The organism is Cellulomonas humilata (assembly GCF_013359775.1).
Taxonomy (GTDB): domain Bacteria; phylum Actinomycetota; class Actinomycetes; order Actinomycetales; family Cellulomonadaceae; genus Cellulomonas; species Cellulomonas humilata.
The window spans coordinates 1-57,671 of record NZ_JABMCI010000054.1 but is presented as its reverse complement, the minus strand read 5'-3'; the positions used below and the strand labels follow the sequence as shown (position 1 = coordinate 57,671).

At 73.2% G+C, this 57,671-nt stretch carries 48 protein-coding genes; 33 read left to right on the top strand and 15 right to left on the bottom strand.

The features are described from left to right. Window positions 1-173: 173 nt before the first annotated feature. Together HP550_RS05615 and HP550_RS05610 are read left to right on the top strand one after the other, a co-directional pair. The gene (locus tag HP550_RS05615) at window positions 174-320 is read left to right on the top strand and encodes a hypothetical protein (RefSeq protein WP_175346607.1); all 147 of its coding nucleotides are present in this window, start codon (window positions 174-176) and stop codon (window positions 318-320) included. Window positions 321-411: 91 nt separating this feature from the next. Continuing rightward, entirely contained in the window at window positions 412-1,734 is a 1,323-nt protein-coding gene (locus tag HP550_RS05610; protein WP_175346606.1) for a helix-turn-helix domain-containing protein, read from the top strand. Window positions 1,735-1,884: 150 nt separating this feature from the next. Here the strand turns inward: HP550_RS05610 and rpsT are convergent, their stop codons facing one another. Further along, entirely contained in the window at window positions 1,885-2,145 is a 261-nt protein-coding gene (gene rpsT, locus HP550_RS21920) for a 30S ribosomal protein S20 (RefSeq protein WP_175346605.1), read from the bottom strand. A gap of 241 nt (window positions 2,146-2,386) precedes the next feature. After that, entirely contained in the window at window positions 2,387-2,890 is a 504-nt protein-coding gene (locus HP550_RS05600) for a type II toxin-antitoxin system PemK/MazF family toxin (RefSeq protein WP_175346604.1), read from the bottom strand. A gap of 110 nt (window positions 2,891-3,000) precedes the next feature. Between HP550_RS05600 and HP550_RS05595 the strand changes: the two genes are divergently transcribed. Genes HP550_RS05595 through HP550_RS05585 form a run of 3 tightly spaced genes read left to right on the top strand, consistent with a single transcriptional unit; the run spans window position 3,001 to window position 6,349 of the window. Next, a complete protein-coding gene (locus tag HP550_RS05595) occupies window positions 3,001-4,590 on the top strand; it encodes a circularly permuted type 2 ATP-grasp protein (protein WP_175346603.1) in 1,590 nt (529 codons plus the stop codon). Then, complete coding sequence (locus HP550_RS05590) at window positions 4,584-5,513, top strand: alpha-E domain-containing protein (RefSeq protein WP_175346602.1); 930 nt, start codon at window positions 4,584-4,586, stop codon at window positions 5,511-5,513. The genes HP550_RS05595 and HP550_RS05590 overlap by 7 nt, the downstream gene beginning before the upstream one ends. Next, entirely contained in the window at window positions 5,510-6,349 is an 840-nt protein-coding gene (locus HP550_RS05585; protein WP_175346601.1) for a transglutaminase domain-containing protein, read from the top strand. The genes HP550_RS05590 and HP550_RS05585 overlap by 4 nt, the downstream gene beginning before the upstream one ends. Before the next feature lie 3 nt (window positions 6,350-6,352). Here HP550_RS05585 and HP550_RS05580 read toward each other — a convergent pair whose 3' ends face one another. Further along, window positions 6,353-7,054, bottom strand: a complete 702-nt coding sequence (locus HP550_RS05580; RefSeq protein WP_175346600.1) for a maleylpyruvate isomerase family mycothiol-dependent enzyme — start codon at window positions 7,052-7,054, stop codon at window positions 6,353-6,355. Between the two features lie 112 nt (window positions 7,055-7,166). On the opposite strand from HP550_RS05580, the gene lepA reads away from it, so the two are divergent. The 3 genes from lepA (at window position 7,167) to HP550_RS05565 (ending at window position 11,346) form a co-directional block, all read left to right on the top strand. Next, window positions 7,167-9,047 carry a translation elongation factor 4 gene (lepA, locus tag HP550_RS05575; protein WP_281362136.1) on the top strand — a complete coding sequence of 627 codons (1,881 nt, stop codon included), beginning with the start codon at window positions 7,167-7,169 and terminating at the stop codon, window positions 9,045-9,047. Further along, window positions 9,044-10,258, top strand: a complete 1,215-nt coding sequence (gene hemW, locus HP550_RS05570; protein ID WP_175346599.1) for a radical SAM family heme chaperone HemW — start codon at window positions 9,044-9,046, stop codon at window positions 10,256-10,258. Before lepA ends, hemW begins: the two co-directional genes overlap by 4 nt. Before the next feature lie 77 nt (window positions 10,259-10,335). Beyond that, the gene (locus HP550_RS05565) at window positions 10,336-11,346 is read left to right on the top strand and encodes a hypothetical protein (RefSeq protein WP_175346598.1); all 1,011 of its coding nucleotides are present in this window, start codon (window positions 10,336-10,338) and stop codon (window positions 11,344-11,346) included. On the opposite strand, the gene HP550_RS05560 is transcribed toward HP550_RS05565, so the two are convergent. After that, window positions 11,324-11,704, bottom strand: a complete 381-nt coding sequence (locus HP550_RS05560) for a DUF4870 domain-containing protein (RefSeq protein WP_175346597.1) — start codon at window positions 11,702-11,704, stop codon at window positions 11,324-11,326. The genes HP550_RS05565 and HP550_RS05560 overlap by 23 nt on opposite strands. A gap of 190 nt (window positions 11,705-11,894) precedes the next feature. Between HP550_RS05560 and HP550_RS05555 the strand changes: the two genes are divergently transcribed. After that, a complete protein-coding gene (locus HP550_RS05555) occupies window positions 11,895-12,941 on the top strand; it encodes a hypothetical protein (RefSeq protein ID WP_175346596.1) in 1,047 nt (348 codons plus the stop codon). Between the two features lie 48 nt (window positions 12,942-12,989). Here the strand turns inward: HP550_RS05555 and HP550_RS05550 are convergent, their stop codons facing one another. Further along, the gene (locus HP550_RS05550; protein ID WP_175346595.1) at window positions 12,990-13,847 is read right to left on the bottom strand and encodes a DUF3097 family protein; all 858 of its coding nucleotides are present in this window, start codon (window positions 13,845-13,847) and stop codon (window positions 12,990-12,992) included. Between the two features lie 136 nt (window positions 13,848-13,983). Between HP550_RS05550 and hrcA the strand changes: the two genes are divergently transcribed. The 19 genes from hrcA (at window position 13,984) to leuA (ending at window position 42,847) form a co-directional block, all read left to right on the top strand. After that, the gene (hrcA, locus tag HP550_RS05545) at window positions 13,984-15,006 is read left to right on the top strand and encodes a heat-inducible transcriptional repressor HrcA (RefSeq protein WP_175346594.1); all 1,023 of its coding nucleotides are present in this window, start codon (window positions 13,984-13,986) and stop codon (window positions 15,004-15,006) included. Between the two features lie 61 nt (window positions 15,007-15,067). Further along, the gene (gene dnaJ / locus HP550_RS05540) at window positions 15,068-16,195 is read left to right on the top strand and encodes a molecular chaperone DnaJ (protein WP_175346593.1); all 1,128 of its coding nucleotides are present in this window, start codon (window positions 15,068-15,070) and stop codon (window positions 16,193-16,195) included. A gap of 22 nt (window positions 16,196-16,217) precedes the next feature. Continuing rightward, window positions 16,218-16,976, top strand: coding sequence for a 16S rRNA (uracil(1498)-N(3))-methyltransferase (locus HP550_RS05535; RefSeq protein WP_175346592.1), 759 nt, complete (start codon window positions 16,218-16,220; stop codon window positions 16,974-16,976). A 105-nt stretch (window positions 16,977-17,081) separates the two neighbouring features. After that, window positions 17,082-18,080 (top strand): PhoH family protein, encoded by a 999-nt coding sequence (locus HP550_RS05530; RefSeq protein WP_175346591.1) that lies wholly within the window; start codon window positions 17,082-17,084, stop codon window positions 18,078-18,080. A gap of 7 nt (window positions 18,081-18,087) precedes the next feature. Then, window positions 18,088-18,540, top strand: coding sequence for an rRNA maturation RNase YbeY (gene ybeY, locus HP550_RS05525; RefSeq protein WP_175346590.1), 453 nt, complete (start codon window positions 18,088-18,090; stop codon window positions 18,538-18,540). After that, window positions 18,537-19,847, top strand: a complete 1,311-nt coding sequence (locus HP550_RS05520) for a hemolysin family protein (protein WP_175346589.1) — start codon at window positions 18,537-18,539, stop codon at window positions 19,845-19,847. The genes ybeY and HP550_RS05520 overlap by 4 nt, the downstream gene beginning before the upstream one ends. Further along, window positions 19,844-20,773 carry a GTPase Era gene (gene era, locus HP550_RS05515; protein WP_175346588.1) on the top strand — a complete coding sequence of 310 codons (930 nt, stop codon included), beginning with the start codon at window positions 19,844-19,846 and terminating at the stop codon, window positions 20,771-20,773. The genes HP550_RS05520 and era overlap by 4 nt, the downstream gene beginning before the upstream one ends. Before the next feature lie 2 nt (window positions 20,774-20,775). Continuing rightward, window positions 20,776-22,365 carry an alpha/beta hydrolase family protein gene (locus HP550_RS05510; RefSeq protein ID WP_175346587.1) on the top strand — a complete coding sequence of 530 codons (1,590 nt, stop codon included), beginning with the start codon at window positions 20,776-20,778 and terminating at the stop codon, window positions 22,363-22,365. Window positions 22,366-22,471: 106 nt separating this feature from the next. Beyond that, a complete protein-coding gene (locus HP550_RS05505; protein WP_175346586.1) occupies window positions 22,472-23,392 on the top strand; it encodes a protein phosphatase 2C domain-containing protein in 921 nt (306 codons plus the stop codon). Beyond that, window positions 23,389-24,726 carry an FHA domain-containing protein gene (locus HP550_RS05500; protein WP_175346585.1) on the top strand — a complete coding sequence of 446 codons (1,338 nt, stop codon included), beginning with the start codon at window positions 23,389-23,391 and terminating at the stop codon, window positions 24,724-24,726. Before HP550_RS05505 ends, HP550_RS05500 begins: the two co-directional genes overlap by 4 nt. Next, the gene (locus tag HP550_RS05495) at window positions 24,723-26,288 is read left to right on the top strand and encodes a protein kinase domain-containing protein (protein ID WP_175346584.1); all 1,566 of its coding nucleotides are present in this window, start codon (window positions 24,723-24,725) and stop codon (window positions 26,286-26,288) included. Before HP550_RS05500 ends, HP550_RS05495 begins: the two co-directional genes overlap by 4 nt. Continuing rightward, window positions 26,285-32,419 carry a fibronectin type III domain-containing protein gene (locus tag HP550_RS05490; protein ID WP_175346583.1) on the top strand — a complete coding sequence of 2,045 codons (6,135 nt, stop codon included), beginning with the start codon at window positions 26,285-26,287 and terminating at the stop codon, window positions 32,417-32,419. The genes HP550_RS05495 and HP550_RS05490 overlap by 4 nt, the downstream gene beginning before the upstream one ends. Before the next feature lie 43 nt (window positions 32,420-32,462). Next, window positions 32,463-33,419 (top strand): AAA family ATPase, encoded by a 957-nt coding sequence (locus HP550_RS05485; RefSeq protein ID WP_175346582.1) that lies wholly within the window; start codon window positions 32,463-32,465, stop codon window positions 33,417-33,419. Window positions 33,420-33,421: 2 nt separating this feature from the next. After that, window positions 33,422-34,570: a DUF58 domain-containing protein gene (locus HP550_RS05480; protein WP_343047997.1), complete on the top strand. Its 1,149-nt coding sequence runs from the start codon at window positions 33,422-33,424 to the stop codon at window positions 34,568-34,570. After that, window positions 34,567-36,831, top strand: coding sequence for a transglutaminaseTgpA domain-containing protein (locus HP550_RS05475; protein WP_175346581.1), 2,265 nt, complete (start codon window positions 34,567-34,569; stop codon window positions 36,829-36,831). The genes HP550_RS05480 and HP550_RS05475 overlap by 4 nt, the downstream gene beginning before the upstream one ends. Further along, a complete protein-coding gene (locus tag HP550_RS05470; RefSeq protein ID WP_175346580.1) occupies window positions 36,828-37,988 on the top strand; it encodes an RDD family protein in 1,161 nt (386 codons plus the stop codon). Before HP550_RS05475 ends, HP550_RS05470 begins: the two co-directional genes overlap by 4 nt. A 9-nt stretch (window positions 37,989-37,997) precedes the next feature. Further along, window positions 37,998-39,446, top strand: a complete 1,449-nt coding sequence (locus tag HP550_RS05465; protein ID WP_175346579.1) for an outer membrane protein assembly factor BamB family protein — start codon at window positions 37,998-38,000, stop codon at window positions 39,444-39,446. Between the two features lie 41 nt (window positions 39,447-39,487). After that, complete coding sequence (locus tag HP550_RS05460; RefSeq protein ID WP_175346578.1) at window positions 39,488-40,915, top strand: outer membrane protein assembly factor BamB family protein; 1,428 nt, start codon at window positions 39,488-39,490, stop codon at window positions 40,913-40,915. Window positions 40,916-41,101: 186 nt separating this feature from the next. Continuing rightward, window positions 41,102-42,847, top strand: coding sequence for a 2-isopropylmalate synthase (leuA, locus tag HP550_RS05455; RefSeq protein ID WP_175346577.1), 1,746 nt, complete (start codon window positions 41,102-41,104; stop codon window positions 42,845-42,847). Window positions 42,848-42,946: 99 nt separating this feature from the next. On the opposite strand, the gene HP550_RS05450 is transcribed toward leuA, so the two are convergent. Beyond that, window positions 42,947-43,684, bottom strand: a complete 738-nt coding sequence (locus HP550_RS05450) for an endo alpha-1,4 polygalactosaminidase (RefSeq protein ID WP_343047996.1) — start codon at window positions 43,682-43,684, stop codon at window positions 42,947-42,949. A 68-nt stretch (window positions 43,685-43,752) separates the two neighbouring features. Here HP550_RS05450 and recO point away from each other — a divergent pair, with 68 nt between their 5' ends. Both recO and HP550_RS05440 read left to right on the top strand, forming a co-directional pair. Further along, window positions 43,753-44,484: a DNA repair protein RecO gene (recO, locus tag HP550_RS05445; RefSeq protein WP_175346576.1), complete on the top strand. Its 732-nt coding sequence runs from the start codon at window positions 43,753-43,755 to the stop codon at window positions 44,482-44,484. Further along, a complete protein-coding gene (locus HP550_RS05440) occupies window positions 44,485-45,267 on the top strand; it encodes an isoprenyl transferase (protein ID WP_175346575.1) in 783 nt (260 codons plus the stop codon). Here HP550_RS05440 and HP550_RS05435 read toward each other — a convergent pair. From HP550_RS05435 to HP550_RS05420, 4 genes are read right to left on the bottom strand one after another with little or no spacing between them, the layout of a single operon-like run. Beyond that, window positions 45,252-45,788, bottom strand: a complete 537-nt coding sequence (locus tag HP550_RS05435) for a DedA family protein (protein ID WP_343047995.1) — start codon at window positions 45,786-45,788, stop codon at window positions 45,252-45,254. The two genes, HP550_RS05440 and HP550_RS05435, sit on opposite strands and share 16 nt — an antisense overlap. A 9-nt stretch (window positions 45,789-45,797) precedes the next feature. Beyond that, window positions 45,798-46,751, bottom strand: a complete 954-nt coding sequence (locus HP550_RS05430) for a metal ABC transporter permease (protein ID WP_343047994.1) — start codon at window positions 46,749-46,751, stop codon at window positions 45,798-45,800. Further along, on the bottom strand, window positions 46,748-47,524 hold the full coding sequence (locus HP550_RS05425) for a metal ABC transporter ATP-binding protein (RefSeq protein WP_343047993.1): 777 nt from the start codon (window positions 47,522-47,524) through the stop codon (window positions 46,748-46,750). Before HP550_RS05425 ends, HP550_RS05430 begins: the two co-directional genes overlap by 4 nt. Next, window positions 47,521-48,438 carry a metal ABC transporter substrate-binding protein gene (locus tag HP550_RS05420; RefSeq protein ID WP_175346574.1) on the bottom strand — a complete coding sequence of 306 codons (918 nt, stop codon included), beginning with the start codon at window positions 48,436-48,438 and terminating at the stop codon, window positions 47,521-47,523. Before HP550_RS05420 ends, HP550_RS05425 begins: the two co-directional genes overlap by 4 nt. 157 nt (window positions 48,439-48,595) lie before the next feature. Here HP550_RS05420 and HP550_RS05415 point away from each other — a divergent pair, with 157 nt between their 5' ends. Next, window positions 48,596-49,981: a glycine--tRNA ligase gene (locus tag HP550_RS05415; RefSeq protein ID WP_175346573.1), complete on the top strand. Its 1,386-nt coding sequence runs from the start codon at window positions 48,596-48,598 to the stop codon at window positions 49,979-49,981. Between the two features lie 51 nt (window positions 49,982-50,032). On the opposite strand, the gene HP550_RS05410 is transcribed toward HP550_RS05415, so the two are convergent. Both HP550_RS05410 and HP550_RS05405 read right to left on the bottom strand, forming a co-directional pair. Further along, window positions 50,033-50,989: a hypothetical protein gene (locus HP550_RS05410; RefSeq protein ID WP_175346572.1), complete on the bottom strand. Its 957-nt coding sequence runs from the start codon at window positions 50,987-50,989 to the stop codon at window positions 50,033-50,035. Further along, window positions 50,986-51,570, bottom strand: a complete 585-nt coding sequence (locus HP550_RS05405; RefSeq protein WP_175346571.1) for a SigE family RNA polymerase sigma factor — start codon at window positions 51,568-51,570, stop codon at window positions 50,986-50,988. Before HP550_RS05405 ends, HP550_RS05410 begins: the two co-directional genes overlap by 4 nt. A gap of 70 nt (window positions 51,571-51,640) precedes the next feature. On the opposite strand from HP550_RS05405, the gene dusB reads away from it, so the two are divergent. Then, on the top strand, window positions 51,641-52,825 hold the full coding sequence (gene dusB / locus HP550_RS05400; RefSeq protein ID WP_175346570.1) for a tRNA dihydrouridine synthase DusB: 1,185 nt from the start codon (window positions 51,641-51,643) through the stop codon (window positions 52,823-52,825). Between the two features lie 6 nt (window positions 52,826-52,831). Here the strand turns inward: dusB and HP550_RS05395 are convergent, their stop codons facing one another. After that, window positions 52,832-53,710, bottom strand: a complete 879-nt coding sequence (locus HP550_RS05395) for a PfkB family carbohydrate kinase (RefSeq protein WP_175346569.1) — start codon at window positions 53,708-53,710, stop codon at window positions 52,832-52,834. 79 nt (window positions 53,711-53,789) lie between these two features. Between HP550_RS05395 and HP550_RS05390 the strand changes: the two genes are divergently transcribed. Then, window positions 53,790-55,220, top strand: a complete 1,431-nt coding sequence (locus HP550_RS05390) for an alpha-amylase (RefSeq protein ID WP_175346568.1) — start codon at window positions 53,790-53,792, stop codon at window positions 55,218-55,220. 44 nt (window positions 55,221-55,264) lie between these two features. Here the strand turns inward: HP550_RS05390 and HP550_RS05385 are convergent, their stop codons facing one another. Together HP550_RS05385 and HP550_RS05380 are read right to left on the bottom strand one after the other, a co-directional pair. After that, window positions 55,265-56,992, bottom strand: a complete 1,728-nt coding sequence (locus HP550_RS05385) for a glycoside hydrolase family 13 protein (RefSeq protein WP_175346567.1) — start codon at window positions 56,990-56,992, stop codon at window positions 55,265-55,267. Between the two features lie 63 nt (window positions 56,993-57,055). After that, window positions 57,056-57,671, bottom strand: a 616-nt coding sequence (locus HP550_RS05380) for a substrate-binding domain-containing protein (protein ID WP_175346566.1), incomplete at its 5' end; no start/stop codon positions are given.

Genomic DNA, 57,671 nt, shown 5'->3' with positions numbered 1-57,671 from the left:
GACGATGTGCGGGTGGAATTCTCGGGGTGTCGTCCCCTCGCTGTTCGGAGGGTCGTTCGAGGCCTGAACATTCACCCGATCAGGGAGCGACCGGTGGGTAGTGGGAGACACCGGCCATCCCACACGTCATCATGGGCACCACCCAACCGTCGTCCAGACAAGGAGCACCCCTCATGCCCAGACCGTTCAAGACCGCCCTCGTGGTCCTCGCGGTGATCGGGTCCCTCGCACTCGCACCGAGCCCGGCGATCGCCGATGGCCTCGGCGACGCCACCAACTCCGGAGGCGCCAGCGGCTGCTGCCGGACCGCGCCCAACTGACCCTCGCCCCGGTGCACAGCGGAGACACAGACTCGCCGTCTTCGCTGGGGGGTGGTGCAACCGGGGGACGTCACACATACAATGACTTTCCATGACCACGATTGCTGACCGGGTACGCGAGGCCCGGATCGCTGCTGGGTTGTCCCAGACCTCGCTCGCGGGGTCCGCGTTCTCCCCCAGCTACATCTCCCTGATCGAGGCGGGTCATCGTGAACCGACCGACTCCGCGCTCGCCGTGCTGGCTACACGCCTCGGCACGACCCTCGAATATCTGAAGCACGGCGAGGACGGCCCCAACGAGGCGCGCACGCGGCTCGAGATCGACTACGCCAAGCTGGACATGACCCAGGGCGACGCCGCCGGGGCCAGACGCCGGCTCGAGTCGCTCGACCTCGAGATCGTCTCGCCGGCCGTCCGGGTCGAGGCGCTGACCACCTTGGCGCACGCCTTCGAGGTGCTCGGCGACCTCGAGTCGTCGGTGGCGATCCTCGAGCCGCTCCTGGCGGACTCCCGGGCGCGCACGCATCACGTGGAGTCGGCGAAGCTGGCCAACGCGCTCGTGGCGTCGTACCTCGAGGCCGGTGACCTGCACCGCAGCGTCGAGGTCGGCGAGCGGACGCTCGACGAGCTGGAGGCGGCCGACCTCAGCGGGACCGACGAGCACCTGCGGCTGGCGTCGACGGTCCTGTGGGCGTACGTGGAGCGCGGTGATCTCCTCTACGCCACCCACCGCGCCGCCGAGCTGGTACGGCTCGCCGAGTCGCTGGGCACCCCCCGCGGCCGCGGCAGCGTCTACTGGAACGCGGCGCTCGTCGCCGAGCAGCGCCGCGACTACGAGCTCGCCCAGCGCTACACGGAGCGTGCCCTCGCCCTGCTGTCCGAGGGCGAGGCCGACCGCGACCTGCCTCGGCTCCGGCTCAACTACGCGTGGCTCCTGCTGCGCTCCGACCCGGTGGACCCGCGCGGTGCGCTGGACCAGATCGAGCGCGCGGCACCTGGGCTCGCAGTCCTGGGTTCCGAGCTCGACCTGTCCCGGACGGACGTCGAGCGGTCCCGTGCGCACCTGCTGCTGGGCGACATCGACTCGGCCGAGCGGTTCGCGGTCGCCGCTCTGGAGCGGCTGGGAGACCCGCCCCGCCTCGAGACGGCGTTCGCGCAGCTCTCGCGCGGCGACGCCCTGCACGCTCGGGGTGACGTCGTGGGTGCGGCGCGCGCGTACGAGTCGGCGGCGGACCTGCTCGGGATGATGTCCGCGTCCCGCCAGTCCGCGTCGGCGTGGCGCGACCTGGGCGACCGGTACGCGATGCACGGCGACAGCGCGGCAGCGGCGCAGGCGTACGACCGTGCGCTGCGCGAGGCAGGCTTCCGTCCCACGATCCCGCTCAGCACCTGGGAGACCTGGTCGCTGACCTGATCGAGGGTCGGAGAACAGCGAAGGCGTCACCCCGCAGGGGGGGTGACGCCTTCACTGTTGCTCGCGTTCACTGCTGCTCTGGGGCGCTGTCGCGACCCGGCCGGCGGTCAGGACAGGTCGACGACCAGTCCTGACCAGCTCAGCGGACGGTCAGAGCGAGCCGACCGACTTCGCCAGGGCCGACTTCTTGTTGGCGGCCTGGTTCTCGTGGATGACGCCCTTGGAGACGGCCTTGTCGAGCTTGCGCGACGCCTCGACGAGAGCCGTCGACGCTGCCTCCTTGTTGCCACCGGCGACGGCCTCGCGGACGCGACGGATGTGCGTCTTGAGCTCGGACTTCACCGCCTTGTTGCGCAGGCGCGCCTTCTCGTTGGTGGTGATGCGCTTGATCTGGGACTTGATGTTGGCCACGTGTGGACTCTCTTGTGTGCGTTCGCCGAAGCGATCTGACAGGTCTAGAGGGCGGCGCACAGCTCCGGGACTTGGGCGTGGGGATACCCGCGGAAAGGAACTGGGCTTGTGCCCGCCGACCCGGGCGGACACGCGAATCCCCATGTTAGCAGGCGGGAGGCCTGACGCCGAACTCGTGATCGGCCTCACCCGGCTGTCCCGCGGACACGCGCGGCTGCAACGAGGGCCGCTACGAGGACTGCTACGTGGACTGCGTCCGGCGCAGCTCCGCGGCCACCCGGTCGAACAGCGACCGCTCCACGATCGCGCCCTCGCGGCGAACCGCCGACGCGTCCAGCGTGAGCACGCGGTCGAGGCGGACCTCGCTCGGGCGTCGTCGCGAGTCCCACGCACCGGTGCCGATGTCCATCCAGACCCGTCCGTACCGCGCCTCCTGCGCCGCGTCGCGCGAGTGGTCCTTGCTCGTGAGCATCAGGCCCCGCAGCGTCGCCCCGTCGCGCCCGATGACCAGGACCGGGCGGTCCTTGCCCTTGCTCGGGTCCTCCTCGTACGGCACCCACGCCCAGACGATCTCGCCCGGGTCGGCGTCCCCGTCCAGGTGGGGTGCGTACTCGGGGCGGACGGAGCCGCGGGGGTCGGAGCGGGTGGCCGGCGCCGGGGACCGTGTGCGCGACGTCCCGGTGAGACCGGCGACGGCGTCCCGCAGCGCCCGGCGTACACGGGTCCAGCCGGAGGTGGTGGTCACGTCGACGACGCTACCCGTGCGGCCCGCAGGTGCGCGGGGCGAGCCTCGGCGGCGCGCCGCTGGTGCGTCACGAAACGCGGCGTTATCACCGGGCGGTTACTGTCCGGATCATGGCCGACCTGTTCGACGACTACCCGACCGGCACGGCGTGGGACGAGATGATCGACCCCGACGACGGCGGCTCCCGCGCGGCCTACAAGGGCCTGCATCGTGCGTTGGCGCAGCTGAGCGCCGGAGAGCTGCGCGCGCGCGCGGAGACGCTGGCGCGGTCGTACCTCGCGCAGGGCGTCACCTTCGACTTCGCGGGCGAGGAGCGGCCCTTCCCGCTGGACGTCGTGCCACGGGTGCTCGCGGGCGACGAGTGGGAGCACGTGGCGCCGGGCGTCGCACAGCGCGTGCGCGCCCTCGAGGCGTTCCTCGCGGACATCTACGGACCGCAGCGCGCCATCGCCGACGGGGTGATCCCGCGCAGCGTCGTCGTGTCGTCGACGAACTTCCTGCGAGCCGCGCGCGGCATCAACCCGCCGAACGGGGTCCGCGTGCACGTGTCCGGCATCGACCTGGTCCGGGACAGCCTCGGTGGCTGGCGCGTGCTGGAGGACAACGTGCGTGTGCCCAGCGGGGTCAGCTACGTGCTGTCGAACCGGCGGGCGATGGCCCAGACGTTCCCCGAGCTGTTCGCGGCGCTGCGGATCCGCCCGGTCGCCGACTACCCGCGCCGGCTGCTGGCCGCCCTGACGGCCGCCGCGCCGTCCGGGGTGGACGAGCCCACCGTCGTCGTGCTGACGCCCGGCGTCTTCAACAGCGCCTACTACGAGCACTCGCTGCTGGCCCGGATGATGGGGGTCGAGCTGGTGGAGGGCCGCGACCTGTTCTGCTCCGGGGGGCGCGTGTGGATGCGCACCACCCAGGGCAGGCGGCGCGTCGACGTCATCTACCGACGCGTCGACGACGACTACCTCGACCCGGTCGTCTTCCGGAACGACTCCTACCTCGGCAGCCCGGGGTTGATGACGTGCGCGCGCAACGGGACCGTGACGATCGCGAACGCCGTGGGCAACGGGGTGGCCGACGACAAGCTCGTCTACACCTACGTCCCGGACCTCATCCGGTACTACCTCAGCGAGCAGCCGATCCTGCGCAACGTCGACACCTGGCGGCTCGAGGAGCCGAACGCGCTCGAGGAGGTGCTGGACCGGCTCGACGAGCTCGTGGTCAAGCCGGTCGACGGTTCGGGCGGCAAGGGGCTGGTGGTGGGTCCGCGTGCCTCGGCAGCCGAGCTGGCCGCGCTCAGGGTCCGGCTCCGCGACGACCCGCGGGGGTGGATCGCGCAGCCCGTGGTGCAGCTCTCGACCCTGCCGACCCTGGTCGAGGACGGGCTCAAACCCCGGCACACCGACCTGCGGCCGTTCGCCGTGAACGACGGCGAGTCGGTGTTCGTGCTCCCGGGCGGCCTCACCCGGGTCGCGCTCCCCGAGGGCGAGCTCGTCGTCAACTCGTCGCAGGGCGGCGGCTCCAAGGACACGTGGGTGCTCGGTGGCGCGGTCCCGCGCCGGGCGGTGCGCCGCGAGTCCGACCTCCCGCAGTCCGTCGCGCAGGACTCGGCGGTCCCCATCGACTCCAACCCCAACGACGTGCGCGCCCAGGTGATGCAGCAGCAGCAGGGCCGGACGTCCACCGCAGGAGGTGTGCCGTGCTGAGCCGGATCGCGGAGTCGCTGTTCTGGATCGGACGGTACGTCGAGCGCGCGGACGACACCGCCCGCCTGCTCGACGTGCACGTGCAGATCCTGCTCGAGGACCCCTGGGCGGAGGAGGACCTGGCCTGCCGGTCGCTGCTGTCCGTGATGGACCGGGAACCGCCGCCGGCGCACGTGGAGGTCGGCCGGGAGTACGTGCTCGACATGCTGGCGTACGACCGGTTCGCGCCGTCGTCGATCGCGGGATCGCTGGTGTCGGCGCGCGAGAACGCCCGCCGTGCCCGGGAGATCATCTCGACCGAGCTCTGGGAGTGCCTCAACGCCACCTGGAACCAGCTGCCGTCCCACATGCGGCCGGCACGCCCGCACGACTACTTCACCTGGGTGCGTGAACGCGCGGCCATCGTCGCCGGGATCATGGACTCGGCCACGTCGCGCGACGACACGTGGAACTTCATGGTGCTGGGCCGGTCGATCGAGCGGGCGGACATGACCGCGCGCCTGCTGACCACGCGCGCGCTCGCCGGCTCCGCGGGGCCCAGCTGGACCACGCTGCTGCGCTCCTGCGGCGCCCACGAGGCGTTCCTGCGGATGTACCGCGGTGCCGCGTCCGACGAGCGCGCCGCCGGGTTCCTGCTGACCGACCGGCTGTTCCCCCGCTCGATCGTGTTCGCGCTCAACCAGGCGGAGGCGTGCCTGGCCAACCTGGAGGGGACGTCGGACCGGGCGGCGGTCGACGACGCACGGCGGCACATCGGCCACGTCCGCACCAACCTCGAGTACCGCCCGCTGATCGAGGTGCTGGACGCGCTGCCCAAGGAGATGGAACGCGTGCAGCGGGCCTGCTCGGCGGCCTCGGACGCGATCCGCGGCCGATACTTCCCGAGCGCGTCCTCGACCAACTGGGTGGGAGAAGCACTGTGAGCCGGCTGCGGGTGGTGCACACGTCGACGTTCCGGTACGGCAGCGCGGTGCTGGCGTCGTACAACGAGGCGCGGATGACGCCGCTGTCGCAGCAGGGGCAGACGGTGCTGGAGACCAAGATCGACGTGCAGCCGCACACGGGCTGGTTCGAGTACCGCGACTACTGGGGGAGCGCCGTCACGGCGTTCGAGGTGCTGACGCCGCACGAGTCGATGGTCGTCACCGCGGAGCACCTGGTCGAGGTGGCCGAGCGGGGTCCGCTGCGCAGCCCGGTCGGCTGGGACACGCTGCGGAGCGCCGAGCTGCGCGACCGGCTGGCCGAGTTCCTCTCGGACACGCGGACGACGGCGCCCCCCGAGGACGTGATCGAGATCGCGCGACGGGTGGCGGGGGACCTGGAGCCCGCCGAGGCGGCCTTGGCGGTGTCCGCTGCGCTGCGCGACCAGATGGAGTACATCCCGGGGGTCACCACGGTGCACACCCCCGCGACGGAGGCGTGGACCGCGCGGGCGGGGGTGTGCCAGGACATCGCGCACCTGGTCGCCGGCGCCCTGCGGTCCATCGGCATCCCGGCCCGGTACGTGTCGGGGTACCTGCACCCGGATTCGGCAGCCCCGGTGGGGTCGACCGTGCTCGGCGACTCGCACGCCTGGGTCGAGTGGTGGGTGGGCGAGTGGTTCGCCTTCGACGTGACCAACCGCGTGATCGCCGGGGACCATCACGTGGTCCTCGCGCGCGGCCGGTCGTACGACGACGTGCCGCCCCTGCGGGGGATCTACGCCGGTGCAGGCACGCAGGACGCCGAGGTCCAGGTGCAGATCACGCGCGAGGCCTGACGGTCAGGGCGTCAGCCGGCGGCTGAGCGCGTCGTCCAGCGCGGCGGCGACGCCGTCGAGCGTCAGGCGCGGGTCGTCGGGTGTGGCACGTCCCCACAGCAGCAGCGCGAGAGCGTCGGCCGGTCCGGTCACGGTGGCGGCCGGGTGCGTGGTCCCCCCGAGCAGCCACGTGCGCCCGGGGTCCTGCGCGACGAGCTCGATCGGTGCGGCGAGCGGCTCCATCCGGCCCATGCGCTCCTGACGCGGCTGCATCACGGTCACGACCTCGTCCACGGTGTCCGCCCAGAGCCACGGCGGCACCGTCAGGTCCAGACCGCCCGCGGTGCGCAGGTCCCACAGGTGGACCAGGGTCTCGTGCGTCTGGCGGCGGTGCCAGAACGACGCTGGCCCGTTGCCGACCAGCGTCCACGCCTCGGCGTCCGGGCCGAGCTCCGCCAGGGTGTCCCGCAGCTCGGCGGCACAGGTGGCGTAGAGGTCCTCGAGCACGAACGGGCCGCGCCCCAGGGGCGCCTCCTGCCTCCGACGCGCCTGCCCCGCCGCCCAGTGGTGGATCCTGGACAGGTGGACGACGAGGTCCTTGACCCGCCAGCGGCCGCACCACGGCACGCGGGTGGCGGGGTCGACCTGGGGGATCGTCGCCAGGAAGTCGTCCTGCAACCCGCCGAGCACCTCGAGCAGGTCGGGAGAGCTGCGGGTCGTCGTCATGGGACCATGGTGGGACCGACCACCGACAGCCGACAGGCTGGCACCGGTCACCGTCCGTCGGGAAGGCGCCACACGCGCGCGCCGCCCGACTCCAGCGCCAGGAGCAGTCCGCTTGTCCCCGATCCCGAGTGCAGTCCCCGCGTCGCGCATCCAGCCCGCCGCGACGGCGCCCGAGCTGCTGCGCAACTTCTGCATCATCGCGCACATCGACCACGGCAAGTCCACGCTGGCCGACCGCATGCTCCAGCTGACCGGCGTCGTCGACTCCCGGGCCATGCGCGCGCAGTACCTGGACCGGATGGACATCGAGCGCGAGCGCGGCATCACCATCAAGTCGCAGGCCGTGCGGATGCCCTGGGGCGTCGGCGAGGACGCGTTCGCGCTCAACATGATCGACACCCCCGGCCACGTCGACTTCACCTACGAGGTGTCCCGGTCGCTGGCCGCGTGCGAGGGCGCCGTGCTGCTGGTCGACGCCGCGCAGGGGATCGAGGCCCAGACGCTGGCCAACCTGTACCTGGCGCTCGAGAACGACCTGACGATCATCCCGGTGCTGAACAAGATCGACCTGCCGGCCGCGCAGCCCGAGCGGTACGCCGAGGAGCTGGCCCGCCTCATCGGCGGCGAGCCCGAGGACTGCCTGCGGGTGTCCGGCAAGACCGGCGCGGGCGTCGTCGAGCTGCTGGACCGCATCGTCGAGCTGGTCCCGCCGCCCACCGGGGACGCGAACGCCCCGGCCCGCGCGATGATCTTCGACTCGGTGTACGACACCTACCGCGGGGTCGTCACGTACGTCCGGGTGATCGACGGCAACCTGAACCCGCGCGAGAAGATCGTCATGATGTCGACGCGCGCCACGCACGAGCTGCTCGAGATCGGCGTCATCTCGCCGGAGCCGGTGCCCACCAAGGGCCTGGGCGTCGGCGAGGTGGGCTACCTGATCACCGGCGTGAAGGACGTCCGCCAGTCGAAGGTCGGCGACACGGTGACCAACGCGAGCAAGCCCGCCGCGACGGCGCTCGGTGGCTACTCCGACCCCAAGCCGATGGTGTTCTCCGGGCTCTACCCGATCGACGGGACGGACTACCCGATCCTGCGCGACGCGCTGGACAAGCTGAAGCTCAACGACGCCGCGCTCAACTACGAGCCCGAGACGTCCGTCGCGCTCGGGTTCGGCTTCCGCGTCGGCTTCCTCGGCCTCCTGCACCTGGAGATCGTGCGCGAGCGCCTGGAGCGCGAGTTCGACCTGGACCTCATCTCGACCGCGCCGAACGTCGTCTACGAGGTCACGCTCGAGGACAAGAGCGTGGTCGTCGTCACGAACCCCAGCGAGTTCCCCGCCGGCAAGATCGGCGACGTGAACGAGCCGATGGTCAAGGCGACGATCCTGTCCCCGGCCGAGTTCATCGGCGCGATCATGGAGCTCTGCCAGACCAAGCGCGGCGAGCTCCAGGGGATGGACTACCTCTCCGAGGACCGGGTCGAGCTGCGGTACGTCCTGCCCATGGCGGAGATCGTGTTCGACTTCTTCGACCAGCTGAAGTCCAAGACGCGCGGGTACGCCAGCCTCGACTACGAGCGCATCGGCGACCAGGTGGCGGACCTGGTGAAGGTCGACATCCTGCTCCAGGGCGAGACGGTCGACGCGTTCAGCGCGATCGTGCACAAGGACAAGGCCTACGCGTACGGCGTGATGATGACGGCCAAGCTCAAGGACCTCATCCCGCGCCAGCAGTTCGAGGTGCCCATCCAGGCCGCCATCGGCGCCCGGATCATCGCGCGCGAGACCATCCGGGCCATCCGCAAGGACGTCCTGGCCAAGTGCTACGGCGGCGACATCACGCGCAAGCGCAAGCTCCTGGAGAAGCAGAAGGAGGGCAAGAAGCGCATGAAGACGATCGGCCGGGTCGACGTGCCGCAGGAAGCCTTCATCGCCGCGCTGTCCAGCGAGCCCGCGGGGTCTGCCGGCGGCAAGGACGCGAAGAAGAAGTGAGCCCGGCGCTCCCCGAGGGAGACGTCGCGCCCGACGACGGGGCACTGCCGGCGTCGGCGTTCGAGGGTTCCGACGAGCGGGCGTTCGCCGTCTACCTGCACGTGCCCTTCTGCACCGTGCGCTGCGGGTACTGCGACTTCAACACCTATACCGCGACCGAGCTGGGCGGCGGTGCGAGCCAGCATGCGTACGCGGACACGGCCCTGAAGGAGATCGCGCTCGCGTCGGCGATCCTGCCGCCCCGGCCGGTGAGCACCGTGTTCGTCGGCGGCGGCACGCCCACCGTCCTGTCGGTCCCGGACCTCGCGCGCATGCTCGGCGGCGTCCGGGACGCGTGGGGGTTCGCCGACGACGTCGAGGTCACCACCGAGGCCAACCCGGACTCGGTCACGCCGGAGTCGCTCGCCGCCCTGGCCGGCGCCGGGTTCACGCGCGTGTCCTTCGGGATGCAGTCCGCCGTGCCGCACGTGCTGGCCACGCTCGACCGCACCCACGATCCTCGTCGGATCCCCGACGTCGTGCGCTGGGCGAAGGACGCCGGCCTGGCGGTCTCGCTCGACCTGATCTACGGCACGCCGGGGGAGTCCCTCGACGACTGGCGCACCAGCGTCGAGGCAGCGCTCGCGACCGGCGTCGACCACGTGTCCGCGTACGCGCTCGTGGTCGAGGCGGGCACGCGCATGGCCGTGCAGGTGCGCCGCGGCGAGCTCGAGCTGCCCGACGGCGACGACCAGGCCGCCAAGTACGAGCTGGCCGACGACCTGCTCGAGGCCGCCGGCCTGCGCTGGTACGAGGTGAGCAACTGGGCGCGGACACCCGCCGACGCCTGCCGGCACAACCTGTCCTACTGGCGCGGCGACGACTGGTGGGGCGTCGGCCCCGGCGCGCACAGCCACGTCGGAGGTGTGCGCTGGTGGAACGTCAAGCACCCGCGCGCGTACGCCGACCGGCTGGACCGCGGCCTGAGCCCCGCCGCCGGTCGGGAGACCGTCACGGGCGACGGCGCGGTGCTGGAGCGCCTGATGCTCGGCGTCCGGCTCGCCGCCGGGCTGCCGCTGGATGCCCTGCCGACGGACGCACGCCCGTCCGTGGCGGGGCTCGTCGCCGACGGGCTGGTCGACGGGCACGAGGCGGTCGGGGGGCGACGGCTGGTCCTCACGCGGCGCGGCCGGCTGCTCGCGGACGCGGTGGTCCGCACGCTCGCGGGCTGACCTGCTCCGACTTTCGGCGGACGAGGGTCCCACCCTCGACGGTGCCGGGCCGCGACGGTGCGCACGACGATGCACGCATGACGTTGCCTCCACCGGCGCGTGCGCGGGGCCGGCTCCTGGCGCTGCTGCTGCTCGTCGTGTCCCCGGTGTGCGCCGAGTACCTGCAGGCCTACGACCCGGCGAGCACGGGTGATGCGGCCGCCCTGCTCGGTGGGCTGCTGGTGCTCGCGCCGCTGTACGGCGCCCCGGCGCTGCTGATCCGCGAGACCGCGGTCCGTGCGCGGCTGCACTGGACCGGCATCCTCGCGCTCGCCGGGGCGTTCGGGGTGCTGCAGGCCGGGGTGATCGACCAGTCGCTGTTCGCCACCAGCTACCTCGGCTACGACGACTGGGACGAGCAGCTGCGACCCACGCTCGTCGCACCGCTCGGGTTCGGCGCCGCGTCGGCGCTGAACTTCCTGGTCGGTCACGTGGTCTGGAGCTTCGCGGCGCCCATCGCGCTCGTCGAGGGCCTCGACGTGCTCGGACCGCGGCGACCGTGGCTGCGCGCACCGGGGCTCGTCGCGGCGGCCGTGCTCTACGCCGCCGCTGCGCTGCTGATCTGGTCCGACGTCCGCGGTTCGGGCAGCGACCAGGCCTCGGTGCCGCAGCTGGTCGGCGCGCTCGCGGTCGCTGCCGCTCTCGTCGTCGTCGCGGTGACGTTCGGTCGTCGGACGCTGCCCGCCCCGACGGGATCGCGCGTGCCCCGCCCGGCCGCGGTGCTCGGCATGGCGTTCGTGGCGGCCGCCGGCTACTCCCTGGTGCCGCCGACCTGGCTCGGTGTCGCGGTGGGTGTGGCGATCCTGACGCTGACCGCCGTCGTCGTCACCCGCTGGTCCCGGTCGCAGGACTGGGACCGGCGGCGGGTGGCCGCGGTCGCGGGCGGGGCCGTGGTCGTGCGCGCCCTGGTGGGCTTCGCGTCGGTGAGCGAGATGACGCCCAGGCCGCCGGGCGGGTTCGCGCAGAACGCCGTGCTGCTCGCGCTGGCCGTCGCCCTCGTGCTGGCCGCGCTCCGCGGTGGACGGGTTAGCGGACCAGCTCGAGGCTGAACGGGTACCGGTAGGAGCCGCCGCGCTGGACAGCGAGTGCCGCCAGGATGCTCAGGACCAGGCTGATGATGCTCAGAGCGATGATGCCCAGCCAGCCGACCACGCCGATCACGGGGATCGACTGCACGACCCGGCAGATGACCAGACCGATCAGGACGGTGAGCTGGAAGTTGAGCGCCACCCGGGCCTCCGTCGCCGCGGGGCCGCCCTTGTCGCGGTGGACCAGCCAGATGACCAGGGCGGGGATCCAGCCGGCCCACACGTAGGCGAGGATGCCGCCGAGGTGCGCCAGCATCGCCCACGTGCGGTCCTGGTCGGCTCCGCTCGGGGGCGGGCTCTGGTGGGGCTCGTACGACATCGTGGCGCACTCCTCGTCGGTGGTCGTCGGCGTGACGGCACGCGCAGCCTACCGACGCGCGCACCCCTGCGCCGGGCCGTCTCCCGACTCGCCGACGTGCCCGGAAGGCCGGGTTCCTTGACATGCGCCCTCCGGCCCCGGTTCGCTGACGGCCTGGGCGACGATCGCCCTGTGACCAGGGAGGCCACGCATGAGCGAGAACCCCGGCGGTACCCCGCCGCGCGACGACGAGCCCGCGAAGGCGGCTGAGCCTGTCGAGCCGCCGACCGCGCCGGACCCCGTCGCGCCGGCCGTGCCCGACCCGGCTCCCGCGGCTCCGCCCGTGCCGCCGGCCCCGCCTGTCCCGCCGGCTCCGCCCGCGCCGGCCTACGGTCAGCCCCCCGCAGCGCCCCCGGCACCGGCCTACGGCCAGCCGCCCGCCGGCTACCCGCCGCAGTCGTCGCCGTACGGCCAGCCCGCGCCGGGCAGCTACCCGCCTCCGCCGCCTCCCGGCGGCTACGGCCCGCCGGCTCCCGGCGCCTACCCGGCACCCGCCGGCGGCTACGGGGCACCGGTCCAGGCGTCGCCCATCGGCGAGGCCTACTCCTACGGCTGGAAGAAGTTCACGCAGTCGGGTGGCCTGTTCATCCTGGCCGCGCTGGTGTGGTTCGTCGCGTTCATCATCGTGCTGTCCATCGTCGGCGCCATCTTCGGCGGCTTCGGTGCGCTGTTCTACCCGGACGGCGACATGTCCGCGGGACTTCAGCTCGGGTTCTCGCTGGGGACCTTCGTGTTCTCCGCCGTGGCCGCGATCGCCGGCTACCTCATCCAGGCGGCCTTCATCCGGGCGGCGCTGGACGTCACCGAGGGGCGGCAGCTCAGCTTCGGCGACTTCTTCAAGATCGTCGAGCCGGGACCGGTGATCCTCACCGCGCTGATCCTCGCGCTGGTGAACGCGGTGCTCAACGTCGTCCCGTTCTTCGGCGGGCTGATCGCGCTGGCGGTGAACTTCCTGCTGCTGTTCACCTTCTGGTTCGTCATCGACAAGCACCTGGCGCCGATCGACGCCATGAAGGCCAGCTACCAGCTGGTCACGGCCAACCTGTCGACGACCATCCTGTTCTACCTGCTCAGCATCGCGATCTTCATCGGCGGCGCGATCCTGTGCGGCATCGGCCTGCTGGTCGCGGTGCCGGTGGTGCTGCTCGCGACGGCGTTCCTGTTCAAGCGGCTGCTCGGGGACCCCATCGCGGCCTGAGCACTCGTGAGCACGGTGCCCGGTCGGCCTCTGGTCGGCCGGGCACCGTCATGCCGTGACGAAGTCGATGAGCTCCTCGACGCGGCCCAGCAGGCTCGGCTCCAGGTCGGCGTAGCTGCGCACCGAGCGCAGGATGCGCTGCCAGGCACGGGCCACGTCCGCCTGCTCGTCGGCGGGCCAGCCGAGCTCGCGCAGGATGCCGTGCTTCCACTCTGTGCCGCGCTCGATGACGGGCCACGCGGACAGCCCGATGCGCTCGGGGCGCACCGCCTGCCACACGTCGACGTACGGGTGCCCGAGCACCAGGACCGATCCGGCGGGTACGCCCCGGACCGCCGCGGCGGCGATGCGGCTCTCCTTCGACCCGGTCACCAGGTGGTCGACCAGCACGCCGACGCGCCGCCCCGGGCCGGGCGCGAAGTCCCGCAGCGCGTCCTCGAGGTTGTCGACGCCGTCCAGCAGCTCGACGACGACTCCTTCGAGCCGCAGGTCGTCGCCCCACACCTTCTCCACCAGCTCGGCGTCGTGCTTGCCCTCGACCCAGATCCGGCTGCCGCGGGCCACGCGGGCGCGCGCGTCGTGCACGGCGACCGAGCCGGAGGCCGTGCGCGTGGGCCTGGCCGGCGCGGGGGCGCGGACCGGGGCGGTCAGCGCCACGGGCTCGCCGTCGAGCCAGAAGCCGCGGCCCAGCGGGAACGTCCGGGTGCGGCCACGCCGGTCCTCGAGGACGACGACGTGCTGGCCGCCCGACTTCTCGACCCGCACGACGGCACCGACCCACCCCGTGGTGACCTCCTCGACGACGAGGCCGGTCTCTGCGGGCTGCGGGCGGCTGGTGCGGGCGGGCCGGTGGTGCGTCGAGCCGGAGCCCCCGAGCACGTCCGAGCCGTATCGGTCCTCGTTCACCCGGGCAGCCTAGGGGGCGCGGTCGCGCCGTCACCGGACGCCGCCCCGTGAGTGTCGCGGCCCCGGCGTAGCATTGGCACTCCTGTGCGGGGAGTGCTACCCCGCGGACTGCTCGAGCGACGGCGGAGGAGGCGACATGAGCGAGGACCGACGGCTGGACGTGCTGCGCGCGATCGTCGAGGACTACGTCGCCACCAAGGAGCCGGTGGGCTCGCGCGCGCTCGTCGAGCGACACTCCCTGGGCGTCTCGCCCGCGACCATCCGCAACGACATGGCCGCGCTCGAGGAGGGCGGGTACATCGCCCAGCCGCACACCTCGGCCGGTCGGGTGCCGACGGACAAGGGCTACCGGCTGTTCGTCGACCAGCTGTCGACCGTCAAGCCGCTGTCCAGCCCCGAGCGCCGGGCCATCGGAACCTTCCTGGAGAACGCGCAGGACCTGGACGACGTCGTGGACCGCGCGGTGCGCCTCATCGCCCAGCTGACGCACCAGGTCGCCGTGGTGCAGTACCCGTCGCTGCGGCGCTCGGCGCTGCGGCACGTCGAGCTCGTGCCGGTCGGCCACCGACACCTGCTGGTGGTCCTCATCACCGACACCGGCCGGGTGGAGCAGCGCACGCTGGAGCTGGGCGCGGACCTGGACGAGACCGTCGTGGCGCGGCTGCGGTCGCGCCTGAACGTCAGCGCCGCCGGGCGGCGGCTGTCCGAGCTGCCGGTCGCGCTGGGCGAGCTGACCGACGCCTTCGCACCCGCGGACCAGGTGCTGGTCAACGCGGTGGTCGCGGTGCTCGAGGAGACGCTGGCGCAGGAGTCCGAGGAGCGGGTGGTGCTGGCGGGCACGGCCAACCTCGCGCGCGTCGGCAGCTCGGACGTCCGCGCCATCGGCCCCGTCCTCGAGGCGCTCGAGGAGCAGGTGGTGCTCCTGCGGCTGCTCTCCGAGATGGCGGAGGACTCCGCGACCGTGGCGGTGCGCATCGGCCGCGAGACCCAGCACGACGGGCTGTTCGAGACGAGCTTCGTGACCACCGGGTACGGCGACGAGGGTGGTGGGTCGGTGGCGCGCATCGGCTCGATCGGACCGCTGCGGATGGACTATCCCGGCACCATGTCCGCGGTCCGCGCCGTGGCCCGCTACCTGACGCGCATCCTCGCCCAATGACCCGCCCGACGACCTGTCCTGACACCTGCCCAGAGACACCTGGAAGCGAGCAGACCCTGCTGTGACCGACTACTACGAGATCCTCGGCGTGCCGCGTGACGCGACGCCGGAGCAGATCAAGAAGGCCTACCGCAAGCTCGCCCGCGAGCACCACCCTGACGTCGCGGGCGACGGCGCCGGCTCCGAGGACACGTTCAAGGACGTCTCGCGCGCCTACGACGTGCTCGGCAACCCGGAGAAGCGCCGCGCCTACGACCTCGGCGGCGACCCGTCCTCGCCCGGCGGCGGCATGGGCGGCGGGTTCGGCTTCCAGGACATCTTCGAGACGTTCTTCGGCGCCGCCACGGGCGCGGCGGCACAACGGGGACCGATCCCGCGCGCCCGCCGTGGCCAGGACGCCCTCGTGCGCCTCGACCTCGACCTCGCCGAGGTCACGTTCGGCGTGCACCGCGAGGTGCCGGTGGACACCGCGGTCGTCTGCCCGACGTGCAGCGGATCGTGCTGCCGCCCCGGCACGTCGCCGCGCACGTGCGAGGTCTGCGGTGGCCGAGGCTCGGTGCAGCGCGTCGCGCGCTCGTTCCTGGGCCAGGTCATGACCACCCAGCCCTGCGCGGCGTGCCACGGCTTCGGCACCGTCATCCCCGAGCCGTGCACCGAGTGCTCCGGTGAGGGCCGCGTCCGTTCGCGCCGCACCCTGGCCGTGGACGTGCCCGCGGGCGTCGACACCGGCACCCGGATCAAGCTCACCGGTCAGGGCGAGGTCGGTCCCGCCGGCGGTCCGGCCGGAGACGTCTACCTCGAGGTGCGCGAGCGCAAGCACGACACGTTCGTGCGGCGCGGCGACGACCTGCACGCGACGCTCGAGGTCCCCATGACCGCGGCTGCCCTGGGCACCGTGCTCACCCTGGACACCCTGGACGGCCCGCAGGAGGTCGACCTGCGTCCCGGCACGCAGCCCTCCCAGATCGTCTCGCTCAAGGGCCTGGGCGTCGGTCACCTGCACGCCCCCGGCCGCGGCGACCTGCACGTCCACGTCGAGGTGCAGGTTCCCACCGCGATGGACGACGAGCAGGCCGAGCTGCTGCGCCGGCTGGCCACCCTGCGGGGCGAGGAGCGCCCGGAGGCACGCCTCGCGGCCTCCAGCTCCGGCGTGTTCGCCAAGCTGCGCGACAAGCTCTCCGGTCGGTGAGCGTGACGGCGACGGCCGCGTCATGAGCGCGCCCGTCTTCCTGGCCGAGCCCGGCACGCTGGACGCCGTGGCTGAGGGCGGCACCTACCTGCTGGACGGCACCGAGGGCCGCCACGCCGGGGTCGTGCAGCGGCGCGGCCCGGGCGAGCGGGTCGACGTCGTCGACGGCGCCGGCGTGCGGCTCGTCGGGACGGTCGGTGCGGTGACGTCCGACGGGGTGCTCGTGCAGGTGCAGCGTCGTGTCGTCGAACCCGATCCGCCCGTCGCGCTGGTGCTCGTCCAGGCCCTGGCCAAGGGAGACCGGGACGAGATGGCGATCGAGGCGGCCACCGAGGTCGGGGTCGACGTGGTGGTGCCGTGGCAGGCCGAGCGGTCGATCGTGGTGTGGCGCGGCGAGCGTGCGGCGAAGAGCCGGGCCCGCTGGCTGGGCACGGTCCGGGCGGCGGCGAAGCAGTCGCGCCGGGCGCGGGTGCCCGACGTGGAGGTCGCACTCGACGGGCGCGGACTGGTCGACCGGGTCAGCGCGGTCGTCGCGGCCGGCGGCGTCGTGCTGGTGCTGCACGAGGAAGCCACCGAGCCGATCGCCGCGACGTCGCTCCCGGACACCGGCGAGTGCCTGGTGGTCGTGGGTCCCGAAGGAGGCATCGGCGACGGGGAGCTGGGCCGTCTGGTGGAGGCCGGCGCGCGGGCGGTGCGCCTCGGTCCGCACGTGCTGCGGACGTCGACCGCCGGTCCGGTCGCCGTGGCCCTGCTGGCGGAGCGGCTCGGGCGCTGGAGCTGATCCACCCGCTGCGCGGAATCCCGTGGGCGCAGCCTCGTAGACTGAGCAGGCACACCCGTCCTTGAGGGCATCTGAGCGAAGGAGCGCACGGCGCACGCCGAGCACATGGTCGAGTCCACATCCGCAGCGCGCACCTCCGGCGCACCCGCGCGCGTCGAGCACCGGATCAGCGTCCCCTCCGAGGTCTCGATGGTCGAGCTGCTGGGACTTCGCGACGAGGTCCTGCGCACCATCGAGTCCGGGTTCACCGCTGTCGACATCCACGTGCGCGGCAACGAGGTGCGCCTCGCCGGCCCGGTCGGTGACGTTGCCCTGGTGTCGCGCCTGGTCGACGAGCTGGTCGAGATGGCGGCGGGCGGCACCCCGCTGACCCCCGACGTCGTGACGCGCTCGGTCGCCATGCTGACGGCCGCGTCGGCCGCCCGCCCGGCGGACGTCCTGTCGTTCAACATCCTCACCGGCCGCGGCCGGACCATCCGCGCCAAGACCTCGGGCCAGAAGGACTACGTCGACGCCATCGACCGGCACACCGTGACGTTCGGCATCGGGCCTGCGGGCACCGGCAAGACGTACCTGGCCATGGCCAAGGCCGTGCAGGCCCTCCAGGACCGCAAGGTCCAGCGGATCGTGCTCACGCGGCCCGCCGTCGAGGCGGGGGAGCGGCTCGGGTTCCTGCCCGGCAGCCTCTCCGACAAGATCGACCCGTACCTGCGCCCCCTGTACGACGCGCTGCACGACATGGTGGACGCCGAGTCCATCCCGCGGCTGATGGAGGCGGGGACCATCGAGGTGGCCCCGCTGGCGTACATGCGCGGGCGCACGCTGAACGACGCGTTCATCATCCTCGACGAGGCGCAGAACACGTCGGTCGAGCAGATGAAGATGTTCCTCACGCGGCTCGGCTTCGGCTCCAAGGTCGTGGTCACCGGGGACATCACGCAGGTCGACCTGCCGTCCTCGCAGACGTCCGGGCTGCGGGTGGTCGAGCAGATCCTGGCGGGCGTGGACGACGTGTCGTTCTGCCGGCTGACCTCGTCCGACGTGGTCCGGCACCGCCTGGTCAGCGACATCATCGACGCGTACGCGCGCTGGGACAGGAGCTGAGGCGGCCGTGAGCGTCGAGGTCAACAACGAGTCCGGGTACGAGGTCGACGAGGCGGAGTTCGCCGCGCTCGCCCGCTACGTGCTCGACGAGATGCACGTGCACCCGCAGACCGACGTGTCGATCCTGCTGGTCGGGACCGACGTGATGACGGACCTGCACGTCAAGTGGATGGACGAGCCCGGCCCCACGGACGTGCTCTCGTTCCCCATGGACGAGCTGCGGCCGGGGCGCGAGGGTGACCCGACCCCCGCCGGACTGCTGGGTGACGTGGTGCTCTGCCCCGAGGTCGCAGCACAGCAGGCGCGCACGGCGGGCCACTCGACGGCGGAGGAGCTGCTGCTCCTGACCACGCACGGGATCCTGCACCTGCTCGGCTACGACCACGCGGAGCCGGAGGAGGAGAAGGAGATGTTCGCCCTCCAGCGTCGGCTGCTGCTGACGTTCCTGGCGTCCCGATGACGGACATCCCCGTCGCTCTCCTGATCCTCGTCGCGGTGCTGGGCATCGTGAGCGCGGCCGTGCTGTCCGCGGGCGAGGTGGCCGTGATGCGCATCTCGCGCGCCGCCGTGACCGAGCTCCTGGCAGACCGGCACCCCGCCGCCCACCGGGTGCGCGCCCTGGCCGAGCACCCCGCGCGGGTGGCCTCCGCGGCGGCGTTCGTCCGCCTGGTGGCCGAGATGACCGCGACCGTCTGCCTCACGCTGGTCGTCGCGTCGGCGGGTCTCGCGTGGTGGGCCGTCCTGCTGGTGACCGTCGCGGTCTCCGGCGTCATCGCGTTCCTGCTGGTCCGAGCCAGCCCGCGCACGTTCGGCCGCCGGCACCCGGTCACCGCGCTCACCTCGCTGTCGCGCATCCTGGTGGCGGTGACCGCGGTGGCCGGTCGGCTCGGTGCGGTCGGTCGCCCCGCCGCCGGGTCCGCCGAGGAGGACGAGGACGAGCTGCGGGACATGGTGCAGCGCGTGAGCGAGTCGGACGTGATCGAGGACGAGGAGCGGGAGATGTTCCGCTCGGTGCTGGAGCTCGGAGACACGCTCACCCGCGAGGTCATGGTGCCCCGGACGGACATGGTGACGGCCTCCGAGGACACACCGCTGCGCAAGGCCCTCGCGCTCCTGCTGCGCTCCGGCTACTCGCGCGTTCCCCTGGTGGGCGACTCCGTGGACGACCTGCGCGGCGTGCTCTACCTCAAGGACGTCGTCGGCCGCCTGCCGATCGGACCCGCGGGCGGGTCGGACCGGCGCGAGCAGGAGGCGATGCTGAACGCCCCGGCCTCGTCCCTTGCGCGCCCGGCGGTCTTCGTGCCCGAGTCGAAGCCGGTCGACGAGCTGCTGCGCGAGCTCCAGGACGGGACCTCGCACATGGCGATGGTGGTCGACGAGTACGGCGGCATCGCCGGCCTGGTCACCATCGAGGACGCCCTCGAGGAGATCGTCGGCGAGCTGACCGACGAGCACGACCCCACGGCACCCGTCGTCGAGGACCTGGGCGACGGGGTGTTCCGCGTCCCCGCCCGGCTCGGCAGGGACGAGCTGGGCGAGCTGTTCGGCCTGGAGGTGGACGACGAGGACGTCGACACCGCGGGCGGGCTGCTGGCCAAGGCGCTCGGCAAGGTGCCGCTGCCCGGCTCCGCCGGCGACATCCACGGACTGCACCTCGTCGCCGAGCGGGTCGAGGGCCGGCGTCGTCGCCTCGCTACCGTCCTGGTCAGCATGGTCGACGCCGACACCCCCGCCTCGAACGACACCACCCACGGAGCCTCCCGATGACGACCACCTCCCACACGTTCCGGTCAGGGTTCGCCTGCTTCGTCGGGCGGCCCAACGCCGGCAAGTCGACGCTGACCAACGCACTGGTCGGGCAGAAGGTCGCCATCACGTCCGGGCGACCGCAGACCACGCGGCACACCGTCCGCGGCATCGTGCACCGGCCCGACGCGCAGCTGATCCTGGTCGACACCCCCGGCCTGCACCGGCCGCGCACGCTCCTGGGCGAGCGGCTGAACGCCCTGGTCAAGGACACGCTCACCGAGGTCGACGTGGTCGGGTTCTGCCTGCCCGCCGACCAGCGGGTGGGGCCGGGGGACCGGTTCATCGCCGAGCAGATGAGCGAGCTGGCCCGCGACGGCCGCGGGACGCCCGTGATCGCCGTGGTCACCAAGGCGGACCTCGTCGGCAAGGGGAAGCTGGCCGAGCACCTGATGGCCGTGCAGGGGCTGGGGGAGTGGGCCGACATCGTGCCCGTCTCGGCGACCTCGGGCTACAACGTGGACGTGCTGGAGAACGTGCTGATCGGGCACCTGCCGGAGGGCACCCCGCTGTACGCGGAGGGCGAGCTGACCGACGAGCCCGAGGCAGTCATGGTCGCGGAGCTGGTCCGGGAGGCCGCGCTCGAGGGGGTCCGGGACGAGCTGCCGCACTCGCTCGCGGTGGTCGTCGACGAGATCGTGGCGCGCGCCGAGCCGGCCGCGAACGGCGTGCCGATGCTGGACGTGCGCGTGCACCTGTTCGTGGAGCGGGACAGCCAGAAGGCCATCATCATCGGCAAGGGCGGGGCGCGGCTGCGCGACGTCGGCAGCCAGGCGCGCCGCGGGATCGAGGCCCTGCTCGGCGCCCGGGTGTACCTGGACCTGCACGTCAAGGTGGCCAAGGACTGGCAGCGCGACCCCAAGCAGCTCGGCAAGCTGGGCTTCTGAGCATGCTGAGCTCGGAGGAGCGCACTGAGCCGCGCGTGCACACGGTGGTGGGCCGCCGTCTCGGCGGGTCGTACCGCCTGCTGGCGAGCGCCGCGCTGGGGATCGTGGCCCTGGCGATCCTGGGTGCCGTGATGGGACCGCAGTGGGACCCGGTCCCGCTGGCCGACCCCCTGACCGTCGCGACGACGTCGACGGCGATCGGCGACGCGGCGCCGGTGCAGACGTACCCGGTGCGCACCTCCGTGGTGACCGTGCAGCTGGACGGCGCCACTGTCGACGCCCAGGTCAGCGAACCCGTCGGGCTGGACGGTCCCAAGCGTGGCGTCGTGTTCGTGCACGGCGCCGGCACGGGTCGCTACGACACCGCGTTCCTCGAGCAGGCGCACGCGCTGGCCGCGTCGGGGATCGTCGCGATGGTGCCGAACAAGCGGCTCGACACCTACACGACGCGGCACCGCGACTACGTGCTGATGGCGGCGGACTACGGCGCCTCGGTCGCGGCGCTCCAGTCGTTCCCGGGTGTCGACCCCGACGGCGTCGGCATCTACGCCGAGAGCGAGGGCGGCTGGATCGCCCCGATCATGGCCGCGCAGGACCCGACGATCGCCTTCGTCGTCCTGGTGTCCTCGCCGGTGGTGCCGCCGCGGGAGCAGGCCGCGTTCGCGGTGGACTCCTACCTGCGCAACACCGGCGTGCCGCACGGCGTCTTCCGGGCGATCCCGCGGGCGGTCGGCATGTCGCTGCCCGGGGGCGGGTTCGAGTACGCCGACTTCGACGTCACCCCGTACCAGCGGCAGATGGCGCAGCCTGTCTTCGTCGTCTACGGCACCGGCGACGCCTCGATGCCCACGATCCAGGGCGCCGAGCAGATCCTGCGGGACACGGCGATCGCCGGGAACGGTGACGTCACCGTGCGGTACTACGAGGGCGCCAACCACGGCATCCGCGTGCACGGGGACGTCGACACGGTGTTCCTGCGGGACCTGTCGGGCTGGGTCCTGGGCCTGCCCGGCACCGGCGACTCCGCTCCCCGCATCGCCGGGGCCCAGCCGGAGCAGACGTACGTCGCCGCCCCGGTACCCGAGCCGCGGTGGCTCGGCGACGGCGACGTCGTCCTGGCCCTCGCCCTGGCCGCCGTCGCGCTCATCGTGCTCGGCCCGCTCGCCGTCCTGGTCGCCCGGGCGGTCGAGGAGGCGACGGAGCGCGTGCGGCGGCAGCGCGGCACGCCCGTGACCGTCACCGGACCCCGGTTCGCCCGCGGGGTGCTCCCGTCGCTGGTCGCCCTCGGCTTCGGTGCGATCCTCACCGTGGTGGCGCTGGTCTGGTACATCGTCGCGGTCGCCCGGCTGGCGCTGGACTACGAGCGCAACGACCTCGTCGTGCAGGGCGGCTGGGTGGCCGTGCGCGTGCTGGGCGTCGCGGTGGTCGTGGTCGGGGTCCTGCTGCTGAGGCGCTGCCGACGGGTCCGGTCGGACGGGGGGCAGCCGTCGCCGGGCATCGTGCGGACCGCGACCCTGTGGGGCGGAGTCATCGGCTCGGTCGTGCTGCTCGTCGTCCTTGCCTACTGGGGCGTCTTCCAGCTCGGGATCTAGCCACAAATCGGTCGAAGTTGTGTACCAGACGCTCAGGTGGGGCACGATGTGCGCCGATGACTGAACGGGCGCCCGTCGGGGCCGTCAGAGGGAACCAGGAGGCCGCGTGCGCACGTCGTGGGGGTCGGCGACCGACCGTGGCCTCGTCCGCGAGGTCAACGAGGACGCCCTGCTCGCCTACCCGCCGGTCTTCCTCGTCGCGGACGGCATGGGCGGGCACGACGCCGGCGACATGGCCAGCCGGATCGCGGTCGAGGAGTTCGCCCAGCTGGCCGGGCAGGCCGCGGCCACCGCCGACGACGTGCACGCGTGCTTCGACCGGACGGCCGCGCGGATCCGCACCGAGTTCACCGGCGGACGCCAGGGCGGCACCACCGTCGCCGGCGTCGCCGTGACCGAGCACGACGGCGGCTCGTACTGGCTGGTCTTCAACGTCGGCGACTCGCGCGTGTACCTGTACTCGGGGGACGAGCTGGAGCAGGTGAGCGTCGACCACTCGGTGGTCCAGGAGCTGCTGGACCTGGGCGAGATCGATCAGACCGAGGCCGAGACGCACCCGGACCGGCACGTGCTGACCCGCGCGCTCGGCACCGGGGACCCGCCCGAGCCCGAGTACTGGCTGCTGCCCGCCGGACTGCACGACCGGCTCCTCATCTGCACGGACGGTCTGACCCGCGAGGTCGGCGACGACGACCTGGCGCGGGTGCTCGCCGAGACCGGCGACCCCCAGGACGCCGCGGCACTGCTGGTCAGGCTCGCGCTCGAGCACGGCGCCCGGGACAACGTCAGCGCCGTCGTCGTCGACGTCGCCACCGCGTCCGGTGCCCACGACGACGTGCACATCACCGTGCCCCGCACCGGGGCGGAGCTGGGCACGCACGTCTGGGACGAGATGCTCAACGGCGTCACGGTCCCGCGGCGGACGCGTACCGCCACCCAGCCGATCCCGCGTGTCCGCCCGGAGGCGCCCACCCCGGGAGCGGCGACACCGAACGAGGCCACACCGAACGAGGAGATGCCGTCATGAGCGTGCCCGAGTACACCGCCGGCACCTGGACGGCCGTCGTCCGGCCCGGCTTCGTGGCGCTGCTCGGACCCGGTGCAGCCGAGTCGACCGTCCGCGCGCTGTGGCAGGACGCCGGCGAGGGCGTCTTCGCCGCGCTGGCGCTCCTCGCGCGCGACGGCTTCGGAGGACTGCCGCCGTTCGCGGTGGTGTCCGTCGACGGGCAGCGCGTCCACGCCGCCCTGCGCGGTGACGTCGAGGTCGTCGTCGAGGTGGGCGGTCGCCAGGACGTGTGGCGCTCGGGCGAGGTGAGCACCTGGACCGAGCGCGTGCTCGAGGGCGTGGCCGACGTGGTGGTGCAGGTGGAGGAGGCGCCGGCCGCCGCGGACAGCCTGCCGCTGGCCGACGGGGTCGTGCACGCCTCGCGCGTGCGCGTAGGGCTGACCGCCCGCACCGAGGTCGTGGCCCGCGAGGCCCACCCCGCGACCGGGCCGGCGGCGGTCGTGGAGGCAGCTCGGGTCGAGCCGACGGTGGGGGAGTCCGCCGTCGAGGGCGACACCGAGGTACCCGTGGCCGACGAGCCGACCGTGGTTCCGGAGCCGGCCGTGGCCGAGCCCGTCGCCGAGCAGGTGCCCGACCTCGACCAGGCGGCCGAGGACGACGAGGCCGATACCGCGCTCGACGACGAGGGGCCCGTGACCGAGATCATCGACGCCGTCGTGTGGGACGAGCCGACCCAGGTCGAGCTCGTGCCTTTGACCAGGCAGGGCGAGGAGCGCCCTGACCCGGCCGGCGTCGTCGCCGAGGCGGAGTCGTTCCTCTCCACGCCGGCACCTGCGGTGCACACCAGTCCGACGGACGTCGTGGCACTGCCCGCGGCGGTCGGCGCCGCGTCGCTCGACGACCACGACGGCCTGACCATCCTGTCCACCGACCTCGCCGAGATCCGCGACCAGCTCCCGTCCTGGGCGTCGGATGAGGTGCCCGGCCCGTTCCGGGTGCCCGAGGTGGCGTCGGTGGCGGCTCGGCTCGTCCTGTCCACCGGTCTGGTCGTCCCTCTCGACCGTGCCGTGCTGCTCGGCCGCGCCCCCCAGGTGGCCCGCGTGACCAACCGCGAGCTGCCGCGTCTCATCACCGTGCCGAGCCCGCAGCAGGACATCTCCCGCACCCACGCCGAGGTCCGCCTGGACGGCGACCACGTCGTGGTCACCGACCTGGACTCGACCAACGGCGTCCACGTCGCCCGCGCCGGTGAGGGCGCGCGCCGCCTGCACCCGGGCGAGCCCAGCGTCGTCGGCGTCGACGAGGTCGTCGACCTCGGTGACGGGGTGACGTTCTCGGTGGAGCGGGGTTCGTGACCGCACGCCGCGAAGCATCGACGCCGCCTCGCCTGCCGGGCTACGAGTACCTCCGGGTCCTCGGCCTGGGCGGCTTCGCGGACGTCTTCCTGTACCAGCAGGAGCTCCCGCGGCGTGAGGTGGCGGTCAAGGTGCTGCTGGCCGGCAGCCTGGACGACGAGGTGCGCACGCGGTTCCAGCAGGAGGCCAACCTCATGGCCCAGCTGTCGCACCACCCCTCGATCGTCACCATCTACCACGCGGCCATCGCCGCGGACGGCCGCCCGTTCCTGGTCATGGAGTACTGCTCGCGACCCGGTCTGGCCGAGCGGTACCGGCAGGAGCGGATCTCGGTGGCCGAGGCGCTGCGGATCGGCATCCGGCTGGCGTCGGCGGTCGAGACCGCGCACCGCGCCGGGATCCTGCACCGCGACATCAAGCCCGCGAACGTGCTGACCACCGACTTCGGGTGGCCGGCGCTGACCGACTTCGGTATCGCCGCGACGACCGGTCACGGTGGCGGCGCCACGGTCGGCATGTCGATCCCGTGGTCGCCCCCGGAGCTGCTCGGCGAGCACCCGACCGGCGACGAGCGCTCGGACGTGTACTCGCTGGCGGCGACGATCTACTCGCTCCTCGCCGGCCGGACGCCGTTCGAGGTCGCCGGCGGGCAGAACACCGCGCAGCAGCTGGTCTCCCGGATCGAGCGGTCGCCGCTTCCCCCGACCGGCCGCGACGACGTGCCGTGGGGTCTCCAGGACGTGCTCGAGCGCGCGATGGCCAAGCACCCGGCGCGCCGGTTCGCGTCTGCCGCGGCCGTGGCGCGCGCGCTCCAGCAGGTCGAGGCCGACCTGCGCCTCCCGATCACCCCGCTGGACCTGACCGACGAGTCCGACAGCGGCCAGGACCGCGGCCTGCCGCTGGAGTCTCCCGACGGCGGCCGCGAGGACGCGACGCGGCTCCGCTCGATCGTCAGCGTGGCCCCGGAGGCCACCGCCGTGCCGCCGCCAGGCGCGGACGAGCCGACGCGGATGCGTGGCGTGACGTCGGTCGCCCCCGAGCTGGCGCCGGTGCGGGTGGGACCCGTGCGTCCGGCAGGACCGGTGTTCGTCGCGCCCGCCCCACTCGAGGCGGTCGAGCCGGTCGTCACCGAGCAGCGCGGACGGGCGCGCCTCGCGGCGGGGATCGTCTCGGGCGTCGTCGTGCTCGCGGCCGTCGTCGCGATCGGTGCGGCGGCGCTGCGGGGGGCGCCGGACGACGGACCCTCGGCCACGTCGGAGTTCACGCAGGGCGACGACCCCACCCGGATCCAGGACGTCGTGCCGGCCCCGGCCGGGCTGGAGGGCGTCCGCCAGGCGGACGGCTCCGTGGTGTTCACGTGGGAGAACCCCGACCCCCAGGACGGCGACCAGTACCTGTGGGGCGTCCTGCCGGCGACGGGGGAGCCGGTCCTCGCCGTGGTCGATGTCGCCAGCGCGACCGTGCCGGCCGACGCGGCGGCGGGACAGGTCTGCGTCGAGGTGGCGATCGTGCGCGCGGACCGCCGGGTCTCTGCCGATCCGGCTCAGGGGTGCGCGCCGTGACGTGGGGATCGCTGCGCGGGCGGGCGACGACGGCGGCCGCGGTCGTCACCGTCCCTGTCCTCGTCCTCGTGCTGGCACTGCTCGACCAGGGCTTCCCGCTGGCCCGCCTGGACCTCAACGACGGCGGCGTCTGGCTCACCGCGACGAGCAAGCTCCAGCTCGGGCGCTACAACGCCCAGGTGGAGGAGCTCAACGGCGGGCTGGCCGCGTCGGGGAGCACGTTCGACGTGCTCCAGGACGCCGGCGACGTGCTGCTGGTGGAGCCGGGCTCCATCGCGGTCGTCGACCCGGCCTCCGTCACGCTCACGACGCAGGTCGCCGTGACCGGTGCGACCGTGTCGATGGCCGCGGGTGTCGTCGCGGTGGTCGACGCGGACGGCAACGTCTTCGTGCGCCCGATCTCCGGGCTGGACTCGTTGCGGGTCGCCACGGACACCCCGGACGTCGAGCTCGGCGAGGGCGGGGCCGTCGTGGTCGCGCGCAGCGGCGCGGTGCTCGCGGTGGCCCCCGAGGACGGTGCGGTGACCCGGATCGACCTCGTCGACGGTGTGCCGCGCGCGACGCCGCTGGGCGAGCTCGGGGCCGGCCCGGTGGACGGGCTCAGTGCCGTCGGGGACGAGCCGGTGGTGCTCTCCGGCTCCACGGTCCGCACCCTGGGCGGCTCGACGGAGCTCGACGGCGACGAGCTGACCCTCCAGCTGGCGGGACCGCAGTCCTCCCGCGCGCTGGTGGCCAGCCGCACCGCGCTGCTCGAGGTGCCGCTCGGCGGCGGCGACGCGGTCGTGCACGAGACCGCCGGGTCGGGGGCGCCCGCGGCACCGGTGCAGGTGGGCCGGTGCGCGCACGGCGCCTGGGCGTCACCGGTCGGCTCGTACGTGCAGCTGTGCGACGACGAGCAGGCCGAGGTCAGCAGCCTCGACGGCATGTCGAGCGCGGACGTCCTCGCGTTCCGGGTGAACCGCCAGGTCGTCGTGCTCAACGACACGCTGCGGGGACGCCTGTGGATGCCCCTCCAGGACACCGACCTGCGCGTGCCGGACTGGACGCAGGTGGAGCCCGAGGAGCAGCCCGACGAGGCCCAGGAGGAGACCGAGACCTCGGACACCACCCAGGACCTGGTCACCGAGTGCTCCGCGGAGACGGCACCGCCCACGGCCGCGGACGACGAGTTCGGTGTGCGACCCGGACGCACGACGATCCTGCCGGTCATCGACAACGACTCGTCCGCCGACTGCGGGATCCTGGTCGTCTCCGAGTTCGACCCGCTGCCCGCCGAGTTCGGCCGCATCGAGGCGATCCACGGCGGCCGTGCCCTCCAGGTGGCGGTCGCGGCCGGTGCCACGGGGTCGGCCCAGGTGACGTACACGATCACGGACGGCCGGGGCACGAACGCCCCGTCGACCGCGTCGGTGCTCCTGACCGTGCACGACGGCGCGACGGACTCCCCGCCCGTGCAGGTGCGCACGGGCGCGCTCGAGGTGGAGCAGGGTGGCCAGTCGGAGCACCAGTCGCTGGCCGACTTCACGGACCCGGACGGCGACGACCTGGTGCTCGTCGGGGCGACGTCCGACCCGACGTCGGGATCGGTGCGGTTCCGGCAGGACGGCTCCGTGACGTTCAAGGCCGACGGCACGCAGCTGGGCCGGACCACGGTGACGCTCCTGGTGTCCGACGGCACGTCCACGACCGAGGGTCGCCTCGACGTCGACGTGCGCGCGGCGGGCTCGCTGGCCCCGCAGATCGACCCGGTGCACGCCGTCACGTACGTGGACCAGCCGGTGACCCTCCGACCCCTCGACGCGGTGCGCAGCTCGTCGGCGGAACCGGCGCGGCTGGCGGGCGTCGACGACGTCGTCGGAGCCACGATCACCAGCGACCTCCAGGGCGGGACGTTCACGTTCAGCGCCGCCCGGCCCGGCAGCTACTACGTGCCGTTCCTGGTCTCCGCCCCTCCGCAGCAGGCGTCCGGGCTGGCGCGGATCGACGTCCGCGCGTGGCCGGAGACCCCGGAACCGCCGGTGGCGGTCCGGGACCAGGCGTTCCTGCCCGCCGGCGGCGAGGTGACGATCGACCCGCTGGAGAACGACAGCGACCCGGCCGGCAAGGTCCTCGTGCTCCAGTCGGTCGAGGTGCCCGACGGGTCCGGGCTGCGCGTGGCGATCCTGGAGCACCAGCTGGTGCAGATCAGGTCCGACCGCACGCTGGACGGCCCGGTGGCGCTGCGCTACACGGTGTCGAACGGGCAGGACACCGCGACCGGCGAGATCGTGGTGCACCCCGTCGCGCCGTCGACGATCTCGCAGCCGCCCGTCGTGCCGAACGTCGAGGTGAGCGTCCGGACCGGCGGCGTGGTGACGATCCCGGTGCTCGAGGACGCGTACGACCCGGACGGCGACCGCCTCACGCTGCTCACCGAGCTCGCGGAGCCGCTCGGGGAGGGTCAGGGTCTGCTCTTCGTCTCGGGAGACGTCCTGCGCTACCAGGCGCCGGACACGGCACTCACCGCGTACGCGACGTTCGCCGTGCAGGACGCGACGGGCAACGTGACGGCGGCGACCGTGACGGTCAGGGTGCACGAGTCGGACGCGAGCACGAAGGCTCCGCCGCGCCCGGTGGACCTGGTCGCCCGCGTGTTCGAGGGCGACACCGTCCGCATCCCGGTGCCGCTCGTCGGGATCGACCCCGACGGCGACGGCGTGACCCTCCTGGGTCAGGCCACCGCCCCCGCCCGGGGCCGGATCACCGCCACCGGGCCGGACTGGCTGGAGTACTCGGCGCTGCCCGGCGAGCTCGGCACCGACGAGTTCACCTACGCGGTGGAGGACTGGGTGGGCCAGCGCGCGGTCGCGACCGTCCGGGTCGGCATCAGCCCGCGTCCCACCGGAGCCGCGCCCGTCGTGGCACGCGACGACGCGGTGACCGTCCGGCCGGGTCAGCGGGTCGAGGTGCGGGTGCTGGCCAACGACGTCGACTCCAGCGGCGGGGAGCTGTCTCTCGAGCGCGACCTCGAGCCGGCGGACACCGGCGCCGAGGTCCAGGGCCGACGCATCGTCGTCCAGGCGCCCGACGCCCCGACGGTCCTCCAGATCGCCTACACGGCCACCAACGAGCGCGGCGGGCGGGACACGGCGGTGCTCACCGTCACCGTCGACGGCGACGCCCCGGTGCTGCCGCCCATCGCTCGCGACGTGGTCGTCCCCGCGCTGGACACCCTCGGGCGCACGGAGGTCTCGGTCGACGTCCTCGCGGTCGCGCAGAACCCGAGCGGCCCCCTGAGCGACCTGGCGGTCTCGGTGCCCGGGTCGCAGGCCGACGTGGCGCGGGTGACCGGGCGGGGGAACGTCGTGGTCACCCTCGTGGACCACGCCCAGACGCTGCCGTACCTGCTCACCAACACCACCGCGCCCGCCGGGACCGCCACGTCGTACGCGTTCATCACGGTGCCGGCCCTCGGCTTCTTCCCGCCCACGCCACGGCCCAAGGCACCCGAGCTGCGGGTCGCGTCCGGTGAGACGCTGGTCATCCCGCTGGGCGAGCAGGTGCAGGTGGCCCCCGGCCGCGAGGCCTCCATCGCCGACCCGCTCGGCGTCACGGCCGTCCGGTCGGACCAGTCCAACCCCGTGCAGGACGCCACGACCCTCCAGTTCACGTCAGCACCCGGGTACGCGGGGCCGGCGTCGATCACCGTGCCCGTCACCGACTCGTCGGGCCCCGGGGACACCTCCGCGCGGACCTCGGTCATCACCCTCCAGATCACCGTCTACGCCGTCGACGACCACCCCCCGACGTTCGCGCCGTCCGTCATCGACGTCGCCCCGGGAGAGGCCGCGGTCGCCGTCGACCTGCGCGCGTTCACCACCGGACCCGAGGGCGCGAGCCCGACCGACGGCCGGTACTCCTACACGCTGACCTCGGCGGTCCCCGTCGGGTTCACCGGCGGCATCACCAACGGCATCCTCAGCATCGCGGCCGACGAGACGACGCAGAAGGGCACCACCGAGCGGCTGCCCGTGCGCATCGGGTACGGCCGGACCGGGTCCTTCGAGCAGACGATCGACGTCCGCGTCATCGCGAGCACCCGACCGACGATCCGGCTGCTGCCGTACACGATCGAGGACGGCGTCGAGGGCCGGCAGTCTACCGTGAACGTGCTCGAGGGCGCGTTCAACCCGTTCCCGGACTCGCCCATGACGGTCCTCGGTGCCACCGTCGAGACGCCGGGCGCGGGAACGGCGGTCGCATCGTCGAGCACGGTCAGCGTGCGCCCTGCCGACGGCTTCATCGGCCAGATGGTCACGCGGTTCCGCGTCCGGGACGTCACGGGCGACCCGGACCGGGAGGTGGAGGGCCGGATCGTCGTCGTCGTCCGCGGGAAGCCGGCCACGCCGACGGCTCCGCGCGTGGGTGAGATGCGGGACCGGACCGTCGTCCTGTCGTGGGACGCGCCGGACAACCGCGGGGCCGTGATCACCGGGTACCGCGTCGTGGCGAGCCCGGGGAACATCGTCCGGCAGTGCGCGAGCACGACGTGCACGATCGACAACCTCACCAACGACGTCGAGTACACGTTCACGGTCGCCGCGCAGAACGCCGTCGACTGGTCGGAGCCCAGCCCGCCGTCGGCCACGGCCCGGCCCGACGCCGTCCCCGACGCCCCCGCTGCCCCGTCGCTCGAGTTCGGTGACGGCTCCGTCCGCGCCACCTGGACCGCGCCCGTGTCCGCCGGGTCGCCCGTGAGCAGTTACACGCTCGAGATCTCGCCCGCACCCCCCGCCGGTCCGGCGTCGGTCACGTCGGCGTCGACCACCTACACGTTCGGCGGACTGAAGAACGGGACCGCCTACTCGGTCCGCGTGCGCGCCCACAACCGGGCGCCGGATCCCAGCGGGTGGTCGCCGTCGTCGCAGGCGATGGTCCCCGCACGCGCCCCGGAAGCCCCCGAGGTCACGGCGACCCCGACCGACTCGAACACCGGGCGGCTGGTCGTGGTCGGGTGGAGCGTCCCGGCGGACAACGGCGACGCGGTCGCCGAGTACGAGGTCACGGTCGCGGGTCCCAACGGGGTCGTCGAGAAGGTGCCGGCGGGCCAGCAGCAGTACACCTTCACGAACGCTCGGACGAAGAGTCCGTACACGGTGTCGGTCCGCGCGCGGAACAAGGCGGGGTGGGGCGATCCGGGGACGACCACGACGTCGACGTACGGCTTGCCCGGAGCACCCACCGATCTCGACGCCACCTCACGCAATGGCGAAGGCAGTGTCGACCTCTCGTGGTCGGGCGCCGACGGCAACGGCACCGACATCACCGGCTACGTGGTCACCGTGTCGGACGGACGTGTCCTGCCCACGGGTCCGCAGACGTCGCTGCGCGTCGACGGCCTCGTCGGAGGGACGGCGTACACGTTCCGCGTGCAGTCCGTGAACCGGGCGGGAACGAGCCCAGACTCGAGCCCGACCGTGCAGGCGACTGCGACGACGCCTCCCGGGCCGGTGCAGGGCCTCTCCCAGCAAGCGACGGTGGACTCCAACGGTCGTCCGACGAGGGTGACCGCGTCGTGGGCCGCACCGTCGAGCTCCGGGGGCGGCACCTTGACCCGGTACGACTACCGGTTCACTCTCGACGGGAACCCGGTCAGCCCGAACGGCACCCCCGCCGCGCAGGACGGATCCGAACGGGGTTGGCGCTCGACGTCCGGCACCCAGGCGGACTTCACGGGCGTCCCCAACCTCACCCTGTTCCGGTCGAGCTTCACCTTGAGCGTCGAGGTGCGCGCGGTCGCGACGTCAGGCACCGGACCGGGCGCGGTGCACCCGACGCAGACCTACACCAGGGTGACCGAGCCCGGTGTCCCGCGGAACGTGCAGTTCGACGCTGCGGCGCCAGGTGCGACGAGCGCGACGGTGCGCTGGACACGCCCTGCGCAGGACGGCGGCACAGCCGCTCTCACGTACGAGTTCCAGGTGGACGGCGACGACACGTGGGTGCCGGCAGGTACCGCGACCACCGCCAGCATCCCGGTCGACACCAGCGGCGGCGCCGTGACGATCGTGGTCGACGTGCGCGCCGTCAGCACCTACGGCGAGCCCGGCGCCAGCGCGCCCGCCTCGATCACCGTCCAGCCGGCCCCATGATCACCCGTGACCAGTTGACTGTCCCGAAAGAGAGACACCACACATGACCCCCGAGCAGAGCATCTGGTTCGCCGAGACGTTCGACGCGCTCGTCGCCAACGTCGGTCTGGCGCTGCTCGGCAAGGAGCACACGGTCCGGCTGGCGCTCACCGCGATGGTCGCGGAGGGCCACCTGCTGCTCGAGGACGCCCCGGGCACCGGCAAGACGTCGCTGGCCAAGGCGCTCGCCGCCACCGTGCAGGGCAGCCACCACCGCATCCAGTTCACGCCGGACCTGCTCCCGTCGGACGTCACGGGCGTGACCATCTACGACCAGAGCACGCACCGGTTCGAGTTCCACCCGGGGCCGATCTTCGCGTCGGTGGTGCTGGCGGACGAGATCAACCGCGCTTCGCCCAAGACGCAGGCCGCACTGCTCGAGGTGATGGAGGAGGGGCAGATCACCGTCGACGGCGTGACGCACCCGGTGGGCCGGCCGTTCATGGTGATCGCGACGCAGAACCCGATCGAGCAGGCCGGCACGTACCGGCTGCCCGAGGCGCAGCTGGACCGGTTCCTCATCAAGACGTCGCTGGGGTACCCGGACCGCGCGTCCACGATCGAGATCCTCGCCGGCGCCAAGGACCGCACCACGAACCTGACCCCGCGGATCACCACGCAGGCGGTCGGCACCATGGCGGACCTCGCGCAGACCGTGCACATCGACGAGGTCGTCCTCGACTACGTCGCCCGGCTCACGGAGGCCACCCGCGACGACTCGCAGACGGCGATCGGCGCCAGCGTGCGCGGCGGCCTCGCCCTCGTGCGCACCGCCAAGGTCTGGGCGGCGGCGGCAGGCCGCGAGTACGTCATCCCCGACGACGTGAAGGACCTCGCCCAGCCCGTGCTGGCGCACCGACTGCTGCTCGACACCGAGGCCGAGTTCGCCGGGGTCACCGCCATCGAGATCCTGGCCCGGATCCTCGAGACCACGGCACCGCCGGCGCTGCGGGCGGTCTGATCGTGGGTCTGCGGGTCTCGTCGCTGGGCTGGGGGGTTGCGGCCGTCGCAGCCCTCGGCCTCGTGCTGGGCAGACTCTTCGGGTGGCTGGAGCTCGCCGCGGTGGGGGCCGCGCTGGTCGCGGTCCTGCTCGTGTCGTTGGTGATGACCGCCGGCCGCGCCCGGTACGCCATGTCGCTCGACATGGCCGACCGGCGCGTGAAGGTGGGGGAGCGTGCCCTGGGGCGCGTCGAGGTGCGCAACGTCGCCCGTCGACCGTCGCTGCCCTCGCGCGTCGAGCTCCCCGTCGGCTCCGCGGTCGCCGAGTTCGCGGTGCCCGCGCTGGGTCCGGGCCACTCCCACGACGACCTGTTCGCCATCCCGACGGCCCGCCGGGCGGTCATCGTCGTCGGACCGGTGCGGTCGGTCCGCGGGGACCCGTTCGGGCTCGTGCGGCGCAGCGTGCGCTGGACGCGGCCGGTCGAGCTGTTCGTCCACCCGCTGCTCGTGTCGCTGGCGGGGGCGAGCTCCGGGCTGCTGCGCGACCTCGAGGGCCAGTCGACGCGGGACCTGTCCGACTCCGACCTGTCCTTCCACGCCCTGCGGGACTACGTGGCGGGCGACGACCGGCGCTACATCCACTGGCGGACCACGGCGCGCCGCGGCAGCCTCATGGTCAAGCAGTTCGAGGACACCCGGCGCACGACGACGGCGCTCGCGCTGGCCACGGACCCGCGGGACTACGCCGACGACGACGAGCTGGAGCTGGCCGTCTCCGTCCTGGCGTCGGTGGGGGTGCAGACGATCCGCGAGGAGCGCGACCTCGTGGTGCTCGCCGGGCCGGGCAGGCTGCGCGTCGAGACGCCCCCACTCCTGCTCGACGACTGCTCGGGGATCGTGCTGGCGAACGGTGGCGCGGGGGTGACCCTGCTGGGCCGCCGGGTGGTCCGGGAGGCTGCGGAGGCGTCCGTCGCGATGCTGGTCACCGGCTCGGTGCCCGCCGACGCCGACCTGCGGCTCGGTGCCCGGCACGTCCCTACCGGCACGCGGACGGTCGTCGTGCGCTGCGAGCGCGGCGCCGACCTGTCCGTGCGGACCCAGGGGTCCCTCAGCCTCGCGACGATCGGTCGTCTCGACGACCTGCCGCGCCTGCTCCGGCGGGTGACCGCGTGACCCCTCGCCCGGTCGGCCGCGCGATCGTCGACGTGCTGTGCCTCGTCGGCACCCTCGCCCTCGCCCTGGTCCCCCTGCTCGAGGTGTACGGCGGCCTCTCCGCCCTGCCCGCGCTCGTCGGCGGGCTCCTGCTGGGCACGGTCGTGGCGGCGCTGGGGGCAGCACGCGGGTGGTCCGCGATCACGGTGGTCGCCGTGCTCCTGGTCGTGTACGTGCTGGCCGGTGGCGCGCTCGCCGCTCCCGGCACGACGGTCGCCGGCGTGGTCCCCACCCCGCAGACGGCGGTGGACCTGGCGCGTGGCGCCGCGTCGACCTGGAAGCAGGTGCTGACGCTGCAGCCGCCGGTCGGGACCGACGGCACGCTGCTGGTCGCGATGTACGTCCTGGCCCTCGTGGGATCGGCGGTCGCGGTCTCCGTGGCGCTGCGGGCTCGCACCGCGGCTGTGGCGGCCTCCGCGGCTCTGGTGCCCGTGGTGGCGACGATCGCGGCGATCGTCCTCGGCACCCGCCGGCCGACCGTCGCACCGCTGGTCACGGGCCTCGTGCTGGTGCTCGTCCTGCTGCCGTGGGCGTCCTGGCGGGCCGGCCTCCTGCGGGCGCGGCGCGTGGTTGCCACCGGCGTGCTGACCGCCGTCGCCGTCGCAGCCGGGGTGCTCGGTGCTCCGCTGGTGGCCGGTGGGACCGAGCGGCTGGTCGTGCGCGACGAGCTGGTGCCGCCGTTCGACCCCCGGGACTACCCGAGCCCGCTGTCGGCGTTCCGCGAGTTCGTGAAGAAGGACGCCGACGCCGTCCTGTTCACCGTCACCGGACTGCCGGAGAACGCCCGCGTCCGGCTGGCCACGATGGACCGGTACGACGGCGTGGTGTGGAACGTGGCGGGAGACGGGTCCGCGCAGGCGTCGGGCGAGTTCCGACGGGTCGGCGCCGAGATCGAGACGAACGTGCGGGGCGACCGCGCCCACGTCGACATCGAGATCGGGGCGCTCGGGGGAGTCTGGCTCCCGACCGTCGGCCAGGCCACGTCGATCGACCTCGCCGACCCGGATGACGCGGGCGCGCTGCGGTACAACGACGCGACGGGCGCCGCGGTGCTCACCGGCGGGCTCCGCACGGGCCTCGAGTACGGCGTCGACGTGGTGGTGCCGCGCGAGCCCGACGACACCGAGGTCGGCAGCGCCCCTGAGTCCGACATCGCGCAGCCGGCGCTGGCCGGGGTGCCCGACATCGCCGGGGTGACCGCTGCGGACGTGGCGCGCGACGCCGGCAACCCGGTGCAGATCAGCTCGGCGCTGGCCACGTGGCTCTCGGAGCAGGGCTTCTTCAGCCACGGGATGGACGTGTCGGGAACGGAGTCGCTGTCCGGCCACGGCGCCGACCGCATCACCACGCTGCTCGGCGGCGACCTCATGGTGGGCGACGGCGAGCAGTACGCCGCAGCGATGGCTCTCATGGTGCGCGAGATGGGCCTGCCGGCGCGGGTGGTCATGGGGTTCATCCCCGAGGACGGTGCGTCCGACGGGCCCGTCGCGGTCACCGGCGACGACGTGCAGGCGTGGGTCGAGGTCGCGTTCCAGGGGTTCGGCTGGGTGGCGTTCGACCCGACGCCGCCCCCGGAGCAGACGCCCCAGGAAGAGGACCAGGAAAAGCCGTCGGAGCCGAACCCGCAGGTGGTGCAGCCGCCGCCACCGCCGCCGGCCGCCGTGACGCCGCCCGACGAGGACACGGAGCAGCCCCAGACGGACGACCCCGACGCCGAGGACGACGGCAACGCGCTGCTGTGGCGGATCGTGCGCGTGGCGGGCATCGCGGCGGTCCCGCTGCTGGTGCTGGCCACGCCGCTGCTGGTCGTCGTCGCGCTCAAGGCCCGGCGTCGGCGTCGGCGTCGACGCAGCGCGGACCCCGTGGTCCGCGTCGCGGGGGGCTGGGACGAGGTGCTGGACACGGCCCGCGACCTGCGGCGGCCGGCCGGCTCCCTGGCCACGCGCAACGAGTCGGCGCGGACCCTCGCGGCCTCGTTCGCGGACGCCCCCGGCGGTGCGCTGGTCGCCTCCCGCGTCGGGGCGCTCGCGCGGACGGCCGACCACGCCGTGTTCAGCCGCGATGATCCGAGCGGCGCGCACGCGACCGCATACTGGGCCGACGTCCGCGAGACCGTCGACGCGATGACCCACAGCGTGGGATGGCGTCGGCGCATGCGGGCGCGTGTGTCGACCGCCTCCCTGAGAAACAGCCGGAGCCGACGCCCGAAGGGCACGTCATGAGAGAGCAGGTTGCCCTGGTGCACGCCCCGTACCCCGTGGTGGACGAGCTGCCGCCCGCCACCCTCGCCCGCCGCTTCACCGCGGGCGTTCTCGACCTCGGACTGCTGCTCGTGCTGGGCGGGTGGCTGATCCCGGCGGCGCGCGTCCGGGACACCGCGTGGCTCGCGCTGCTCGGCGCGTCCCTGGTGCTTGGCGTCACGGTAGTCCAGTGGGTGCTGCACGGACGGACAGGCGCGACGCTCGGACGGTTCGCCACCGGCATCCGGACGCTCGACGTCGAGACGCGCCGACCGATCGGCCTGCTCCGCGTCCTGGTGCGCGGTGCGGTCGTCGCGGTCGGGCTGCTCGCGTTCGCCGTCGGTGCGCTGGTCGTGCTGGCGTCGCCGTCGTTCGACCGGACGGGCCGCCGCCGCGGCTGGCACGACCTGGCTGCGCGGGACGAGGTGCTCGACGTCAGGTCGGCGCCGGTCACGCGGGACGCACCCCGCGCGGTGCACCGTGCCGAGCCGGCGGCCCCGGTGCGGCCCGAGCGCCGACCGGTGAGCGTGCCGGGCTGGGCCGTCGCCGAGCCCTCGCCGGACGGCCGCGGCACCGACCTCCTGGACGTCCTGCTCGACGAGGGCCGACCCGCGGCGCTCGTCCTCGCGCCCATCTCCCCGCAGCGCAGCGGCCCCGACCTGGACACGCGGGCCACCCCCGTCGTCCGTCAGGTCGGGCTCAGCTACGGCCTCGCACCGGAGCTCGAGATGACCCGGCCCGCCGGTCCGCGCGACGACCTCGTCGCGCAGCCGACCGACTCCGCCTCCGTGGACCGGACCGTGGCGGAGGTCGAGCTCGGGGATGGTCGCCGCATCACGATCGGGCGGACGGCTCTGGTCGGCCGCAACCCCGCCTCCGATGCGGACGTCCAGCTGGTGCGCGTGGTGGACCCGGCGCGCTCGGTCTCCAAGACGCACCTCCAGATTGGTGTCGAGCCGGGCGGCGTCTGGGTGGCGGACCGGGGGTCGACCAACGGCACGGTCGTGACGCTGCCCGACGGCGCGCAGGTGGTGTGCCGGGTGGACCAGCAGGTCCGCCTCCGGGTGGGGTCGACCGTCTCGTTCGGCGACTGCTCCCTGCGTCTCGTCCGGGCCCCGGGATCCGACCCGGTGTCCTAGAGTCGGGGCATGGCGGACCGGCGCCCTGCTGCACGGATGCAGCTCGTCGAGGTCGAGGACGCCCCGACCCCGACGAGTCCGTCGCGCGCTGCCGACAACGAGATGCACCCGGTCCAGGCCGCGGAGACCTCGCGGCCTCCCGCGGGGGTGCTGCGCCACTGGTGGCCCGTCGCGGTGCTCGTCGTTCTCGCGATCGTGGTGTCCAGCCTGGTCGCGTCCGCCCGGGACCGGGCGTTCGTCGCGCGCATGGCTGCGGTCCCCGGCATGGTGCGTCCCCTCGACTCGGCGCCTGTCCCGCTGTGGGAGACGCTGGCCTCACCCCTGCCCGGCACCCTCCTCGCGGCCGACGGCGCGCTGGTGGTGCTCGGCGCGGACGACGAGGGGTGGACGGTGACGGCGCACGACCCGACCACGGGCGCCGAGCGCTGGTCGACCGTGGTGGCGCAGGCGTCACGAGCCGGCTTCGAGTCGACGGCCGCCGTCTGTCCCGCCCTGCGCGAGGACGTCGGGTCTCTCGTCGTGTGCCTCGTCCAGCTGCCCCGCGTCCTGTACTCCGACGACTCCTCGATCCAGGAGCCGCCACGCGTCGCCGTGGTGCCGCTGTCCGCCGAGGACGGTTCCCGCCTCGGCGGGTGGGAGGTCCGCGGCGTGATCGTGGGGTTCGACCGGGTGGAGGACGACCTGGTGGTCGGCACCCTGGACTCCGAGGGGCGCCTGACGGTGCAGCGGCGCGACGGGCGGTCGGGCGACGTGGTGTGGTCGATGGTCACGCCGGTGGTGATGGAGTCCGCGGCCACCGTCACCGCGGCGGCGATGCGAGTGCTGCCTCCGGTCGTCGTGCTGGAGGGCGGTGCCACGATCGTCCTGGACGTCGACGACGGCAGCACGATCATGACCGCCGCGCGGTTCAGCGGCCTGCAGGTCGCGCCGCTGGGGGAGCGGTTCGCCACCTGGGCCCCGGTGGGTGGCGGGCACGTCCACGGCGTCGGCGGCACTGCCCTGTACGCCGTGTCGGGACTGCCCGCGGAGCTGTCGGCGGACGACGGGTCGCTGGCCGGCAGCCTGCTCGTCGACGAGGGCCCCGAGGTGGCCGCGCTGGACCTGGCCACGGGCGCGGAACGGTGGCGCGTCCGGTCGATGCTCGACCCGCGGGTGCTCGTCTCGCACCACCTGGTGGTCTCCGGCGGGAGCACGTACGGAGTCCTCGACGCCACCGACGGCTCGATGCTCTGGGAGGTCGACACCAGCGCCGTCCTGCCGTGGAGCCCTTTGTCCGACGGTTCGCTCGTCCTCGGACCGGGCACCTCCGCCGACGGTGGGCCCGAGCTGTGGGGTCGGGGGCTCGACGACGGTGCCCGGTACTGGTCGGTCCCGCTGCCCGAGGGCGTCCGATGGGTCGACTCCGTCGGCGGTCACCTGGTCGTCCGCACCGAGAACACCCTCACCGTCTACGGCTGAGCGCCATGGTCACGGGCGGCCTGCGGCCTCCGATGCAGCGCGTGGGTCTGGATGACGACGACGCGCAGGACAGCGAGCGCGTCCCGTCGGGCCCGCAGCGGCTGCGCGCCGCCTGGGCACGGCTGGCCGCGTGGGCCTCGGCGCGACCCGTCCTTGCCCCGGTCGTCGCGGTCGTCGTGACCGCCGTCCTGGTGACGGTCGTCGTCGGCACGCCGCGCTGGGTCAACGAGCGCGAGCGTGCCGGGGTGCTGGGACCGGCGCCGTTCGCCGAAGCGGTGCGCGTGCTCGACGCGGCGCCGCAGGTGCGCTGGTCCGCCGCCGTGGACGGGTCGGTCGCGCCCGTCCTGGCCGGGGACGTCGTCGTCGCGGTCGCCGGCACCGGGGCGGCCGGCCGCGGGCTGGTCGGTCTCGACGTGGTGTCCGGCGCGCAACGGTGGTCGGTGCCGCTCGACGACCGGCCCGCCCCGGAGCGGGTGCTCTGCCGGGAGCTGGACGCGCGGCTCGCCTGCGTGGTGGGCCCGGTGCCGCCCTCGGACCGCGGCCCCGACCCGCAGGACGAGACGTCCACGCTGCTCCTCGTCGACCCCGTGTCGGGCGCGGTGCTGGCGCGCAGCGAGATCCCCGGCTGGGCCGTGGCGACCGCGCAGGCCGGGTCGGACCTCGTCGTCGCGACGTACGCGCGGGGCATGCTCACGGTGCGCCGGGTCGACCCGTCCACCGGCGCTGCCCGCTGGGAGACGCAGCGGTGGTCCACGTTCCAGTCCGCGGGCAACGGGCGCATCGCGCTGGTCGCCGCCGGAGAGCTGGTGATGGCGGCCGGCAACGACGTGACCCTGCTGCTCGACACCGCGACGGGGGAGCGGCTGCCCCGGCCCGCGCGCGGCGAGGAGGTGCGGCTGCTCGAGGACGGCACGCTCGTGCGCACCCGGTACCGGCTGCCGAACGCCGGCGTCGACGCCGTCTCCGAGCTCTCGACCGGGCGGGGCGAGCCGTGGCAGACGGTCCGCGGCGTGCTCGTCGAACCGGGCGTGAGCGACGGCAGCTCCGGCCTCGTCTTCGCGGCGAGCGGGCTGTCCGGGGGGCCTCTCGGCGGTCGCGTGCGGGCCTACCGGCCGGGGAGCACGGAGGCCGTCTGGCGTGCCCTGATGCCGGCGCCGGTGGTGGCCGTCGACGTGGCCGGCCGCGTGGTGCTGCGCGGGGCAGGGGTCCTGGTGGGACTGGAGGCGGAGACCGGCGACCAGGTGTGGCGCCGGGACTTCGGTACCTCGCTCGGGCGCACGTTCACGGACGGCAGGCACGTCGTGGTGGAGCACGACGTGGTCGCCGAGGCCCCGGGGCTGACCGCGATCTCGCTCGACGACGGGGAGACCGCGTGGCGCGCACCGCTGCCGGGCGGCACGTCGCGGGTGCTGCGGATCGGCGTGCACCTGTACGCGCTCGGCGACGAGGTCCTGGTGGCGCTGCGGTGAGCCGCTGCGGTGAGACGGCGACGGTCGGAGTTGCGGAACGTCCGGCCCGGGGGGGTACGGTGAGTTCGTGCTCGCAGTCACCCTCCTTCTTCGCTGCCGCGACGAGGCCCTCTAGGCCGCATCCTCGTCGCGGTGTCGTGTGTGCCGGCTGACTCCCCGCCGAACCGCCCGAAGGACGAGAAGACCATGACCTATCTGGAGACGAGCGCACAGCAGCCGTCGTCGATGCCGGTGCACAAGTACCGCCCGTTCCACGAGCAGATCCGCGTGGACCTGCCGGACCGCCGCTGGCCGGACAACCGCGTGACCACGGCGCCCCGCTGGTGCGCGGTCGACCTGCGGGACGGCAACCAGGCGCTGATCGAACCGATGAACCCCGCCCGCAAGCTCGAGATGTTCGAGCTGCTGGTGCAGATGGGCTTCAAGGAGATCGAGGTGGGCTTCCCGTCCGCCTCGCAGACCGACTTCGACTTCGTGCGGATGCTCATCGAGGAGAACCGCATCCCGGACGACGTCGTCATCCAGGTGCTGACGCAGGCGCGCGAGCACCTGATCGAGCGGACGTACGAGGCGATCTCCGGGGCCAAGCAGGCGATCGTGCACCTGTACAACTCGACCTCCACGCTCCAGCGCGAGGTGGTGTTCCGCACCGACGAGGACGGCATCGTCGACATCGCCGTGTCGGGCGCCCGGTTCTGCCGGAAGTACGAGGAGCTGGTCCCCGACACCGACGTCTACTACGAGTACTCCCCGGAGTCGTACACCGGGACGGAGCTCGAGTTCGCGCTGCGGGTGTGCAACGCGGTGCTGGAGGTCCTGGAGCCGACGCCGGACCGCAAGGTGATCATCAACCTGCCGGCCACCGTCGAGATGGCGACCCCGAACGTCTACGCCGACTCGATCGAGTGGATGAGCCGCAACCTGCGCTACCGGGAGAGCGTCGTCCTGTCGCTGCACCCGCACAACGACCGCGGCACGGCCGTGGCGGCCGCGGAGCTGGGCTACCTGGCCGGTGCGGACCGCATCGAGGGCTGCCTGTTCGGCAACGGCGAGCGCACCGGCAACGTCTGCCTGGTCACCCTCGGCATGAACCTGTTCAGCCAGGGCGTGGACCCGCAGCTGGACTTCTCCGACATCGACCACATCCGCCGCACCGTCGAGCGCTGCAACCAGCTGCCGGTCAACGAGCGGCACCCGTACGGCGGGGACCTGGTGTTCACCGCGTTCTCCGGCTCGCACCAGGACGCGATCAAGAAGGGCCTGGGCGCGCTGGAGATCTCCGCGGAGCGTCAGGGCAAGACCATCGACGACGTGGTCTGGGCCGTCCCGTACCTGCCGATCGACCCGAAGGACGTGGGCCGGTCGTACGAGGCGATCATCCGCGTGAACTCCCAGTCCGGGAAGGGCGGCATCAGCTACCTGATGAAGTCCGAGAAGGACCTGGACCTGCCCCGCAGGCTCCAGATCGAGTTCTCGCAGGTGGTGCAGCGGCACACCGACCAGCACGGCACCGAGGTCACGGCCGACGAGCTGTGGCACATCTTCAACGACGAGTACCTGCCGGTGGAGCCGGGCAGCCCGTTCGCGCCGTGGGGCAGGTTCTCGCTGCGCGGCACGCGGGGGACCAGCGTCGAGGACGGGCCGGACACCCTCGAGGTCGACCTCGTCGACCGTGGGGTGCCCCGCACCCTGCAGGGCTCCGGCAACGGCCCGGTCGCGGCGTTCGTGGCGGCGGTGAAGACCCTCGGGGTCGACGTCGCGGTCCTCGACTACGCCGAGCACGCCCTCTCGTCCGGCGGCGACGCCACCGCGGCGGCCTACGTCGAGTGCGCGATCGGCGACGAGATCCTGTGGGGCGTCGGCATCGACCCGTCGATCACCACCGCTTCGCTGAAGGCGATCATCTCGGCCGTCAACCGGCACGAGCGCTGAGCGCACCACCCAGAGCCACCGTCCGCGCGGTCGATCCCGCTGGACGGTGTGCCCGGGGAGGGGCGCGTTCGGCAACCCCGACCAGCGCCCCTCCCCGGGTCAGCAGTGTTCGCGTACGTGCTCCGGTGACCCCGGTGCCGTCAGCTCCCGGTCACGCAGGACCGTCATGACCAGCCGGTCCGGGTCGGCGCAGATGTCCGCGAGCGTGCCCGTGTACTCGACGTCGAGCACCTGGTCGCCGTACAGCGCGGTGTAGGCGGCGCACTCGTCGAACTCGTGGCACTCCTCGGCCACCGCGAAGTCGAACCCGATCGCGGCGACCTCGTCGGCCGTGAGCTCCGGGGTGTTCTTCTGGCCGACCGCGAGGCCGAGCCCGTGCGCCGCGTCGGTGACCTCCGCGGCGATCGCCAGGGTGTCGGCCCGGTCGAGCCGCCCGTCCGAGCGGGTCCACGAGTCGAGGTTGTCCAGCTCCACGGCGTCGAAGCCGGCCTCGTCGCACCGTCCCAGCACCGCCGCGACCCGCCCGGTGAGCGCGTCCCGCTGGGCGGTGTCGAGCAGGAACTCGTCGGGCCAGGCGGGGTCAGGCTCCAGCAGGAGGTCGGGGTCGACGGCCTCGTCCGGCTGGGTCTGGAACGCGTTGACGTAGCAGACCGAGTACACGCCCGGCGCCGGGGTCGCCGTCGAGTCACGCACGACGACGGTGACGTCCTGCGCCGGTGGGTACGCCTGTCCGAGCTGGTAGTCGGCGACACCGACCGGCAGCGGCGCGACGGAGGCGGGCGAGCACGCGGCCAGAGCGAGGGCGGTCATCACCAGGGCCGTCGGTCGCAGTCGCACGCCCGATGGTCGCACCCGCGGCGCGTGTCCCGGGCCCCGGTGTGGGCGGCCCGGGAGACAATGACGCGGTGAGCCTCTACCGCGACGAGGCGATCGTCCTGCGCACCCACAAGCTGGGGGAGGCCGACCGCATCGTCACCCTCCTGACCCGGTCGCACGGGAAGGTCCGTGCGGTCGGCAAGGGCGTGCGCCGCACGTCGTCGCGGTTCGGCTCCCGCCTCGAGCCGTTCATGTACGTCGACCTCCAGCTGAGCACGGGTCGCAACCTCGACATCGTCACGCAGGCCGAGACGCTCGGGGCGTTCGGGCGCCGGATCTGCGAGGACTACACGCTCTACACCGCCGGCACCGTGATGCTCGAGACCGCGGACAAGCTGGTGGAGGCGGAGCGAGAGCCGTCCCTCCAGCAGTACTGGCTGCTGGTCGGTGCCGTGAAGGCGCTGGCAGCCCGGGACCACGCACCCGGTCTGGTGCTCGACTCCTACCTGCTGCGGGCGCTCGCGGTGGCCGGCTGGGCGCCCAGCTTCACCGACTGCGCCCGCTGCGGGGAGCCGGGTCCGCACTCGGCGTTCGCGGTGGCGTCCGGCGGCGCCGTCTGCCGGGCGTGCCGGCCACCCGGTGCGGCCGCGCCGGCGCCCGAGACGTTCGAGCTCCTGGCGTCGCTGCTCGCGGGAGACTGGGGCGTCGCCGACGCGAGCGCCGAGCGGCACCGTGGCGAGGGCAACGGCCTGGTCGCCGCGTTCTGCCAGTTCCACCTCGAGCGCCAGCTGCGCTCGCTGCCGATGGTCGAGAGGGTCTGAATGCCGGTCCCACCCCCGCCGCACCCCAGCGGCGAACGCGCTCCCGCGATCCCGAAGGAGTTCGTCCCCCGGCACGTCGCGGTCGTCATGGACGGCAACGGCCGGTGGGCCAACGCGCGCGGGCTGCCGCGCACGGCCGGTCACGCCGCGGGGGAGGCGTCGCTGCTCGACGTCGTCGCCGGGGCCATCGAGGTGGGCGTCGAGTACGTGTCCGCGTACGCGTTCTCCACCGAGAACTGGTCGCGGTCGCCCGACGAGGTGCGCTTCCTCATGGGCTTCAACCGGGACGTGCTCCGGCGCCGGCGGGACCTGATGAACTCGTGGGGAGTGCGCGTCCGCTGGGCCGGCCGCCGCCCCAAGCTGTGGCGGTCGGTGATCAACGAGCTGGAGACGGCCGAGGAGCTCACCAAGGGCAACTCCACGGTGACGCTGACCATGTGCGTGAACTACGGCGGGCGCGCGGAGATCGCCGACGCCGCGCAGGCGATCGCCCGGGAGGTCGCCGCCGGTCGCGTGAAGCCGGACAAGGTGAACGAGAAGCTGTTCGCGCGGTACCTGGACGAGCCCGACCTGCCGGACGTCGACCTGTTCCTGCGGTCCTCGGGCGAGCAGCGGACGTCGAACTTCATGATCTGGCAGGCGGCGTACGCCGAGCTGGTGTTCCTCGACGAGCCGTGGCCCGACGTGGACCGGCGACACCTGTGGCGCGCCGTCGAGACGTACGCGCGGCGGGACCGGCGGTACGGCGGGGCGGTGGACCGGCCGGGTCAGACCTCGGCCTGAACGCGCACGCGCGCGCGGCGACGGACCGACCAGCCGACGGCCAGGACCACCAGCACGACGGCCGCGGCGAGTGCCCACGGCGACCGGGCGAACAGGGCGAGCGCGGCCCACAGCGCGCCGAAGCCGATGGTCGCCCAGATCACCGCCCACGCGATCGCCCCGGGGACCGACGCGATCGCGAACCGCAGGTACGGCATCTTGACCAGGCCGGCGGACGCGATCACCGCGGTCTGGAGCCCGACCGTCAGGTACGCCAGCGTGACCGCGACGGGGCCCCAGCGCCGCACCAGGTCGAGCCCGCGCTGTGCGCTCGGGGTGCCGGACCACGACTCCAGGCGCCGGACGGAGGAGTGCCACCAGCTGGGCGCCCCCTCGTGCTCGTCGACCGCCTGCGCTCCGCGCACGACCCCGCGCCCGGCCCAGTAGGTCGCGTGCGACCGGGCCATCACGATGACGAACAGTCCGGCGACGGCGACCCCGAGCGGCACACTGCCGAGGTGGTAGGCGTCGCGGGGATCCACGCCTCGATCCTAGGCGGTCGGCGCTGGGCGGCTGAGCGGGCCGTCGTCGGTCACGTCGTCCACCAGCAGGACGTCGTCGACCATGTCCGGGTGGGGGTCGCGCGGCGGCGCAGGCCGGCGCAGGAGCGGCTGCAGTGTTGCCGTGACGGCGTAGACCAGGATCGCGAGCACGACGATCGTGGCGCCCGGCGGGATGTCCTGCCAGTAGGTGAGCACCAGGCCCGCGATGCTGACCACGACGCCGACCACGCTGGCCAGCATCATCGTGCGGCCGAACGACCGCGCGAACAGCTGGGCGATGGCCACCGGCACGATCATCAGTGCGCTCACCAGCAGGAGGCCCACCACGCGCATGGCGATGGTCACGGTGAGGGCGGCGATGGTGGCGACGAGCATCGAGAGCAGCCGCACGGGCAGGCCGCTGGCCCGGGCGAACTCCTCGTCGTGGCTCACCGCGAACAGCGCGGTGCGCAGGCCCACGCCGAGGGTGAGCACGAGCACCGCCAGGCCGACCGTCCACCACAGGTCGGCCGAGGACACGGTCGAGATGGAGCCGAACAGGTAGCTGATGAGGTTCGCGTTGGTGCCGCCGGCCAGCTTGATGAGCAGGACGCCGCCGGCGATGCCGCCGTAGAACATGAGCGCGAGGGCCAGGTCCCCGCTGGTCCGACCGCGCTCGCGCACCAGCTCGATGACGATCGAGCCGACGACGGCGGCGACGACCGCGCCGGGCAGGGCGAGCGTGTCCTGCGGCACCAGGCCGGCCCAGCTGCCGACGAGCCAGCCGAGCGCGACACCGGTGAGCGCGACGTGCCCGATGCCGTCGCCCATGAGGGCCATCCGGCGCTGCACGAGGAAGGTGCCGACCACGGGCGCGGCCGCGCCGACGAGGATCGCCGCGAGGAGCGCCCGCTGCATGAGGGGCGAGCTGAGCAGCTCGACCACCTGGTCCCACGCGGTCACGGGTTCACCTCGACGGACAGGGAGGGGCCGGTGCGCGGCGGCTCGGGATCGGGGTGCGCGTGCGTGTGGTCGTGCCACTCGCCGGCGTGCTCGTCGCGGGCGCGCGGCGGGGCACCGTCGTGCGCGACGCGCCCGTGCCGCAGCACGACCGCGCGGTCGATCAGGGGGGCGAACGGGCCGAGCTCGTGCAGGATCACCACCACGGTGGTGCCGGCGTCGTGCAGGCGGCTCACGGTGTCCACGAACGTCGCCTGGGTGGGGATGTCGATGCCCGACGTGGGCTCGTCGAGGACGAGCAGGTCGGGGTCCCGGACGAGCGCGCGGGCGATCAGGACGCGCTGCTGCTGCCCGCCGGACATCTCCTGCACGCGCTGGAACGCCCGGTCGCCCAGGCCGACGTCGTCCAGCGCGGCGAGCGCGCGACGCCTGTGCCCGCGCGGTGGTCGCAGCGTGCGACCGTGCAGCAGGCCGGAGGACACCACCTCGTAGGCGGTCGCCGGGACACCCGCGGCGGCGGGCAGGCGCTGCGGCACGTACCCGATGCGGTGCCACGGCGCCGACGGACCCAGGGGTGCGCCGAACAGCCGGACCTCCCCGGAGGTGCGGGGGACCACCCCGAGCAGGGTGCGCACGAGGGTGGACTTGCCGGAGCCGTTGGCGCCGAGCAGCGCGAGGACCTCGCCCGCCGGGACGGACAGGTCGATGCCGTCGAGGATCGGCTGGCCACCGAGCGTCACGCCGAGGCCGGTCGCCTCGATCACGGGTGTGCTCACGAGCAGGACAATGCCATGCGCAGGGCGGCGAGGTTCGCCGTGGCGACCGAGAAGTAGTCGGCGTCGGGGTCCGTCAGACCCTCGATGGGGTCGAGCACCGCGCTCGCGATGCCGAGGTCGTCGGCGAGCGTCTCGGCCACCTTGGGGCTGACCAGGCTCTCGAAGAAGATCGTGCTCACGTCCTGCTCGCGCACGATCTCCTCGACCGCGGCCAGCCGGGCGGGGGACGGCTCGGCCTCCGGGTCGATGCCCGAGATCCCCACCTGCCGCAGGTCGTACCGGTCGGCGAGGTAGCCGAACGCCTCGTGCGAGGTGACGAAGGTCCGCACGTCGCACTGCTGGAGCCCGGCGGCGTAGGCGGCGTCGAGGTCCTCGAACCGCTGGGTGAGCGCGGCCGCGTTGGCTGCGTACAGGTCCGCGCCCTCGGGGTCGATCTCGGTGAGGGTGGCCGCGACGTCGTCGACCACCGACGGCATCCGACTCGGGTCGAGCCAGAAGTGCGGGTCGAGCGCACCGTGCTCGTGGTCCTCGTGCTCGTCCTCCGACTCTCCCTCGTGCTCCGCGGGCACCAGCGTGGTGTCGGAGGCCGCGTCCACCACGTGGGCGGGGGAGGTCTGGGCGAGCGCGTCGTCGACGGCGGCCTGGAATCCCGACAGGACGACCACGAGGTCGGCGCCGCCGATCCGCGACACCTGCGCGGGGGAGAGCTCGACGTCGTGCGGCTCGGCACCCGGTGGCGTCAGCGACCTGACGGTCACCCGGTCGCCGCCCACCTGCTCGGCGACGAGCTGGAGCGGGTAGAACGACGCCATCACATCGACGGTGCCCTCGGCGACCGCCGGCTGGCTCGCGCACCCGGCCAGCAGGACCGGCAGGACGGCGAGCAGGGCGCGAGGACGGCGTGCACTGGACATGACGATCATTCTCAGTTAGGCGAGAACCGTTGTCAAAACGGGGTCCGCCGCCGACGGGTAGCCTGGGCTGCTCGTGCTCACACCGCGGCCCTCACGGTCGCGGTCCACCCGCCCGCGACACCCAGCCGCGGGCGCCACCACCCTGGAGTGATCGATCGTGGCTGCACCCTCTCGCCTGGACTCCGTCGTCTCCCTCGCCAAGCGGCGCGGGTTCGTCTTCCCGAGCGGCGAGATCTACGGCGGTACCCGGTCGGCGTGGGACTACGGACCGCTCGGGGTGGAGCTCAAGGAGAACATCAAGCGCCAGTGGTGGCGCACGATGGTGACCAGCCGCGACGACATCGTCGGCCTCGACTCCTCGGTCATCCTGCCGCGGCAGGTCTGGGTCGCCTCCGGCCACGTCGGCGTCTTCACCGACCCGCTCACCGAGTGCCTCAGCTGCCACAAGCGGTTCCGCGAGGACCACATGCTCGAGGAGTTCGAGGAGAAGAAGGGCCGCGTCCCCGAGCACGGCCTCGCGGACATCGCGTGCCCGAACTGCGGTACCCGCGGGCAGTGGACCGAGCCCCGCGACTTCAACATGATGCTCAAGACCTACCTCGGCCCCGTCGAGGACGAGTCCGGCCTGCACTACCTGCGGCCCGAGACCGCGCAGGGCATCTTCGTGAACTTCGCCAACGTGTCGACGACGAGCCGCAAGAAGCCGCCGTTCGGCATCGGCCAGATCGGCAAGTCGTTCCGCAACGAGATCACGCCCGGCAACTTCATCTTCCGCACGCGCGAGTTCGAGCAGATGGAGATGGAGTTCTTCGTCGAGCCCGGCACCGACGAGACGTGGCACCAGTACTGGATCGACCAGCGCACCGACTGGTACACCGACCTGGGCATCGCGCGGGAGAACCTGCGGCACTACGAGCACCCGGCCGAGAAGCTGTCGCACTACTCGAAGCGCACCGTCGACATCGAGTACCGCTTCGGGTTCCAGGGCAGCGAGTGGGGCGAGCTCGAGGGCATCGCCAACCGCACCGACTTCGACCTGAAGACGCACACCGAGCACTCCGGCCAGGACCTGTCGTACTTCGACCAGGCGAAGAACGAGCGCTACGTGCCGTACGTCATCGAGCCGGCCGCCGGCCTGACGCGGTCGCTCATGGCGTTCCTCGTCGAGTCGTACACCGAGGACGAGGCGCCCAACACGAAGGGCGGCGTCGACACCCGCGTCGTGCTCAAGCTCGACCCGCGCCTGGCGCCGGTCAAGGCCGCGGTCCTGCCGCTGTCCCGCAACGAGTCGCTCTCCCCGAAGGCCCGCGACCTGTCCGCCGAGCTCCGCAAGAACTGGAACGTCGACTTCGACGACGCCGGCGCCATCGGCCGCCGCTACCGCCGCCAGGACGAGATCGGCACGCCGTTCTGCATCACGGTGGACTTCGACACGCTCGACGACCAGGCCGTCACCATCCGGCACCGCGACGACATGACTCAGGAGCGGGTCGCCCTGGACAAGGTCACCGGGTACCTGGCGCAGCACCTCGTCGGCGCCTGACGCCGCAGGTCATCGCAGGCCCGGAGCGCGTGCTCCGGGCCTGCGGTGCGTCTAGTCACCGTTGCGGACGCGCTCGAGCACCTGGTCGGCCGTGAACGCACAGGCACCGAGCCTGCCGCAGCCTTCGCCGGCGACGGTGGTGCCGTCCGCGCCGACGAACATCGCGAACGGGGCAGGGTCGCCGTCGAGCACGATGCCGTTGGTGACGTTGACGGTCTCTCGGACCGCGTAGAGAAGCCGCCCTTCCTTGCCGGGAGCGCGGAAGGTGGGGACCTCAAAGGTGTCGGCTGAGGTGTCGACGACGTCGTCGACGACCTCGCCGACACCTCTCGGGTACGTCACGAAGACGCGCGGGTTCTCGAGACCGGGCGGTACGTCTCCCACGAGGACCGCGACGAGGCTCCGCCAGTCGCTGCTCGCGGGCTCGGGCAGCACGAAGGCGGCCCGCTGCGCCGCCGGGTACAGCGCCTTGCCGTCGTCGGCCCCGTCGGTGCTCCACGTCAACGTGGCGGCGGTGCCGAGTGACGAACCGTCCCCGCCGTCGTAGCTCTCCCGAGCGGCGACGGTGACGCCGGCGCGGCCGTCGGGGAGGCCGTCGAGGGCCTGCACGCCGACCGGGTAGATCCGCCCGCCCGTGGGACTGAGGGTGTCGAGCCTGACGGACAGGTTCAGGTCGAGCCAGTCGCCGTCGGGTGCGGTCCGCGTGATCGGCGCGTTGGTGGCCCAGATGTTCTGGGCGACCTCGACGGAGGCATCGGATCCGAGCGTCCGTGGGGCTTGCGTGGCGACCGGCGTGCGGTGCGAGAGCGGGATGGCGCCGACCGCGACGCCGGCCACGAGGGCGAGAGCCGCAGCGGCGGACACCGAGCCCGCGACTGCGCGGCGGCGGCGACGGCGGCGGCCCGCGAGGACGGTCGCGTCGGGGTCGAGCGACATGGTCGGCAGCGCCAGATCGGCGCGAGCGCGCAGGGAGCGGACGAGGTCCTCGTCGGACAGGGTGGCGCTCATCGGGCGCTCCTCTCGGTGGTCAGCGCGGTGCGCAGGGTGGCGAGCCCGCGGGACGCGGTCGACTTCACGGTGCCGACGCTGACGCCCAGCTCGGCGGCGACCTCGGCCTCGGGCAGCCCGACGAAGTGCCGCAGGACGACGATCCGGCGCTGGCGGGGTGACAGGAGGGCGAGCGCGCGAACCAGCTGGTCCCGGTCGTCGGAGGGGCCGAGGGTGCCGCCGGTCGCGTTCTCGGGCAGGTGCTCGGGTGCGGACAGCACCTCGCGGCGGCGTCGGCGCCAGGTGTCGATCCGCAGGTTCACCAGCGTCCGGCGGGCGTAGGCCAGCGGGTCGTCCCGGCGGGCGCGGGACCAGGCGGCGTAGGTGCGGACCAGCGCGTGCTGGACCAGCTCCTCGGCGCGGTGCGCGTCGCCGACCAGCAGCCACGCGGTGCGCAGCAGGTCGGCCGAGTGCTCCTGCATGAACGCGGTGAACTCGGCGTCGGTGTCCTCGGCCGGCCGGGTCCGTCCGGTGAGAACACGCGTCGACTCCTCGCCGACGGCGTCGTCGGGCGGTGCGGGACGCAGCGGCGCGGGCGGCATGGGGCTCACACCGTAGAAGACGCAGCAGGCCCGTGGAAGGTTGAGTGCGCGGCTGGGTGACAATGGAGGCATGACCCTGACGACTCCTGCGGTTCCGGCGCGCCCCGGCGCCGTGCTGCCGCCGTTGCGCATTGGGCCCCTGACCATCGACACGCCCGTCGTGCTGGCGCCCATGGCGGGCGTCACCAACGCCGCCTTCCGCCGCTTGTGCCGCGAGTCCGGTGCCGGCCTGTACGTCGCCGAGATGGTGACGTCCCGCGCCCTGGTGGAGCGTGGCGAGGAGTCGATGCGGATCATCTCCCACGAGCCCGACGAGCGGCCGCGCTCCGTGCAGGTGTACGGGGTCGACCCCGCCACGGTCGGCGCCGCGGTCCGGCTCATCGCGAGCGAGGACCGCGCAGACCACGTCGACCTCAACTTCGGCTGCCCGGTGCCCAAGGTGACGCGTCGCGGCGGGGGAGCGGTGCTGCCGTGGAAGCGGGACCTGTTCCGCGCGATCATCACGGCCGCGGTCGATGCCGCGAAGCCCTACGGCGTGCCGGTCACCGTCAAGATGCGCAAGGGCATCGACGACGACCACCTGACCTACCTCGAGGCCGGGCTCGTCGCGCAGGAGGTCGGCGTCGCCGCGGTCGCGCTGCACGCCCGCACCGCCGCCGACTACTACTCCGGCACCGCCGACTGGGAGGCGATCGCCCTGCTCAAGCAGACGGTCACCGACATCCCCGTGCTGGGCAACGGGGACATCTGGTCGGCCGAGGACGCCCTCGAGATGGTCGCGCAGACCGGCTGCGACGGCGTCGTCGTCGGGCGCGGCTGCCAGGGCCGACCGTGGCTGTTCGCCGATCTCGCGGCCGCGTTCGCGGGTTCCGACGAGCGCATCCGGCCGGGGCTCGGCTACGTCGCGACGATCGTCCGGCGGCACGCGGAGCTGATGGTCGAGCACTTCGGCGACGAGGGCAAGGCGCTGCGCGAGATGCGCAAGCACATGGCCTGGTACTTCAAGGGGTACATCGTCGGTGGGGAGACCCGGGCCGCGCTCGGCCTGGTGTCGACCATGGCCGAGCTCGACGAGCGGCTCGCGCGGCTCGACCTCGACCAGGGCTACCCGGGAGCGGGCGCCGAGGGGCAGCGCGGCCGGGCCGGGTCGCCCAAGCGCCCGCTGCTGCCGTACGGCTGGCTCGACTCGCGCGAGCTGTCCGAGGAGTTCGCCAAAGCCCTGCACGAGGCCGAGCTGAGCGTCTCCGGCGGCTGACGGTCGTCAGACCCGCCGCACGGCCACCGCACCCGCGAGGCGGTCGACGGTCGGGATCGTGGCGTCCGGGGCGCCCAGCGCGCGCGTGCTCACGGCGAGCGCACCGGTCGCCGACGCGCGAGCGAGTGCGTCCTCGACCCGCAGGCCGTCGAGCACGCCACTGAGCAGGCCCGCGAAGAACGCGTCACCGGCGCCGTTGGTGTCGACGACGTCGGCCACGGGGGCGGGCGGCACCTCGATCCACCCGTCGGCATCGAGCGCGAGCGCCCCCGCAGCACCGTCGGTGCACACGGCCAGCCGGCACCCGCGAGAGACTGCGTCGGACAGGTACGCACGCACGTCGGCCAGCCGGGCAGCGCTCACGAGAAGCACGTCGGCGGCCGCGACGAAGTCCCGCGGGTAGTCGCCGACCCCGTCGTCGTCGTGCACGTCGCACCAGACCGGCACCCCGGCGGCGCGGGCGGCGACCAGCAGCGGGCGGCTGTGGTCGGCGAGGTCGAGGACGGCAACGTCGACCCCGTCGAAGGTGGCGAGGGGAGCGGCGCCCGGGTCGGGCAGCTCGAGGTAGATCGAGACGCGCGAGCCGTCGTCGGCCATGAGGTTGACGTGCCGCTCGGTGCGGTCGACCGGCAGGACCTGGAGCGTGATCCTCGGGCGATCGAGGGCGGACCGCACCAGCGTGCCCTCGCGGTCGTTCCCGAGTGCCGTCCGCAGTGTCACGTCGATCCCGAGCGCCGCGAGGGTCAGCGCCTTGCCGGCGGACGTGCCGCCGAGCCCGTCGTGGTGGCCGCCCGCGAACAGCGTCTGCGTCCGCGGTTCCGGGAGGGTCGGGAGCCGGATCAGGGTGTTCCAGGACGCGGGGCCGTTGACCAGGACGCGAGGCACGTCGCCCACCCTAGGGCGTTAGGGTGAGCCGACCCTGCAAGTTGCTGCAACGAGTTGCGGCCCGCACCCGGTGGTGACGATGACGCACCTGCCCGCCCGCGCGACCGCCCTGCTCGGCGCCCTCCTGCTGCTGGCTGGGTGCAGCGCGCCACCGGAGCCCGCAGCGACGCGCACACGCGACGTCGGCGTCCAGATGTTCCAGTGGACCTGGGACGCCATCGCGACGGAGTGCACCGACAGCCTCGGCCCGGCCGGCTACGGCTGGGTGCTCACCAGCCCGCCGCAGGAGCACATCGTCGGTGAGCCGTGGTGGACCGCCTACCAGCCGGTGAGCTACCGGGTGGAGTCGCGGCTCGGCACCCGCGACGAGTACGCCGCCATGGTGGAGACCTGCCACGACGCCGGTGTGGACGTGTGGGCCGACGCCGTGATCAACCACATGACCGGGCAGGACGCCCCCGGCACCGGCTGGGCGGGATCGTCGTACTCGCACTACGAGTACCCCGGCCTCTACACCGACGCCGACTTCCACCACTGCGGGCTGACCCCGGACGACGACATCGCCGTCTACCAGGACGCCGCCCAGGTGCAGATGTGCGAGCTGGTCAACCTGGCCGACCTCGCCACCGAGACCGACCACGTGCGCGACACGACCACCGCCTACCTGGAGGACCTCCTCTCCCTCGGCGTCGACGGCTTCCGCATCGACGCCGCCAAGCACATGCCGCCGGAGGACATCGCCGCGATCGTCGCCGGGCTGCCCGAGGGGGCGGGCATCGCGCAGGAGGTCATCCGCGGCAGCGGCGAGCCGATCACGCCGGAGCAGTACCTGGCCAACGGCCGGGTCTACGAGTTCGCGTGGGGCAAGGACGTGCAGGGCGTGCTGGCGAGCTCGCCCGAGCGGGTCCTCGACCTGGGCACCACGTCGGGGTACGTGCCGTCCGACGACGCCGTGATCTTCGTCGACAACCACGACACCGAGCGCAACGGCTCGACGCTCAGCTACTCCGACGCCGGGGACTACGCACTGGCCACCGTGCTCATGCTCGCCGGCACGTACGGGACACCCGCGGTCTACACCGGGTACGCGTTCTCGGACCGCGACGCAGGTCCTCCGCAGGACGCCGAGGGAGCGGTGCTCGACGCGTCCTGCGGCGCTGCTCCCGGCCCGGGCGCGGACCTCGCGGACGGCGACTGGGTCTGCCAGCACCGGTGGCCCGCGATCGCCGGCATGGTCGGCTGGCGCTCCATCGTGGGAGACGCGCCCGTCGTCGACGACTGGTCCGAGGGCAGCGCGGTGGCGTTCGGCCGCGGCGAGCGCGGGTTCGTCGTCGTCAACTCCGGGGACGACGAGCTGCACGCCGAGCTGCCGACGAGTCTGCCGGACGGCGACTACTGCGACGTCCTGGCCACCGGGGACTGCGCCTCGTCGACGGTGCGGGACGGCGTCCTCACGGTGACCGTCCCGCCCCAGACCGCGCAGGCCTGGGACGTGACCGCTCGCCCCTGAATGCCGGAACGGCCCCGCCGCAGCGGGGCCGTTCCGGGGTCCGATCAGACCGTGAAGCGTGCCCAGACGGTCGCGTCCGAGGGGACGAGCACGGCGCCGTCCGCGTCCACCGCGTGGTCGACCGACGCCAGCAGCACGTCGGCGCCCGAGGGCAGGACGACGGGCTCGGTCCCGAGGTTGGCGACGACCAGCACGTCCCGGTTGACGAACGCGATCACGTCGTCGCCGAGGCCGTGCAGCCACTCCATGCCGCCGGAGCCGAGGCCCGACTCCCGGCGCAGCTGGAGCGCCGAGCGGTAGGTCTCGTACGTCGACCCGGCGACGCCGCGCTGGGCGTCGAGTGCGTACGACGCCCACTCCGCGGGCTGCGGGAGCCAGGTCACGCCGGTCGGCGAGAACCCGAAGCCGTCCGCGTCCGACGCCCACGGCAGCGGCACCCGGCAGCCGTCGCGGCCGCGCTCGGCGCCACCGGTCCGGAAGAACGCCGGGTCCTGGCGCAGGTCGTCGTCGAGCGAGGTGTGGTCGGGCAGGCCGAGCTCCTCGCCCTGGTACAGGTACGCCGAACCGGGCAGGCCGAGCATCAGCAGGGACGCGCACCGCGCGCGACGCAGGCCCAGGACCTCGTCCGGCTGCTCGTCGCCGTGCCCGATGCCGTTGGGACGCGATCCCGGCTCCGCCAGGCCGAGCCGCGACGCGTGCCGGACGACGTCGTGGTTGGACAGCACCCACGTCGTCGGTGCGCCGACGGCGTCGGACGCGCGGTAGGAGGCCTCGACGACGGTGCGCAGCGCCGGGGCGTCCCAGTGCGTGGCCAGGAACGCGAAGTTGAAGGCCTGCTGCATCTCGTCGGGGCGCACGTACCGGGTCAGCCGCGACAACGGCTCCACCCAGGCCTCGGCGACGAGCGCTCGGTCGCCCGGGTACTCGGCGAGCACCTTGTTCCACGCGCGGTAGATGTCGTGCACGCCGTCCTGGTCGAACATCGGGCCCTGGTTGCCGGAGCCCGACACCGCCTCCGTGTCGTCAGACCCTTCGATCATGGACACGTGCCCGTCCCAGTCGGGCAGCCCGGGCGCCTTGACCATGCCGTGCGCGACGTCGATGCGGAAGCCGTCCACCCCGCGGTCGAGCCAGAACCGCAGGACGTCCTCGAACTCGGAGCGGACCTCGGGGTGCTCCCAGTCGAGGTCCGGCTGCCGCGAGTCGAACAGGTGCAGGTACCACTCGCCGGGGGTGCCGTCGGGGTCGGTGGTCCGGGTCCAGGCCGGTCCGCCGAAGATCGACTGCCAGTTGTTGGGCGGCTCGGACCCGTCGACACCCCGTCCGTCGCGGAACAGGTACCGGGCGCGCTCCGGGGAGCCCGGTCTGGCGGCGAGCGCGGCCTGGAACCAGACGTGCTCGTCGGAGGTGTGGTTGGGCACCAGGTCGACGATCACGCGCAGCCCGAGCCGGTGGGCGCGCTCGAGCATGGCGTCGAAGTCGGCGAGCGTGCCGAACAGCGGGTCCACGTCGCGGTAGTCGGCGACGTCGTAGCCGGCGTCGGCCTGCGGGGAGCGGTAGAACGGCGACAGCCAGACGGCGTCGACGCCGAGCTCGGCGAGGTGGTCCAGGCGCGAGGTGATGCCGGGCAGGTCGCCGATGCCGTCGCCGGACGCGTCCGCGAACGAGCGCGGGTAGACCTGGTAGATCACGGCATCCCGCCACCACTCGCCGTCGGGGGATCCGGCGGCGTGCACCAGGGTGCGCAGGGGTCGGGTGTCGATCGTCGTCATGCGGGCATGCCTCACTTCGGGGTGTTCACAGGGGGAGGCGCCGTTGCCGATCAGGGGATCTGATCAGACTACGGCGGGAGCCTCAGCGGTCACAGCGACCGAGGTCAGGGTGGTGGAGCGGGCCGTGGGTGCGGCTCCGGTGGAGCCGCGGACGATGAGGTCGGGGTGGAACTTGAGCTCGGTGCGGGAGGCGGGAGTGCCGGTGATCTCGGCGACGAGGGCGGCGACGGCGGCGTGGCCCATGGCCAGCACGGGTTGGCGCACGGTGGTCAGGGGTGGGTCGGTGAACGCGATGAGCGGGGAGTCGTCGAAGCCGACGACCGAGAGGTCGGCGGGGACGCTCAGGCCGCGGGAGCGTGCTCCGCGGATGGCGCCCAGGGCCATGAGGTCGGAGCCGCAGATGATGGCGGTGTGTCCGGAGTCGATGAGCTCCAGGGCGGCGGCTTGGCCGCCTTCGACGGTGAACAGTGTCGTGACGACGTGCCCGTCAGGGTCGGTGATGCCCAGGTGCCGCTCGAGGTTGGTGGCGAACTCCACGCGCTTGCGGGCGGCGGGCACGAAGCGTTCGGGTCCGATGGCCAGGCCGATGTTCCGGTGCCCGAGGGAGATCAGGTGGCGGAAGGCGAGGTCGAGGGCGGCGGAGTCGTCGGTGGACACCGAGGGGGCGTCGACGCCGTCG

Excerpts from the sequence above, each read along its gene's own strand:
- HP550_RS05615 (WP_175346607.1), top strand. The coding sequence starts at position 174 with ATGCCCAGACCGTTCAAGACCGCCCTCGTGGTCCTCGCGGTGATCGGG.
- HP550_RS05610 (WP_175346606.1), top strand. The coding sequence starts at position 412 with ATGACCACGATTGCTGACCGGGTACGCGAGGCCCGGATCGCTGCTGGG.
- HP550_RS05595 (WP_175346603.1), top strand. The coding sequence starts at position 3,001 with ATGGCCGACCTGTTCGACGACTACCCGACCGGCACGGCGTGGGACGAG.
- HP550_RS05580 (WP_175346600.1), bottom strand. The coding sequence starts at position 7,054 with ATGACGACGACCCGCAGCTCTCCCGACCTGCTCGAGGTGCTCGGCGGG.
- HP550_RS05565 (WP_175346598.1), top strand. The coding sequence starts at position 10,336 with ATGACGTTGCCTCCACCGGCGCGTGCGCGGGGCCGGCTCCTGGCGCTG.
- HP550_RS05560 (WP_175346597.1), bottom strand. The coding sequence starts at position 11,704 with ATGTCGTACGAGCCCCACCAGAGCCCGCCCCCGAGCGGAGCCGACCAG.
- HP550_RS05555 (WP_175346596.1), top strand. The coding sequence starts at position 11,895 with ATGAGCGAGAACCCCGGCGGTACCCCGCCGCGCGACGACGAGCCCGCG.
- hrcA (WP_175346594.1), top strand. The coding sequence starts at position 13,984 with ATGAGCGAGGACCGACGGCTGGACGTGCTGCGCGCGATCGTCGAGGAC.
- HP550_RS05535 (WP_175346592.1), top strand. The coding sequence starts at position 16,218 with ATGAGCGCGCCCGTCTTCCTGGCCGAGCCCGGCACGCTGGACGCCGTG.
- HP550_RS05530 (WP_175346591.1), top strand. The coding sequence starts at position 17,082 with ATGGTCGAGTCCACATCCGCAGCGCGCACCTCCGGCGCACCCGCGCGC.
- HP550_RS05520 (WP_175346589.1), top strand. The coding sequence starts at position 18,537 with ATGACGGACATCCCCGTCGCTCTCCTGATCCTCGTCGCGGTGCTGGGC.
- era (WP_175346588.1), top strand. The coding sequence starts at position 19,844 with ATGACGACCACCTCCCACACGTTCCGGTCAGGGTTCGCCTGCTTCGTC.
- HP550_RS05510 (WP_175346587.1), top strand. The coding sequence starts at position 20,776 with ATGCTGAGCTCGGAGGAGCGCACTGAGCCGCGCGTGCACACGGTGGTG.
- HP550_RS05500 (WP_175346585.1), top strand. The coding sequence starts at position 23,389 with ATGAGCGTGCCCGAGTACACCGCCGGCACCTGGACGGCCGTCGTCCGG.
- HP550_RS05485 (WP_175346582.1), top strand. The coding sequence starts at position 32,463 with ATGACCCCCGAGCAGAGCATCTGGTTCGCCGAGACGTTCGACGCGCTC.
- HP550_RS05470 (WP_175346580.1), top strand. The coding sequence starts at position 36,828 with ATGAGAGAGCAGGTTGCCCTGGTGCACGCCCCGTACCCCGTGGTGGAC.
- HP550_RS05465 (WP_175346579.1), top strand. The coding sequence starts at position 37,998 with ATGGCGGACCGGCGCCCTGCTGCACGGATGCAGCTCGTCGAGGTCGAG.
- leuA (WP_175346577.1), top strand. The coding sequence starts at position 41,102 with ATGACCTATCTGGAGACGAGCGCACAGCAGCCGTCGTCGATGCCGGTG.
- HP550_RS05440 (WP_175346575.1), top strand. The coding sequence starts at position 44,485 with ATGCCGGTCCCACCCCCGCCGCACCCCAGCGGCGAACGCGCTCCCGCG.
- HP550_RS05420 (WP_175346574.1), bottom strand. The coding sequence starts at position 48,438 with ATGTCCAGTGCACGCCGTCCTCGCGCCCTGCTCGCCGTCCTGCCGGTC.
- HP550_RS05410 (WP_175346572.1), bottom strand. The coding sequence starts at position 50,989 with ATGAGCGCCACCCTGTCCGACGAGGACCTCGTCCGCTCCCTGCGCGCT.
- HP550_RS05405 (WP_175346571.1), bottom strand. The coding sequence starts at position 51,570 with ATGCCGCCCGCGCCGCTGCGTCCCGCACCGCCCGACGACGCCGTCGGC.
- dusB (WP_175346570.1), top strand. The coding sequence starts at position 51,641 with ATGACCCTGACGACTCCTGCGGTTCCGGCGCGCCCCGGCGCCGTGCTG.
- HP550_RS05390 (WP_175346568.1), top strand. The coding sequence starts at position 53,790 with ATGACGCACCTGCCCGCCCGCGCGACCGCCCTGCTCGGCGCCCTCCTG.
- HP550_RS05385 (WP_175346567.1), bottom strand. The coding sequence starts at position 56,992 with ATGACGACGATCGACACCCGACCCCTGCGCACCCTGGTGCACGCCGCC.